Annotated in this window: 69 protein-coding genes and 2 tRNA genes (1 of these 71 running past the window's edge); 66 read left to right on the top strand and 5 right to left on the bottom strand. The window is 69.4% G+C overall.

The genetic code is table 11. From position 1 onward, the window contains the following. From FK219_RS03355 to FK219_RS03305, 11 genes are all read left to right on the top strand, one after another. Positions 1-907: the 3' portion of a Gfo/Idh/MocA family protein gene (locus tag FK219_RS03355; RefSeq protein ID WP_152583021.1), read on the top strand. The gene continues 146 nt to the left of window position 1, outside the view; 907 of the gene's 1,053 nt are visible here — the last part of the coding sequence; its start codon lies off the left edge, out of view; its stop codon occupies positions 905-907. Positions 908-954: 47 nt separating this feature from the next. Next, positions 955-2,121 carry a tRNA dihydrouridine synthase DusB gene (gene dusB / locus FK219_RS03350; RefSeq protein ID WP_407941880.1) on the top strand — a complete coding sequence of 389 codons (1,167 nt, stop codon included), beginning with the start codon at positions 955-957 and terminating at the stop codon, positions 2,119-2,121. A gap of 24 nt (positions 2,122-2,145) precedes the next feature. Next, positions 2,146-3,420 carry a deoxyguanosinetriphosphate triphosphohydrolase gene (locus tag FK219_RS03345; RefSeq protein WP_407941879.1) on the top strand — a complete coding sequence of 425 codons (1,275 nt, stop codon included), beginning with the start codon at positions 2,146-2,148 and terminating at the stop codon, positions 3,418-3,420. Between the two features lie 33 nt (positions 3,421-3,453). Next, entirely contained in the window at positions 3,454-5,370 is a 1,917-nt protein-coding gene (gene dnaG / locus FK219_RS03340) for a DNA primase (RefSeq protein WP_152583018.1), read from the top strand. Between the two features lie 54 nt (positions 5,371-5,424). Then, on the top strand, positions 5,425-6,294 hold the full coding sequence (locus FK219_RS03335) for an ATP-binding cassette domain-containing protein (protein ID WP_328821586.1): 870 nt from the start codon (positions 5,425-5,427) through the stop codon (positions 6,292-6,294). Next, the gene (locus FK219_RS03330; protein ID WP_152583017.1) at positions 6,291-7,280 is read left to right on the top strand and encodes an NAD(P)-dependent oxidoreductase; all 990 of its coding nucleotides are present in this window, start codon (positions 6,291-6,293) and stop codon (positions 7,278-7,280) included. Before FK219_RS03335 ends, FK219_RS03330 begins: the two co-directional genes overlap by 4 nt. A 54-nt stretch (positions 7,281-7,334) precedes the next feature. After that, positions 7,335-7,410: transfer RNA gene (locus FK219_RS03325), tRNA-Asn, on the top strand. A 151-nt stretch (positions 7,411-7,561) separates the two neighbouring features. Further along, positions 7,562-8,476 (top strand): sensor histidine kinase, encoded by a 915-nt coding sequence (locus tag FK219_RS03320; protein ID WP_152583016.1) that lies wholly within the window; start codon positions 7,562-7,564, stop codon positions 8,474-8,476. Then, positions 8,473-8,886 (top strand): response regulator, encoded by a 414-nt coding sequence (locus FK219_RS13410; protein WP_152583015.1) that lies wholly within the window; start codon positions 8,473-8,475, stop codon positions 8,884-8,886. The genes FK219_RS03320 and FK219_RS13410 overlap by 4 nt, the downstream gene beginning before the upstream one ends. Beyond that, positions 8,883-9,650 carry an AzlC family ABC transporter permease gene (locus FK219_RS03310; protein WP_152583014.1) on the top strand — a complete coding sequence of 256 codons (768 nt, stop codon included), beginning with the start codon at positions 8,883-8,885 and terminating at the stop codon, positions 9,648-9,650. Before FK219_RS13410 ends, FK219_RS03310 begins: the two co-directional genes overlap by 4 nt. Next, complete coding sequence (locus FK219_RS03305) at positions 9,647-9,961, top strand: AzlD domain-containing protein (RefSeq protein WP_152583013.1); 315 nt, start codon at positions 9,647-9,649, stop codon at positions 9,959-9,961. Before FK219_RS03310 ends, FK219_RS03305 begins: the two co-directional genes overlap by 4 nt. Before the next feature lie 38 nt (positions 9,962-9,999). Here FK219_RS03305 and def read toward each other — a convergent pair whose 3' ends face one another. Then, entirely contained in the window at positions 10,000-10,566 is a 567-nt protein-coding gene (def, locus tag FK219_RS03300; RefSeq protein WP_152583012.1) for a peptide deformylase, read from the bottom strand. 41 nt (positions 10,567-10,607) lie between these two features. On the opposite strand from def, the gene FK219_RS03295 reads away from it, so the two are divergent. The 4 genes from FK219_RS03295 to FK219_RS03280 all read left to right on the top strand — a co-directional run bounded on the left by FK219_RS03295 (position 10,608) and on the right by FK219_RS03280 (position 13,573). After that, the gene (locus tag FK219_RS03295; RefSeq protein ID WP_152583011.1) at positions 10,608-11,525 is read left to right on the top strand and encodes a DMT family transporter; all 918 of its coding nucleotides are present in this window, start codon (positions 10,608-10,610) and stop codon (positions 11,523-11,525) included. A 106-nt stretch (positions 11,526-11,631) separates the two neighbouring features. After that, entirely contained in the window at positions 11,632-12,897 is a 1,266-nt protein-coding gene (locus FK219_RS03290) for a glycosyltransferase (RefSeq protein ID WP_328821585.1), read from the top strand. A 55-nt stretch (positions 12,898-12,952) separates the two neighbouring features. After that, positions 12,953-13,026, top strand: a tRNA-Ile gene (locus FK219_RS03285). Between the two features lie 358 nt (positions 13,027-13,384). Beyond that, positions 13,385-13,573 (top strand): helix-turn-helix domain-containing protein, encoded by a 189-nt coding sequence (locus FK219_RS03280; RefSeq protein ID WP_152583010.1) that lies wholly within the window; start codon positions 13,385-13,387, stop codon positions 13,571-13,573. A gap of 11 nt (positions 13,574-13,584) precedes the next feature. On the opposite strand, the gene FK219_RS03275 is transcribed toward FK219_RS03280, so the two are convergent. Beyond that, the gene (locus FK219_RS03275; RefSeq protein WP_152583009.1) at positions 13,585-13,845 is read right to left on the bottom strand and encodes a hypothetical protein; all 261 of its coding nucleotides are present in this window, start codon (positions 13,843-13,845) and stop codon (positions 13,585-13,587) included. Between the two features lie 87 nt (positions 13,846-13,932). On the opposite strand from FK219_RS03275, the gene FK219_RS03270 reads away from it, so the two are divergent. From FK219_RS03270 to FK219_RS03040, 48 genes are all read left to right on the top strand, one after another. Continuing rightward, entirely contained in the window at positions 13,933-14,484 is a 552-nt protein-coding gene (locus tag FK219_RS03270) for a hypothetical protein (protein WP_152583008.1), read from the top strand. A gap of 14 nt (positions 14,485-14,498) precedes the next feature. Then, the gene (locus FK219_RS03265; RefSeq protein WP_165638031.1) at positions 14,499-14,900 is read left to right on the top strand and encodes a hypothetical protein; all 402 of its coding nucleotides are present in this window, start codon (positions 14,499-14,501) and stop codon (positions 14,898-14,900) included. Continuing rightward, positions 14,897-15,226 carry a hypothetical protein gene (locus FK219_RS03260; RefSeq protein WP_152583006.1) on the top strand — a complete coding sequence of 110 codons (330 nt, stop codon included), beginning with the start codon at positions 14,897-14,899 and terminating at the stop codon, positions 15,224-15,226. The genes FK219_RS03265 and FK219_RS03260 overlap by 4 nt, the downstream gene beginning before the upstream one ends. A 3-nt stretch (positions 15,227-15,229) precedes the next feature. Further along, entirely contained in the window at positions 15,230-15,577 is a 348-nt protein-coding gene (locus FK219_RS03255; RefSeq protein WP_152583005.1) for a hypothetical protein, read from the top strand. Further along, complete coding sequence (locus tag FK219_RS03250; protein WP_152583004.1) at positions 15,570-15,842, top strand: hypothetical protein; 273 nt, start codon at positions 15,570-15,572, stop codon at positions 15,840-15,842. The genes FK219_RS03255 and FK219_RS03250 overlap by 8 nt, the downstream gene beginning before the upstream one ends. 2 nt (positions 15,843-15,844) lie before the next feature. Beyond that, the gene (locus tag FK219_RS03245; RefSeq protein WP_152583003.1) at positions 15,845-16,813 is read left to right on the top strand and encodes a YqaJ viral recombinase family protein; all 969 of its coding nucleotides are present in this window, start codon (positions 15,845-15,847) and stop codon (positions 16,811-16,813) included. Next, a complete protein-coding gene (locus FK219_RS03240) occupies positions 16,810-17,571 on the top strand; it encodes a hypothetical protein (RefSeq protein ID WP_152583002.1) in 762 nt (253 codons plus the stop codon). The genes FK219_RS03245 and FK219_RS03240 overlap by 4 nt, the downstream gene beginning before the upstream one ends. Further along, entirely contained in the window at positions 17,555-17,887 is a 333-nt protein-coding gene (locus FK219_RS03235; RefSeq protein ID WP_152583001.1) for a hypothetical protein, read from the top strand. The genes FK219_RS03240 and FK219_RS03235 overlap by 17 nt, the downstream gene beginning before the upstream one ends. Next, entirely contained in the window at positions 17,884-18,336 is a 453-nt protein-coding gene (locus FK219_RS03230) for a hypothetical protein (protein WP_210416759.1), read from the top strand. The genes FK219_RS03235 and FK219_RS03230 overlap by 4 nt, the downstream gene beginning before the upstream one ends. Then, on the top strand, positions 18,333-18,785 hold the full coding sequence (locus tag FK219_RS03225; protein ID WP_152583000.1) for a hypothetical protein: 453 nt from the start codon (positions 18,333-18,335) through the stop codon (positions 18,783-18,785). Before FK219_RS03230 ends, FK219_RS03225 begins: the two co-directional genes overlap by 4 nt. A gap of 2 nt (positions 18,786-18,787) precedes the next feature. Beyond that, positions 18,788-19,396 (top strand): DUF2637 domain-containing protein, encoded by a 609-nt coding sequence (locus FK219_RS03220; protein ID WP_152582999.1) that lies wholly within the window; start codon positions 18,788-18,790, stop codon positions 19,394-19,396. After that, positions 19,393-19,785, top strand: coding sequence for an HNH endonuclease (locus tag FK219_RS03215; protein WP_152582998.1), 393 nt, complete (start codon positions 19,393-19,395; stop codon positions 19,783-19,785). The genes FK219_RS03220 and FK219_RS03215 overlap by 4 nt, the downstream gene beginning before the upstream one ends. Then, on the top strand, positions 19,782-21,497 hold the full coding sequence (locus FK219_RS03210) for a DNA cytosine methyltransferase (RefSeq protein ID WP_152582997.1): 1,716 nt from the start codon (positions 19,782-19,784) through the stop codon (positions 21,495-21,497). The genes FK219_RS03215 and FK219_RS03210 overlap by 4 nt, the downstream gene beginning before the upstream one ends. After that, positions 21,494-21,946: a hypothetical protein gene (locus tag FK219_RS03205; RefSeq protein WP_152582996.1), complete on the top strand. Its 453-nt coding sequence runs from the start codon at positions 21,494-21,496 to the stop codon at positions 21,944-21,946. The genes FK219_RS03210 and FK219_RS03205 overlap by 4 nt, the downstream gene beginning before the upstream one ends. A 53-nt stretch (positions 21,947-21,999) precedes the next feature. Next, the gene (locus FK219_RS03200) at positions 22,000-22,767 is read left to right on the top strand and encodes a hypothetical protein (RefSeq protein WP_152582995.1); all 768 of its coding nucleotides are present in this window, start codon (positions 22,000-22,002) and stop codon (positions 22,765-22,767) included. Positions 22,768-23,097: 330 nt separating this feature from the next. Then, positions 23,098-23,715: a helix-turn-helix domain-containing protein gene (locus FK219_RS03195; RefSeq protein ID WP_152582994.1), complete on the top strand. Its 618-nt coding sequence runs from the start codon at positions 23,098-23,100 to the stop codon at positions 23,713-23,715. After that, positions 23,712-23,954 carry a hypothetical protein gene (locus FK219_RS03190; protein ID WP_152582993.1) on the top strand — a complete coding sequence of 81 codons (243 nt, stop codon included), beginning with the start codon at positions 23,712-23,714 and terminating at the stop codon, positions 23,952-23,954. The genes FK219_RS03195 and FK219_RS03190 overlap by 4 nt, the downstream gene beginning before the upstream one ends. Next, on the top strand, positions 23,951-24,415 hold the full coding sequence (locus FK219_RS03185; protein ID WP_152582992.1) for a single-stranded DNA-binding protein: 465 nt from the start codon (positions 23,951-23,953) through the stop codon (positions 24,413-24,415). Before FK219_RS03190 ends, FK219_RS03185 begins: the two co-directional genes overlap by 4 nt. A gap of 29 nt (positions 24,416-24,444) precedes the next feature. After that, a complete protein-coding gene (locus tag FK219_RS13905) occupies positions 24,445-24,573 on the top strand; it encodes a hypothetical protein (protein ID WP_268888641.1) in 129 nt (42 codons plus the stop codon). Positions 24,574-24,692: 119 nt separating this feature from the next. Then, entirely contained in the window at positions 24,693-25,700 is a 1,008-nt protein-coding gene (locus FK219_RS03180) for a hypothetical protein (protein WP_152582991.1), read from the top strand. Then, the gene (locus tag FK219_RS03175; RefSeq protein ID WP_152582990.1) at positions 25,697-26,161 is read left to right on the top strand and encodes a hypothetical protein; all 465 of its coding nucleotides are present in this window, start codon (positions 25,697-25,699) and stop codon (positions 26,159-26,161) included. The genes FK219_RS03180 and FK219_RS03175 overlap by 4 nt, the downstream gene beginning before the upstream one ends. 382 nt (positions 26,162-26,543) lie before the next feature. Continuing rightward, a complete protein-coding gene (locus FK219_RS03170) occupies positions 26,544-27,026 on the top strand; it encodes an XF1762 family protein (RefSeq protein ID WP_152582989.1) in 483 nt (160 codons plus the stop codon). Further along, the gene (locus FK219_RS03165) at positions 27,023-27,163 is read left to right on the top strand and encodes a hypothetical protein (RefSeq protein WP_165638030.1); all 141 of its coding nucleotides are present in this window, start codon (positions 27,023-27,025) and stop codon (positions 27,161-27,163) included. The genes FK219_RS03170 and FK219_RS03165 overlap by 4 nt, the downstream gene beginning before the upstream one ends. Positions 27,164-27,382: 219 nt before the next feature. Next, positions 27,383-27,748, top strand: a complete 366-nt coding sequence (locus FK219_RS03160) for a hypothetical protein (protein WP_152582988.1) — start codon at positions 27,383-27,385, stop codon at positions 27,746-27,748. 299 nt (positions 27,749-28,047) lie between these two features. Then, positions 28,048-28,281 carry a hypothetical protein gene (locus FK219_RS03155; RefSeq protein WP_152582987.1) on the top strand — a complete coding sequence of 78 codons (234 nt, stop codon included), beginning with the start codon at positions 28,048-28,050 and terminating at the stop codon, positions 28,279-28,281. Then, on the top strand, positions 28,268-29,473 hold the full coding sequence (locus FK219_RS03150) for a hypothetical protein (protein ID WP_152582986.1): 1,206 nt from the start codon (positions 28,268-28,270) through the stop codon (positions 29,471-29,473). The genes FK219_RS03155 and FK219_RS03150 overlap by 14 nt, the downstream gene beginning before the upstream one ends. A gap of 232 nt (positions 29,474-29,705) precedes the next feature. Further along, on the top strand, positions 29,706-29,918 hold the full coding sequence (locus FK219_RS03145; RefSeq protein ID WP_152582985.1) for a hypothetical protein: 213 nt from the start codon (positions 29,706-29,708) through the stop codon (positions 29,916-29,918). A gap of 208 nt (positions 29,919-30,126) precedes the next feature. Continuing rightward, entirely contained in the window at positions 30,127-30,426 is a 300-nt protein-coding gene (locus FK219_RS14215; RefSeq protein WP_152582984.1) for an HNH endonuclease, read from the top strand. Between the two features lie 329 nt (positions 30,427-30,755). Continuing rightward, complete coding sequence (locus FK219_RS03135) at positions 30,756-31,262, top strand: hypothetical protein (RefSeq protein WP_165638029.1); 507 nt, start codon at positions 30,756-30,758, stop codon at positions 31,260-31,262. Continuing rightward, on the top strand, positions 31,240-32,730 hold the full coding sequence (locus FK219_RS03130) for a terminase large subunit domain-containing protein (RefSeq protein WP_165638028.1): 1,491 nt from the start codon (positions 31,240-31,242) through the stop codon (positions 32,728-32,730). The genes FK219_RS03135 and FK219_RS03130 overlap by 23 nt, the downstream gene beginning before the upstream one ends. Further along, positions 32,727-32,903: a hypothetical protein gene (locus FK219_RS03125; RefSeq protein ID WP_165638027.1), complete on the top strand. Its 177-nt coding sequence runs from the start codon at positions 32,727-32,729 to the stop codon at positions 32,901-32,903. Before FK219_RS03130 ends, FK219_RS03125 begins: the two co-directional genes overlap by 4 nt. Beyond that, a complete protein-coding gene (locus FK219_RS03120; protein ID WP_152582982.1) occupies positions 32,900-34,114 on the top strand; it encodes a phage portal protein in 1,215 nt (404 codons plus the stop codon). The genes FK219_RS03125 and FK219_RS03120 overlap by 4 nt, the downstream gene beginning before the upstream one ends. Next, entirely contained in the window at positions 34,114-34,776 is a 663-nt protein-coding gene (locus tag FK219_RS03115; RefSeq protein WP_165638026.1) for an HK97 family phage prohead protease, read from the top strand. Before FK219_RS03120 ends, FK219_RS03115 begins: the two co-directional genes overlap by 1 nt. Further along, positions 34,776-35,993 carry a phage major capsid protein gene (locus FK219_RS03110; RefSeq protein ID WP_152582980.1) on the top strand — a complete coding sequence of 406 codons (1,218 nt, stop codon included), beginning with the start codon at positions 34,776-34,778 and terminating at the stop codon, positions 35,991-35,993. The genes FK219_RS03115 and FK219_RS03110 overlap by 1 nt, the downstream gene beginning before the upstream one ends. Continuing rightward, the gene (locus FK219_RS03105; RefSeq protein ID WP_165638025.1) at positions 35,993-36,400 is read left to right on the top strand and encodes a hypothetical protein; all 408 of its coding nucleotides are present in this window, start codon (positions 35,993-35,995) and stop codon (positions 36,398-36,400) included. The genes FK219_RS03110 and FK219_RS03105 overlap by 1 nt, the downstream gene beginning before the upstream one ends. 69 nt (positions 36,401-36,469) lie before the next feature. Next, complete coding sequence (locus FK219_RS03100; RefSeq protein ID WP_152582979.1) at positions 36,470-36,877, top strand: hypothetical protein; 408 nt, start codon at positions 36,470-36,472, stop codon at positions 36,875-36,877. Further along, on the top strand, positions 36,877-37,353 hold the full coding sequence (locus tag FK219_RS03095) for a hypothetical protein (protein ID WP_152582978.1): 477 nt from the start codon (positions 36,877-36,879) through the stop codon (positions 37,351-37,353). The genes FK219_RS03100 and FK219_RS03095 overlap by 1 nt, the downstream gene beginning before the upstream one ends. A 13-nt stretch (positions 37,354-37,366) precedes the next feature. Next, positions 37,367-37,624, top strand: a complete 258-nt coding sequence (locus tag FK219_RS03090) for a hypothetical protein (protein ID WP_152582977.1) — start codon at positions 37,367-37,369, stop codon at positions 37,622-37,624. Beyond that, positions 37,621-38,664 (top strand): phage tail tube protein, encoded by a 1,044-nt coding sequence (locus FK219_RS03085; RefSeq protein WP_152582976.1) that lies wholly within the window; start codon positions 37,621-37,623, stop codon positions 38,662-38,664. The genes FK219_RS03090 and FK219_RS03085 overlap by 4 nt, the downstream gene beginning before the upstream one ends. A 2-nt stretch (positions 38,665-38,666) precedes the next feature. Next, positions 38,667-39,224, top strand: a complete 558-nt coding sequence (locus tag FK219_RS03080; RefSeq protein WP_152582975.1) for a hypothetical protein — start codon at positions 38,667-38,669, stop codon at positions 39,222-39,224. Between the two features lie 3 nt (positions 39,225-39,227). Then, positions 39,228-39,539 carry a hypothetical protein gene (locus tag FK219_RS03075; RefSeq protein ID WP_152582974.1) on the top strand — a complete coding sequence of 104 codons (312 nt, stop codon included), beginning with the start codon at positions 39,228-39,230 and terminating at the stop codon, positions 39,537-39,539. Between the two features lie 311 nt (positions 39,540-39,850). Next, positions 39,851-41,521, top strand: a complete 1,671-nt coding sequence (locus FK219_RS03070; RefSeq protein WP_152582973.1) for a phage tail tape measure protein — start codon at positions 39,851-39,853, stop codon at positions 41,519-41,521. Beyond that, positions 41,518-43,776: a fibronectin type III domain-containing protein gene (locus FK219_RS03065; RefSeq protein ID WP_152582972.1), complete on the top strand. Its 2,259-nt coding sequence runs from the start codon at positions 41,518-41,520 to the stop codon at positions 43,774-43,776. The genes FK219_RS03070 and FK219_RS03065 overlap by 4 nt, the downstream gene beginning before the upstream one ends. A 15-nt stretch (positions 43,777-43,791) precedes the next feature. After that, complete coding sequence (locus FK219_RS03060; RefSeq protein ID WP_152582971.1) at positions 43,792-44,982, top strand: hypothetical protein; 1,191 nt, start codon at positions 43,792-43,794, stop codon at positions 44,980-44,982. Beyond that, on the top strand, positions 44,979-45,677 hold the full coding sequence (locus FK219_RS03055) for a tail fiber protein (protein WP_165638024.1): 699 nt from the start codon (positions 44,979-44,981) through the stop codon (positions 45,675-45,677). Before FK219_RS03060 ends, FK219_RS03055 begins: the two co-directional genes overlap by 4 nt. Positions 45,678-45,963: 286 nt before the next feature. After that, entirely contained in the window at positions 45,964-46,191 is a 228-nt protein-coding gene (locus FK219_RS03050) for a hypothetical protein (RefSeq protein WP_152582969.1), read from the top strand. A 71-nt stretch (positions 46,192-46,262) separates the two neighbouring features. Beyond that, positions 46,263-47,531: an N-acetylmuramoyl-L-alanine amidase gene (locus FK219_RS03045; RefSeq protein ID WP_152582968.1), complete on the top strand. Its 1,269-nt coding sequence runs from the start codon at positions 46,263-46,265 to the stop codon at positions 47,529-47,531. Next, entirely contained in the window at positions 47,531-47,986 is a 456-nt protein-coding gene (locus FK219_RS03040) for a hypothetical protein (protein WP_152582967.1), read from the top strand. Before FK219_RS03045 ends, FK219_RS03040 begins: the two co-directional genes overlap by 1 nt. A 107-nt stretch (positions 47,987-48,093) precedes the next feature. Here FK219_RS03040 and FK219_RS03035 read toward each other — a convergent pair whose 3' ends face one another. Next, positions 48,094-48,414 carry a DUF4429 domain-containing protein gene (locus tag FK219_RS03035; RefSeq protein ID WP_152582966.1) on the bottom strand — a complete coding sequence of 107 codons (321 nt, stop codon included), beginning with the start codon at positions 48,412-48,414 and terminating at the stop codon, positions 48,094-48,096. 46 nt (positions 48,415-48,460) lie between these two features. Then, the gene (locus FK219_RS13575) at positions 48,461-49,288 is read right to left on the bottom strand and encodes a tyrosine-type recombinase/integrase (RefSeq protein ID WP_210416757.1); all 828 of its coding nucleotides are present in this window, start codon (positions 49,286-49,288) and stop codon (positions 48,461-48,463) included. Positions 49,289-49,464: 176 nt separating this feature from the next. On the opposite strand from FK219_RS13575, the gene FK219_RS03025 reads away from it, so the two are divergent. From FK219_RS03025 to FK219_RS03015, 3 genes are all read left to right on the top strand, one after another. After that, a complete protein-coding gene (locus FK219_RS03025; RefSeq protein ID WP_165638023.1) occupies positions 49,465-50,235 on the top strand; it encodes a hypothetical protein in 771 nt (256 codons plus the stop codon). Positions 50,236-50,288: 53 nt separating this feature from the next. Further along, on the top strand, positions 50,289-51,113 hold the full coding sequence (locus FK219_RS03020) for a DUF1684 domain-containing protein (protein WP_152582964.1): 825 nt from the start codon (positions 50,289-50,291) through the stop codon (positions 51,111-51,113). Between the two features lie 227 nt (positions 51,114-51,340). Further along, complete coding sequence (locus FK219_RS03015; protein ID WP_152582963.1) at positions 51,341-53,074, top strand: bifunctional 3'-5' exonuclease/DNA polymerase; 1,734 nt, start codon at positions 51,341-51,343, stop codon at positions 53,072-53,074. A 12-nt stretch (positions 53,075-53,086) separates the two neighbouring features. Here the strand turns inward: FK219_RS03015 and FK219_RS13400 are convergent, their stop codons facing one another. Further along, positions 53,087-53,641, bottom strand: coding sequence for a PadR family transcriptional regulator (locus FK219_RS13400; protein ID WP_210416756.1), 555 nt, complete (start codon positions 53,639-53,641; stop codon positions 53,087-53,089). Positions 53,642-53,807 lie beyond the last annotated feature (166 nt).

Here is a 53,807-nt window from a genome sequence, read left to right as displayed (position 1 = left end):
CGCGGCTCACCCGGGTGCGCAGATCATGTCGACGGATGCCCTGCTCGCGCTCGCATCGGCCGGCGACCTCGATCTCGTGGTGCTGGCCTCCCCGCCGCACGTGCACCGCGAGCAGGCGATCACCGCGCTCGAGGGCGGAGCCGCGGTCGTCATCGACAAGCCGTTCGTGCCGAGTGTCGCCGACGCCGAGGCGATCATCGCCGCGGCTGAGGCTGCGCAACGGCCACTCACGGTGTTTCAGAACCGACGGTGGGACGGCGACTTCCTGACGGTCGCGCGCCTGCTGGAGCGCGGTGCGCTCGGCACGGTGCACCGCTTCGAGTCGACGTTCGAGCGCTTCGGCGCGCCCAAGCGCGACCAGTGGCAGGGGCAGATCACGCCGGCGCAGGGCGGCGGCATCCTGTTCGATCTGGGCAGCCACCTCGTCGACCAGGCGCTCACACTGTTCGGCCCGGCGACTCTCGAGGTCGCCGAGCTGCGTGCGGTGCGGGAGGGGCTCGGCAGCGAGGACGATGCGTTCCTGTCGCTGCGGCACGAGAGCGGCGTGCGCAGCCACCTCACGATGAGCCGCGTCGCGGCGCAGAGCGGCCCGCGGTTCCGCGTTCTCGGCGATGAGAGCGGGTACAGCGTGTACGGCCTCGACGGGCAGGAGCCCGCCCTCAAGGTCGGGCGCTGGCCGGGCAGCGATGGATATGGCGAGACTCCCGCGGCCCAATGGGGCCTGCTCGGGGTCGACAACGGCGAGCAGCCGCTCGTGCCCGTGCCCACCGAGGCGGGCGGCTACCCCGACTTCTACGCGCAGGTCGCGGCGAGCATCCGCGACGGCGCCCCGGTGCCCGTCGACCCGCGCAGCGCTCTCGAGACGGTGCGCATCATCGAGCAGTCGCACGCCGTTAACCGGGGGTAGGTCCGCGGCAGAGCGTGCGGCCAGCCGAACCTGGGAGAATGGTCGTCATGTCTACTGCCACGGCCGCACTCGCGCCGACGACGGCACCGCTCAGCATCGGCCCGATCCCGCTGAGCGTGCCGGTCGTGCTCGCGCCGATGGCCGGCATCACGAACACGGCGTTCCGCCGCCTGTGCCGCGAGTACGGGGCCGGGCTGTACGTGAGCGAGATGATCACGAGTCGGGCGCTCGTCGAGCGCACGCCCGAGAGCATGCGCCTCATCACGCACCACGAGTCGGAGACCCCGCGCAGCATCCAGCTCTACAGCGTCGACCCGGCGACGGCGGCGGAGGCGACGCGGTTCCTCGTGGGCGAGGGGCTCACCGACCACATCGACATGAATTTCGGATGCCCCGTGCCGAAGGTCACGCGCAAGGGCGGGGGTGCCGCGCTGCCGTGGAAGCTCGAGCTGTTCCGCTCGATCGTCGAGGCGACCGTGCGGGCGGCCGGCCCGATCCCGGTGACGGTGAAGATGCGCAAGGGCATCGACGCCGACCACCTCACCTACCTGGAGGCGGCGAAGGCCGCCGAGGGTGCGGGTGTCGCCGCGGTCGCTCTGCACGCGCGCACGGCCGCCGACTTCTACAGCGGCAACGCCGACTGGGATGCGATCGGGAAGCTCAAGGAGACGATCAGCTCCGTGCCGGTCCTGGGCAACGGCGACATCTGGTCCGCCGAGGATGCCTTGCGCATGGTCGAGCAGTCGGGCTGCGACGGCATCGTGGTCGGGCGCGGGTGTCTGGGCCGGCCGTGGTTGTTCGGCGACCTCGCGGCAGGTTTCCGCGGCGAGGAGCTGCGCATCCAGCCGAACCTGGGCGAGGTCGCTGACGCGTTCCGCCGCCACGCCGAGCTGCTCGTCGAGTTCTTCGACGACGAGGTGAAGGCGTGCCGGGACATCCGCAAGCACGTCGCCTGGTACTTCAAGGGGTACCCCGTGGGCGGTGAGCTGCGCGCACGCCTGGCGGCCGTCGAGAGTCTGCAGCACATGGACGACCTGCTGGGCGAGCTCGACCGTGACATTCCCTACCCGGGCACAGAGGCTGAGGGGCCGCGCGGCCGTGCGGGCTCCCCGAAGAGGCCTGCGCTGCCCGAGAACTGGCTCGCCGACCGCGAGCTGACCGACGCCCACCGGGCAGCGATCTCCGCCGCCGAGCTGCACCACAGCGGTGGCTGACGCGTGCTCCACTCTCTCGGTAGCGTGGACGGTGTGACCAGCCCCGATTCTCGGTACTCCCCGCACGACGCCGCACGGCGTTACCCCGAGCAGCACACGACGAATCGCGGACACTTCGCGCGGGATCGCGCTCGCGTGCTGCACTCGAGCGCCCTGCGCCGCCTGTCGGCGAAGACGCAGGTGCTGAGCCCGACGGCGGGCGTGGACTTCGCCCGCAACCGCCTGACGCACTCGCTCGAGGTGGCTCAAGTGGGCCGAGAGCTCGCGGTCGCGCTCGGTCTCGACCCGGACGTCGTCGACACGGCGTGCCTCTCCCACGACCTCGGGCACCCGCCGTTCGGGCACAACGGCGAGGGCGCCCTCAACGCCTGGGCGGCCGACATCGGCGGCTTCGAGGGCAATGCCCAGACACTGCGGCTGCTCAGCAAGCTCGAGCCGAAGGTCATGGGGCCCGACGGCGTGAGCTACGGCCTCAACCTGACGCGCGCGAGCCTCGACGCTGCGTGCAAGTATCCGTGGCCGCTCGCCCTGGGCGTCGACGACCCGGGCGGGCGCCGCAAATTCGGCGTGTACGCCGACGATGTGGCCGCCTTCGAGTGGATGCGCGAGGGCGCGCCCGACCGCGTCCCCAGCATCGAGGCTCAGGTCATGGACCTGAGCGATGACATCGCCTACTCGGTGCACGACTTCGAGGATGCGATCGTGGGCGGCGTCGTCGACGCGGGCATTCTCGCGAGCCGCGACCACCACGAGGATCTCGTGCGCGGCGTGCTGCGCTGGATGGGCGATGAGCTCACCGAGGACGAGGTGCGGGCCGCCTTCGAGAGGCTGCAGCGCATCGAGACGTGGGTCACGGAGTGGTCCGGCACGCGCGCGAACCTCGCGCGGCTCAAGAACCTCACGAGCCGCCTCATCGGGCGCTTCGCGCACGAGGCCGTGCACGCCACTCGCGCCGCGCATCCGCAGTCCTCACTGGCTCGTTACTCGGCGGCGGTCGTCGTGCCCGTGGAGACACGGGCCGAGATCGGCGTGCTCAAGGGCGTCGTCGGCACGCTCGTCATGGCCCACGACGAGCGGCAGCCGCTGTACGCGCACCAGCGTCGGCTGCTCACGGACCTCGCTGATGCGGTCTGGGCGGCGGGCCCGCAGGCGCTGCGACGCGTCTTCCGCGCGGACTTCGAGGAGGCGGCCGACGACACGGCTCGACGCCGCGTCGTGGTCGATCAGATCGCCTCCCTCACCGACCAGTCGGCGACGACCTGGCACGAGCGCTGGGTAGAGGGGCGCGGCCTCGTCTGACTCGCCGAGGCTGCGCCAACTAGGATCGCCCCTGTGGCAGGCCTGATTCGACGCAGCGACATCGACGAGGTTCGGTCGCGCACGAATCTGGCCGACATCGTCGGCGACTACGTGACGCTCATGAGCGCGGGCGTCGGCTCGATGAAGGGTCTGTGCCCCTTCCACGACGAGCGCAGCCCGAGCTTCCACGTGCGACCTCAGGTGGGCTTCTACCACTGCTTCGGCTGCGGGGAAGGCGGCGACGTCTTCACCTTCCTCCAGAAGATGGACCACGTGACCTTCGCCGAAGCGGTCGAACGGCTCGCAGGGCGACTCGGCTACGCCCTGCACTACGAGGAAGGCGGGCAAGTCTCCGACCAGGGCAACCGCAGCCGCATCCTCGCCGCGAACGCCGCCGCGGAGGAGTTCTTCCGCGAGCAGCTGAGCACCCCCGACGCCGAACCGGCGCGCTCCTTCCTCGGCTCCCGCGGCTTCGACCCGGCGGCGGCGGAGCGCTTCTCGGTGGGCTTCGCGCCCGCGAGCTTCGACGCTCTCGGCACGCACCTGCGCGGGCGCGGCTTCACGCAGGAGGAGCTGCTCGCGAGCGGACTGCTCGGGCAGGGGGAGCGCAACACCTACGACCGGTTCCGCGGGCGCCTGGTGTGGCCGATCAAGGACACGACGGGGCAGACGCTCGGCTTCGGGGCGCGCAAGCTGCTGGAGACCGATCAGGGCCCCAAGTACCTCAACACTCCCGAGACTCCCGTCTACCACAAGTCGCAGGTGCTCTACGGGCTCGATCTCGCGAAGCGGGAGATCGCGCGCGAGAAGCGCGTCGTCGTCGTCGAGGGCTACACCGACGTCATGGCGTGCCACCTCGCCGGCGTCACGACGGCCGTCGCGACGTGCGGCACGGCCTTCGGCGGCGACCACATCAAGGTCATCCGTCGCATCATGGGCGATACGGCGAACGCCGACACGACGCAGCTCGGCGAGGTCGTCTTTACCTTCGATCCCGACGAGGCGGGGCAGAAGGCCGCGAGCCGGGCCTTCATCGAGGAGCAGCGGTTCGCGGCGCAGACCTACGTCGCCGTCGCCCCCGAGGGTCTCGACCCGTGCGATCTGCGCCTGGAGCGCGGCGACGACGCGGTGCGGCACCTCGTGTCGTCCCGCAAGCCCATGTACGAGTTCATGGTGCGTCGCCAGCTCGACCGCTTCGACCTCGAGACGGTAGAGGGTCGTGTCTCGGCGCTGCGGGCGGCCGCCCCGATCGTGGCCGACATCCGCGATCAGGCGCTCTCGATCGGCTACGAGCGCTCCGTGGCGGGGTGGATCGGCATCGAGCCGCGCGAGGTGGGGCGCGCGGTGCACGCCGCCCGTCAGCAGGCGGCTCGCACGCCCCGCGAGTCGGCGCCGGTGCGCTCGAGCGGCGGGGAGGGCCCCGGCGGCATCGCGGCGGGCGACGCCGCGGCCGCCCGCGGCGAGTCGGAGGCGCCGACGATCGGCATCGCCCAACTGCCGACCGACCCGGTGACGCGACTCGAGCAAGAGCTCCTCATGGCACTCCTGCAGCACCCGGGCGAGGTGCCGATCGAGACGGCGCGCACGGCTCTGCAGACGACGTTCAGTCAGCCCGCTCTCGCCACGGTGCGGGATGCCCTGCTCGTGGCTCTCGAGCACTACGGCACCCCCGACTGGGTGCGGAAGGTATCCGACGAGGCTCCGACCGCGTTCGGTCCGCTCGTGACCCAGCTCGCGATCGCACCTCTGCCGATCCGCGACGGGCACGTGGCGACCTACTGCCGCGGCGTCACGGTGTCGCTCATCGAGCGCGACCTGCTGCGGCGCAAGACCGAGCTGCTCGGCGCCCTGCAGCGCATGGATTCCGCGCAGGATCCTGACCGCTACCGCGCCCTGCAGCAGCAGATGGTGGATATCGAGACCGAGCGCCGGCGAGTGCGCGGCGACTGACGGTCGTGCGCTCTCGCTAGTCTGGAGGTCCACCGGCCTGTGAGGGGAGACGCCGTGCTCGAGGAGTCCACCGCGACGATCGTCGAGGGCGCTCCGCGCGCCGAGGCGGTGGAGAGTCCGGCCGTCATCGCCGACGACCTGAGCCTGCGCTACCCGGGCGGCATCCATCGCGGTGTCGAGGCCGTCGCGGGGGTGAGCCTGCAGATCGCGCCGGGGGAGACCCTCGCGATGATCGGGGAGTCGGGTAGCGGCAAGAGCTCGCTCGCCCGGGCGATCGCCGGGCTCACCTCGCGCACGATCGAGCGCGGGCCCGTCATCGCGGGAGGGTCGCTCGAGGTGCTCGGCATCGACGTGCGGCGCCTGAGGCGCAAGGACGACGCCGAGCTCGCCCTGCGCGTCGGCTACGTGCCGCAGGACGCGGGTGCGGTGCTCGACCCGCACCTGACGGTGGGCGAGAACGTCTCCCTGCCGCTCTTCGAGCGCGACGACGACCTCGACCGGAAGGTCGCCGGCGGCATCGTCGCCGAGGCGATCGATGCCATGCATCTGACGCTCGCGACGATTCCCAGGTACCCGCACGAGCTCAGCCGCGGGCAGCGTCAGCGCGTCGCGATCGCACGCGCCCTCGTGCTCGACCCGGAGCTGCTCGTCGCCGATGATGCGACCGCGGGCGTCGACGCGACGGTGCGCGCGACGATCCTCGGGCATCTCGCCGAAGTGCAGCGGCATCGCGGCTTCGCGGCGTTCGTCGTGAGCAGCGAGATCGGCGAGGTGCGGCGCTTGTCGACGCGCCTGGCCGTCTTGCACCGCGGCGAACTCGTGGGCATGGGGCCGATCGACACGGTGCTCGAGCAGGGCACGCACCCCTACGTGCGGCGGCTCGCCGAGCTCTCGCGAGAGCACGGGCGAGGGGCGCAGGCATGAGGCAGCAGCACCGCGACCCGCTCTCCGGCAGCGGCACGACCCCGAGCCCGCGCCCCGAGCCCGGGCAGATCGCCGTGCTGCCCTCCGCTCCGCCCGCGTTCGTGGAGGCTGTCGTGGCCGGCGGCGGCGAGGTGGCTGAGCTGGACGCCCGCACGCGCGGGCTCGTGTGGTTGAGCGAGAAGCGCGCGAACGAGCTCGCCGAGGTGCTGGAGGCGCATCCGGCCATCGGGTGGGTGCAGCTGCCGTGGGCGGGAGTGGACGCGTTCGCCGACCTGTTCGCGAGTCTCTCCGGCGGTCGGGGTCCGGTCTTCACGAGCGCGAAGGGGGCATACTCCGAGCCCGTCGCCGAGCACGCCGTGACGCTCGCCCAGGCGGTGCTGCGCGAGCTCGCACCTAAGGCGCGGCACGCTCGGTGGGCCGAGGCGCGCACGGGCACGTCTCTGTACGGGCGGCACGTCGTCCTCGTCGGAGCCGGGGGCATCGCGCGAGAGATCCTGCGCCTGCTCGAGCCCTATCGCGTGACGGTCACGGTCGTGCGGCGCACGGCGCTGCCTCTCGAGGGAGCGCACGAGACGGTCGCGGTGGATGCCCTGCACGACGTCCTCCCGCGCGCCGAGGTGCTCATCCTCGCCGCGGCAGCCACGTCGGCGAGCCGTCACCTGATCGGTGCGCGCGAGCTCGCGCTGCTGCCCGAGGGGGCCGCACTCGTCAACATCGCGCGCGGGGCGCTCGTCGACACGGCGGCGCTCGGCGAGGCCCTCGCGCAGGGGAGGCTCGTCGGTGCGGGCCTCGACGTCACCGAGCCGGAGCCGCTGCCGGCCGACCACCCGCTGTGGCGCGAGCCGCGCTGCCTCATCACCTCGCACTCGGCCGACACCTCGGAGATGACGGCGCCGCTCCTCGCTCAGCGCATCACCGAGAACGTGCGCGGCTTCCTCGGCGACGGGCGATTCGTGGGTCTCGTGGACCCGGAGGCGGGCTACTGAGCGTGCAGCGGCAGCGGTGCGGTCTGATACCGTAGTTCTCGCTGTTCCACACGATCCTCGATAGCTCAATTGGCAGAGCAGCCGGCTGTTAACCGGCAGGTTGTTGGTTCGAGTCCAACTCGGGGAGCCACCCTTTCCCTCTCGTGCTCGCTCATGGTCCTTCGCCGGACCGCGGGCGGGGTGCGGGAGCGGAGTCCGCCGCGATAGCGTGGCATCAGCCGCGTCGTCGAGGCGGATTCAGCGTCAGTGCCCCGCGCGGGCCCGAGCGTCAGGAGCGCATCATGGATGAGTGGATCTCCGCGAACGCGATGTTCCTCGTGCTCGTCCTCGGTCCTTCGGCGGTTCTGCTGCTGCTCCTCACGGTCGTGCTCCTCGTCGCGTGGCTGCGCGCCCGGTCCCACGCTCGACGCACGGCGTTCGACCGCACGGCGGCGGAGCGCGAGCGCATCGACCTCGAGCTGTCCCTTGCGGAGCAGACGGGCCGGTTGCGCGTCATCCGCGAGCTGCACGAGCTGTCGGTGCACGCCATCTCCACCGTCATCTCGCGTGCCGACGGCATCAGGTACACGGCCGAGCGCGACCCGGCGGCGGCCGCCCGTGCGGCCGAGGCGATGGCGGAGACGGCGCGGGCGACGCAAGCCGATCTGCGTCGAGTCATGAGCGTCGTGCGCGAGGGGGAGGCGAGCGTCGAGCCGCACCCGCAGCTGCGCTCGACGCGCGAGCTGTTCTCCGTCATGCGCGACTCGGGTCTCGACGTCGTCTTCGAGGAGCACGGCAAGCCCATCGATCTCATGCAGGGCGTCGAGCTCGCCATCTACCGCATTCTGCAGGAGGCCCTCGCGAACGCTCTCACGTACGGCGGCGTCGGCACGCAGGCTCGCGTCTCGTTCACCTGGTCGGCCGACGGGCTGCAGATCAAGGTGGAGGACGACGGGGCGCGCGCGGCGGCCCGGCGTGAGGGCGTCGACCCGAATGACGCCAAGCAGCGCGCCTACACCCTCGACGACGATCTGCGAGCGCTCACCGACGAGGTCACGGGGCAGGGCATCCGCGAGATGAGATCGCGCGCCGAGCTGTACGGGGGCATCCTGACCGCGTCCCCGGTTCCCGGCGTGGGCTTCTCCCTCGCGGTCGTCTTCCCCTCGCTCCGCTCGACGATGACGGCGCCGCGCCTCCCCTCCCCGGGGTCGGCATGAGCACGGTCGAGCCCGTGGCGGCGCTCCTCGTCGACGACTCCTCGCAGCAGCGGCTCGGCTGGCGCATGGTCCTCGAGGCTCACCCCGACATCGAGGTCGTCGCGGAGGCTCCCGACGGGGCGCGAGCGCTCGCACTCGCGCGGCGCATGCCGCTCGACGTCGTCGTCATGGACGTGCGCATGCCGCGCGTCGGCGGGCTCGCCGCGGCCGAGCGGATTCGCACGGACGCGCAGGTGCGCGAGCAGGGCGGCCCGCCCGGCATCGTGCTCATGACCGCGCTCGACCTGGAGGACTTCGTCGGCCCCTCCGCCGAGGTGGGCGCCGACGCGCTTCTCTACAAGGACGTCGAGCCCGAGGCGCTCCTCGCGGCGGTGCTGGCCGCCGCGACCACCGGACGAGCGCGCGCGTGAGCGATGTCGCATCGCGGCGGGATGCCCGGCGCGCGTCGCTCGCGGTCGGCCTCGCGGTCTCGGCCTACGGCGTGTCGTTCGGCGCGCTCGCGGTGACGGCGGGCCTCGACGTCTGGCAGACCTGCGTGCTGAGCCTCGTCATGTTCTCGGGCGGCTCGCAGTTCGCGGTCATCGGCGTGCTCGCCTCGGGCGGCACGGCGGCGGGCCCGGCTGCGATCGCGGGCGCCACGCTCCTGGGCTTGCGCAACACGCTCTACGCGGTGCGCGTCTCGCCCATCGTGGGGCCCGGCTGGGTCAAGCGGCTCGCCGCCGGCCACCTCACGATCGACGAGTCCACCGCGGTCGCGACCGCCCAGCCGACGCTCGAGGGTCAGCGGTGGGGCTTCTGGATGACCGGCCTCGTCATCTACGTCGGTTGGAACCTCACGACGCTCGCCGGAGCGCTCCTCGGCGACCTGCTGGGCGACGTGAGCCGGTTCGGCCTCGATGCCGCCGCGGCCGCCGCGTTCCTGGGGCTCGTCTGGCCACGACTCACGGCGCTGCAGCCCGTCGTCGTGGCGGTCGCCGCGGCGGTCGTCGCCGCCGTCGCGATCCCCGTGCTGCCGCCGGGCCTCCCGGTGCTCGTCGCGGCCCTCGTGGCCCTCGTGGTGGGGCTGCCCGACCTGTTCGGCCGGCGCCCCGGCACCGAACCGCTGCGCGCGCACGACGCGGCACTCGACGAGCACGGCCCGCCCGCGCCCGATGCGGGGGAGGCCCACCGATGACGCTCTGGCAGATCATCCTGCTCGCCTCGATCGCGGTGCTCGCGCTCAAGCTCGTCGGTTACCTCGTGCCCCCGCGCGTGCTCGAGACGCCGACGGCCGCGCGCACGGCGAACCTCACGACCGTCGCGCTCCTGTCGGCGCTCATCGTCGTCCAGACGGTGAGCGTGGGGCAGCAGCTCACGCTCGACGCGCGGCTGCCCGCCCTCGTGGTCGCGGCGGGTCTCCTCGCGGTGCGGGCGCCGTTCATCCTCGTCATCGTCGCGGCGGCCGCCTCCGCGGCCTTGCTGCGGATGCTCGGCTGGGCCGCCTGACGCGCCCGAGAACCCGCGGCGCGCGTGCGGGGCGTGCGTCAGTCCTCGAGGTGATCGCGGCCGGGCAGCCAGCTCTGCCCCGGCGCGCCCCATGACTGCTTCTTGATGGCCTTGAGGGCGGCCTTCCCGTGCGGGTGCGCGAGCCGATCGACGTAGAGGATGCCCTGCAGGTGGTCGTACTCGTGCTGCAGGATGCGGGCGAGCCAGCCGTCGGCCTCGAGCTCGAAACGGCGCCCCTCGAGGTCGGTCGCACGCAGGAGCGCGTGCGCGGAGCGCAGGAGGGGGAACCGCTCGCCGGGCACCGAGAGGCAGCCCTCGGAATCCTCGTCCTCGTCCGCCTCCCCGAGCGGGGGAGGGCTCACGAGCAGCTCGGGGTCGATGGCCGTGCCGTGGTGCCGCTCGCCGCTGTCGTCGACCCAGTCGTAGACGAAGATGCGCGCATCCACCCCCACCTGCGGAGCGGCGAGACCCACGCCGGGGGCGGCCTTCATGGTCTCGATCATGTCGGCGACGAGGGCGCGCACCTCGGCGGTGACGGTACCCACGGGGGCGGCGGGGGAGTGCAGTACCGGCTCGCCGGTGATGCGGATGGGAAGCACGGCCATGCTGCTCAGAATATCGAGTGCGAGAGCGGTAGATTGACCGGGTGCCGCCCGAGCTGAGTGAGTTGACCGAGCAGATCAGCCTCACCCCTTTTCAGGCCATCGGCATCCCGATCGCGCTCGTCGGCGCCGTGTTTCTCTCCCTCGGCGCGCAGTTCCAGCACCGCGGGGTCGGCAAGGTCGAGGCGATGCACGGCGACGGCACCAAGTCGGGTCTGAGCCTCCGACAGGTTCTGCACTTGCTCGCACGCCCGTCCTGGGTGCTCGGCTCGCTCATGCTCGCCCTCGCCGTCGTCTTCCAGCTCACGGCTCTCGGCTTCGCGCCGCTCATCGTGGTGCAGCCGCTCGGCGTCGTCGCGCTCGTCATCACCGCGATCGTCAACGCCCGGGTGTCGAGAATCCAGCTCGACCGCAGGGCGATCCGGGCGATCGTCCTGTGCGTCGGCGGGGTCGGCGTCTTCGTGACGATCGCGGCCGTGTACGCGGTGGAGCAGGAGATCACGCAGACCCAGTTGCTCATCGTGCTCGGAGTGCTGGGGCTCGTCACGGCAGGGTTCGGCGTCGCCTTTGCGCTCCTGCGCAAGACCGCGACAGCGATGTTCTACATCGTCGGGGCCGGCGTGCTCTACGGCTTCGTGGCAACCCTCGCGAAGGTCGTCCTCAACCGTATCCTCAACGGCAACCTCGACTGGCTCACCGTCGTCGCCGTCGTCGCCCTTCTCGCCTCGGCGGTGCTCGGCGGATACTTCGTGCAGACCGCATACTCCGTGGGTTCACCCGATCTCGTCATCGCGGGCCTGACCGTCGTCGACCCGCTCGTCGCCGTCCTCATCGGCGTCATCGTGCTCGGCGAGGCATCGCTCATCCCGCCCGTGGCCGCGATCGCAGCCGTCGTCGTCGGCGTGGTCGCGATCTTCGGCGTCATCCAGCTCGCCAAGCACCACCCGCAGACGCACCGCTGAACTCGCCTGTCGGAGACCCGTCCTGCGATAGCGTAGGTCGACGGTCCCCTCGCGACCGCGGCGCCCCCGGCGGCGTCCGCCGATCACCTCAAGGAACCTCATCGACGTGCCTGACGTACCGCCCACGGGTGCTGAGACCGCCCGCCCGCTCCGCGTCCTCATCGGGGGCGACACGTTCGCGCCCGACGTGAACGGTGCGGCAAAGTTCGCCGAGCGCCTCGCCGCCGGCCTCGTCGAGCGCGGGCACGAGGTGCACGTCGTCGCTCCCGGCGCCGAATCCGGGCCCAACTCCACGGCGATCGAGGTTCACGAGGGCCAGCCCATGACCGTCCATCGACTGCGCTCGTGGCGCTGGTACCCGCACCCGTGGTTGCGCTACGCATTGCCGTGGCGCATCGAGCCGAACGCCGCCCGACTTCTCGATGAGATCAAGCCCGACGTCGTGCACTTCCAGTCCCACATCGTCGTCGGCCGAGGACTCGCCCGAGAGGCGGTCAAGCGCGGCATCCGCCTCATCGGCACGAACCACTTCATGCCCGAGAACGGCCTGCAGTTCACGCCGTTCATCGGCCCCCTGCGTGAGCCGGCGATCCGCGCCGCGTGGAACGCCGCCGCGCGCACCTTCGGGCTCGCCGAGGCCGTCACGACGCCCACGCGCAAGGCCGCCGACTACATCGAGCGCTACACGTACCTGAAGGGCGTCTACCCCATCAGCTGCGGCCTGCACATCGACCACTACACGCCGAACCTCGAGCCGCGCAGCGAGAACGTCGTGCTCTTCCTCGGCCGTGTCGAGTCAGAGAAGCACATCGACGAGCTGCTGCGCGCCGCGGCCATGCTCGACCCCGAGCTCGACGTCAAGGTCGAGATCATCGGCGATGGCGAGCAGCGGCCCGCGCTCGAGCGGCTCGCCGCGCAGCTCGGCATCTCGCACCGCGTGCACTTCGCCGGCCATGCGCCCGAGTCGTACCTCAAGCAGCAGTTGACCCGGGCATCCGTCTTCGCCATGCCGTCGCGTGCCGAACTGCAGTCGATCGCGACCATGGAGGCGATGGCCTCGGGGCTGCCCATCATCGGCGCCAACGCGATGGCCCTGCCGCACCTCATCCATGACGGCGAGAACGGCTACCTCTATGAGCCCGGCGACGTGCCGCGGTTCGCGGAGCTGCTCACGAAGGTCTTCACGATGCCGCACGACGAGCTGCTCGCCCTCAAGCGCGAGAGCCTCTCGATCGTCGCGGACCACGACATCAACCGCACGCTCGACACCTTCGAGGCGCTCTACCGGGGCGAGCACGTGCCGGCGCCCGTCTCGAGCGAGTCCGACGCGCGCGGCCACGACACGCAGAGCACCGATTCGTCGCGCGACTGATGCCGGTCACAAGCGCGCGCTCGGTAGAGTGTGAGCGGCTCGCCCGTCGGGCCTCGGGGCGGTAGCTCAGCTGGTTAGAGCAGTGGACTCATAATCCATCGGTCACGGGTTCAAGTCCCGTCCGCCCTACTCCATCTTCGGGCGAGCCCTCGCCGGTCATGAGCCAGAGCTTGTTGACCTGAGTGCGGAGCACGATGCGGTTGACGACCTCGATGTAGTTGCGGGGCATCGAGCCCGTCTCCCAGTTGCCCCAGGAGTTCTGCGTGAGGTTGCACTCGACGGCAGCTTCCTTGAGGTTCCATCCCATGCGCCAGCGCACGAGCGCGAGGCGCGCGCCGAATGTGGCGACATCGGGAATCCAGTTGCTTGCTGGCTGTTCTGTGGTCATGACCCAGAGCATATGACATGCCGTGCATTTCGCGCAATATCTAAGAACATGTGTATTTCACCTTGACGAGTGCGAATCGCGCATGTCATGATCTGGGCCATGACCCAAGAAGATGTGACAATCACAACTCACGACGTGGCGACCATCGCCCGCGTCGATTCGTCCACGGTACGTAGATGGGTCAAGGCTGGCCTGCTCAAGCCTTCCGCGGTGACGCCGGGCGGGCAGTACAGATTTCGCCGCTCGGACGTTAAGAAGTTGCTCACTCCTGCGAGTTCGGCGTCATGAGCGCCGCGGCCTCAGCTCCTGCGTTCATCGATTCGCATTGCGAGAGTCAGAACCGCCTTCCACAGCCACAGCCGGTGAATCGCTCCCGCACGTTCGGGAGCATCTGCGGCGTCGGTGGCAGCGCGATTCTGCATCCCGAGTACCTCATGGGTGAGGCGCAACTCCACACCTTCGGGGACCGCGACCTCAAGGTCGGGCTCGTAGGCGTCCATCGGGTCGTCGCTCGTCACGTCGAACTTCATGTCTCGCACGCGCCGCCGCCTGCCTGCCATGAGAGCGAGAGTACCGCCGCGCTCCAAGCCGCGTAGCGGCGACACGACAACTTCACACAGACCGAATCATCCAATGAAGGGCACATCATGACGGTTCGCACCATCAACCACGAGACCATCCGAGAGGGTCAGCAGGCCTGGCTCGAAGCCGAGTACGACGCTCGCGCGGCGTACGCCGATCTGCGACTCGACACCCTCGACCGCATCGGGCCTCAGGTCACCGACGCCGACCGGTTCGACGCCGCGTACGCAATCTGGGACGACTACATCGACGGTCGCCGCCACGACGACCTGTTCGAGCCCCTCTCGACGGCGCGGCTCTCGGAGCAGGCAGGCATCTTCACCCGCATCTCCCGCTACCTGCCCAGCCACGAGCTGGTCTCGCTGGCCGAGGCGGCGTGGGGAGAGGCGACGTTCGAGGTCTTCACCCGGCAGATGGGCAGCGGCGCGCTCACGGGCAAGCTCGGCTGGTATCGCGGCGCGACGCTGATGATCGTCAGTGCCAGCGACGGCCCGGTCGGCCGAGAGAAGGTCGCGCTCACGATCTGGAAGCAGCGATGCGGCCACGTCGTGACCGAGGTGCGACCGCGCGGCGGTCGCCTGCTAGCACTGCACCCAGTGTTCGGGCGGGCGATCTGATGGGCACGGCGAGGATGAGCCTCGAGTCGATGCTGTACCCGGTCTCGCTGATCGCTGAGACGGCGGAGAGCGCGCCGCTCGCGGACGGCTTCTGGTACTCGGGCGACGACATCGCGGTCGCCACGCGCTTCCCGATGAGTTCGACGGCGACGCGCGCGGTCGGCCGGTTCTCACCGGACGGCCCCGAGGGCTACCGTGCGGAGACCGCGCCGGATGCTCCGCTGCGCGAGACCCGAGCCGCCGCACGCGCCGACGAGCGCGCGCACCGCGAGACGAACAGCGCTGCCCGCACCGAGCGGCTGCGCCGCGCGAGTCGCGACGAGAAGCGCATCGCTCGCGCCGAGCGGTACGCCGCCCGCCGCGACGCCGAGACGCAGTACGACCTCGGCTCGACCGTCCGCGTGGTGGCGTCATGAGCAGTCTCGTGCTCGACGGCGTGAACCCGCGATCGCGCACGGTCGATCCCGTCACGTCGGTCGACGCCGGCCGGGACGCACAGCTCACGGCATCGCAGGGGGAAGTGCTCTCGATGTTCCACGCGCGACCGATCGACGGTTTCGCCGATCACGAGCTTGTGGAGTGGGGCGAGTACAGCGGGTCGCGATACACGCCTCAGCGAATCCGCTCGGCACGCGCCGAGCTCGCCGAGAAGGGTCTGCTCGAGCACGGCGAGGGCGACTACCGGAAGACGCCGACCGGGAAGAACGCGCGCGTGTGGACGCTCGCGAGCAAGGAGGACTGAGACATGGCAGTGAAGCTGTCCGGCCGTCTGCCGGAAGCCGACCGGAGCGGGCTCGACCTGCTCCAAGGCGAGCTGGTCCGTCACCCCGAGTCGAGGCATCTCGTCGTCGCGGTGATCGACTGCGCGCGCACGACGGTGGATCACGGCGACAACGGCGATACGTACACGCCGACCGCTGGCGTGATCTTCATCGAGCCTGTGCAGGACCAGGAAGACATCGAAGCGGTGCTCGAGGTCATGGGCCGCGTGCGCGCCGAGCGCGTCGACGGCGGCACTCTCGACTTCGACTTCGGCGTCGGCGACCCGCTCGCGACGACGTTCCGCCGAGAAGGCGAGGCGGACGATGCGTAGCGGAGTGGTCGAGGTCGTCATCGAGCCCGATATCAGCGGCTTCATGCGCGCAGTCGATGTCGCGACCCGCGAGCCGGAGCGCCCGATCGACGCGCCGGACGAGCGCAAGGCACACGGCGACCCGACCCTCGGCGGCGACGGGCTCCGCGTCGCGATCGACGCCGACTGCCCGCACTGCGGGTGGCCCGAGCGTTTCTTCGAGACCCGCTCGCGCCGCTTCGGCTGCATCAAGTGCCCGTACACGTCCGACGAGAGGAACGCCTGACCATGAAGACCGAGACCCTGCCGCCCCTCGTATCCGTTACCGAGGATGAAGCCACCGAGCAGGAGTGGCTGGATGCCCGTGCGGGCCGCGTCACCGCCTCCGAGGTCCACTCGATCGCGGTCGGAGGCCGCTCGACGTGGCTCCGCATCCTGGATTCGAAGCTCAACGGGTCGAAGTTCTTCGGCACCGCGAGCACCCGCCGCGGCAAGCACCGCGAGGCCTTCCTCATCGACTACATCAGCCAGTTTCTCGACCCGACGATGGAGCCCAACGCGCGGCTGTTCGTCCACGCCGAGAACTCACGACACGGCGCGACGCCGGACGGCATCGGCGCGACGGCAGGCGCGGAGGTCAAGAGCCTCGACTTCGGCGCAGACCAGAGCGAGCCGCCCGAGGACCACTACGACCAGTGCCAGTTCGGCATGTACGTCACCGGGCGTCCGCGCTGGCTGTACCTCTGGGAGGTCATGGGCGAGGACGGCGAGCCGAAGCTGGACGATCCGCAGTACGTGTGGATCGAGCGCGACGAGCGCCGCATCGAGAGGCTCGTGAACGAGGCCGACAAGTTCCTCGAGTGGTGGGACGCGGGAGCGCCCGAGACCGACGACCTCGACCCCGAGCTGGACGACGCGCTCGCCCTGTTCGCCGACGCCCGCTCGCGGAAGAACGACGCTGCGGCGGACGAGAAGGCCGCGGAGCAGCGCATCCGGGCGCACATCGCGGCGACCGAGGGTGCGGAGGAGAACGGGCTCAAGCTCGCAGGCCGGGCCGCGCAGCTCGTGTACACCGTCTCGGAGAAGGAGGCGCTCGACGCCGAAGCCTGGGCCGAGGCCGAGCCCGAGTCGTTCGCAGGTCACGCCGACCTGCTCGAGCGGGCTGCGGACGCCTCGAAGGCGGCGACGGCGATCTATCACAAGACGGTCCGTTCAACGCGGCTCGCGATCACCCCGACCAAGGAGAAGAAGGCATGACGACTGAGACCACTCTCGAGGAGGTTCAGCAGACCCTCGCCGAGTACGAGCGCATCGCGATTGGGACCGGCGAGTGGAACGGCACGGACGCGCCGGAGTTCAGCGACGACGGCCGCGAGTGGACGAGCGCGTGGCTCCCGACCGAAGACAACCCGCACCCGGCGCTCTGCCGCGCGACGGTCTACCGCAAGGGCGTGGATCACCCCGTGGTCGTAATCGTCCGATGGGACGAAGCCTTCCCCGCCGACGACGACTGGCGCGCTCTGTGGGGCCGGAAGCCGATCGCGCTGTTCGGCGCGTTCGCGATCCGCGCCGCGCTGCGCCGCGCGTTCCGCGACGTGATCGGCGAGCGACGCGAGCCCGACGAGACGCTGACCGTGGACCCGCCGCAAGCGGCCTCGACGGGGCGCGACTGGTTCGCCGACCTCGCCGCCGCCGAGACGCCAGCGGCGGTCGGCCTGCTCCACACCGAGGCGAAAAAAGCGCGCGCAGTGACCGTCGAACTCGAGCGGGCAATCCGCCGACGCATCCGCGAGCTGCGCGAGACCGGCCCCGAGGCTGCGATCATGCCGACGCCGACCCCGACGCCGAAGCTTGCGCAGGGCGGCATCGTGGCACCGCAGCCGGAGCGGGCCGTGCAGGCAGCGTCGCCGCGCCCGGTCCCGACGCCGCCGAAGGTACGCCTCGAGGAGACGGTGCGCCGCCCCAAGGGCGCTCGTCGCCCGCAGAAGCAGAAGCCGCGTGGCCCTCGTGGCTGAGCCGGAGTACGCCGAGCAGTTCGAGGGCGAGTTCGTGGACCTCTACCGGGAGCTGAGCAAGGCGACCCTGCCCGAGGGTGGCGACGCCACGCTCAGCGGCATCGCCCGTCGCCTGTTCGCGGCCGGAGTCCGCGCGAGCGACATCGACGGCACCGAGAGTGCGCCCGAGCAGCAGCCGGTCAAGGACTATGCGGACAACATTGCCGAGCGCATCGTGGCCCAGTGGCAGACCTCGTTGAACGATCAGCGCACCGTCGCCGAGATGGTCGCCTCCGGCGTCCGTGAGGGCTACTCCCTCGGGATGGGCGTCTCGTGACCGAGACGAACCCGATCACGGGCGAGGTCACCGAGGACATCGGCATGGAGTTGGTGCCCCTCAACCTCGCGGCACTCTCGGAGGACGAGCTGCTCGAGATGTTCCCGACGCCGATGCAGGCGATGGGCGCGCTCATCCACGCGCGCAGCGCGAACGCCCGAGCACCGCACGCCCTGAACGCCTACCGCGCGAAGCTGCGCACGGCCGAGAACGCGATGCGGGTGACGCTCGCGAAGGTCGTCCGCGACCTTGCCGAGGAGTACCCGCGCGCGAACATGACCGAGCGCCGGATGCTCGCCCACGCCGACGAGCGAATGATCGCCGCGCAGGACGCCCTCGACACGGCGTGGCTGCTCTACGAGTTCGCCCGCGACTACGCGAAGGCGATCGCGCAGGACATCGAAGTGCTGCGATCGATCAACGCCAACCTGCGCCCCGAGCACCGATGAGCGCCGCGAAGCTGGCCGTCCGTCTCGAGCGCGCGCAGGCGCACCTGGACGCCGTGCGGAGCTACCACGCGAAAGTCGACAAGCTCGTCACCGCGCGCACGCCGAGCGACCCCGGCATGGTGTCCGGCATCCGCCGCACGCCGAGCGTGAGCGCGGACGCGAGCGCCGACGCGCTCCTCGCCCGCTACGCCCGCAGCCTCGACCGCCTCAGCGCGGCCGAGCGCACCGTCGAGGCGATCACGAAGCAGCTCGACGCCGCTCGCGCCGAGGAGGGCCGCGTGCCCTTCACGCGCGACCAGATCGTCGGCGCTGACGCCGTGAAGACGAGCACCGGGTGGCGCACCGTCCGCAAGGTGAACCGCACCACGGTGTCTGTCGAGACCGGCTTCTCGTGGACCGACCGAATCCCGTTCGATCAGGTGCTCAGCACCTACCGGCAAGGAGACTGACCATGACCCGAGTCACGAAGACCACGAGGAAGAAGCACCGCACCGGAGCGGCCGAGACCGTCAACCCCGATCACATCGGCTGGCACCGCGCGATCGTCGCCGGAGTCGTGCTCACGCTGCTCGCCGCGGTGATGACCTCCTGGAACGGGCTCATCTACGTCGCGGAGCAGCAGCTCCTCCACGAGCGGCTCCTCTGGCTCACGCCCGTGATGATCGACATTCCCCTGATCGTCCTCACGCTCGCCCGCGGGGCGCTCCGCAAGCGCGGCATCCGCGCACGCCGCCTCCTGGTCGGCATCCTCGCGCTGACGATCTTCTCGTCCGGCGCGAACTTCCTCCACACGGTCGCCGAGACCGGCTTCGACTCGATCCCCGCAGCGCTCGGCGCGCTCACGAACGCGCTCGCCCCGTGGCTGATCCTCGCGATGACCGAAGTGCTCTGGCTGGTCGTCACGAAGCCGATCCGCCCGCCGCGACCACGAGCGAAGCAGCGCCGCGCGCCGCGCGCTCGGAAGCGCAAGCCGCGCCCTGAGCCCGGCCCGACCCTGTTCGACGCCGAGGATCAGGAAGAGCCCGACATGCTCGGCGCTCTGAGGGAGAACGCAGCGTGAGCCACCCGAAGCCGACCCCGCCGCTGATCCTCACCGGTCGCGCACTCCAGGAGCGGAACAAGAAGATCGACCAGCGCGAGCGGCAGTGCTGCGCGTGCTGCGGCATCGCGATCACCGAGGGGGCGTCGCGCCACCACCGGAAGCTCAAGTCGCGTCGCGGCGGCGACGAGGTATCGAACGGGCTCCTGCTGTGTGGCTCCGGCACGACCGGCTGTCACGGCTGGGCGCACGCCGAGCCCGCGGAGGCGCGGCAACTCGGCTTCACGGTTGAGTCGCACGAAGACCCGCGCCAGGTGCCCGTCGCGCACGTGCTCTACGGGCTCGTCTACCTGGACGACGACGGCGGCGTGTGGAGCGAACCGCAGACCCCGCCCGAGGTGGCAGCGTGAACGGCCCTCGGTTCCTCGACTTCTTCGCGGGCTTCGGCGGCAGCTCGTCCGGTCTCGTGGAGGCTGGCTACGAGCTGGCGACCGCGTACAACCACTGGGACAAGGCGATCGCCGTTCACAGCGCCAACCACCGCACCGCCGACCACGTGCAGGGCGACCTCTCGGGCTACGACATGCGCCGCCTACCGAGGAACGCCGACGTGCTGTGGGCCTCGCCCGAATGCACGTGGCACAGCCCCGCGGGCGGACGCAGGCGCGCTCGCGCAGCCGACCTCGACCTGTTCGAGGACTACGTGCCGACCGACGCCGGAGACCGCAGCAGGGCGACGATGTTCGACCCGATCCGCGCCACCGAGGCTCGCAGCTTCAAGGCCGTGATGATCGAGAACGTGCCCGAGGTCGCGGCCTGGCCGCTGTTCCCGGCGTGGCTCAAGATGTGGGAGGCGATGGGGTACACGTGGCAGATCGTCAACGTGTCCGCGGCGCACATCTACGGACCGGGCAACGCTCCGGCCGGCCAGTGGCGCGACCGCATCTACATCGTCTTCGCCGCACCGGGCGTCAAGATCGCCCGCATTGAGCCCCGCCCGCTGGCGTGGTGCTCTCAGTGCGACGCGGTGGTGGAGTCTCGGCAGGACTGGAAGAAGTCGCTCCCGATCCAGGTCGGCAAGTACGGGCGGCAGTACGTCTACGTGTGCGCGGCGAACCAGCACGCGCGGCACGTGGTCGAGCCCTACGTCCTGCCCGCTGCCGCGGTGATCGACTGGAGCGACCTCGGAACGCGCATCGGCGACCGCGAGTCGCTCGGCATGCGGGCGCTCGCGGCAGCGACCATGCGTCGCGTCGAGGTCGGCGCTCGCATGTTCGCTCGCCCGGCCGTCGTGCAGCACCACGGCCAGACGTGGGATGCCGCGAACGCGGCGCACCCGCGCTACCTCGACCCGCGCGCCTACTACCGTGCGTTCGCGGCCGACGAGGGGCCGCTCATGACGCGGCAGGCGGGCGGCACCGGAGACGCGCTCAGCGTCCCGCCGTACCTCACGGCGATCAACCACGACCAGGACCACCGAGCGCAGATGCTCGAGAGCGGGCCGCTGCCGACGCGCTCGACCAAGATCGGCGACGGCCTCGCGTTCCCGCCGTTCCTCTCCCAGCAGTACGGAGAGCAGAAGGGCAGCGAGCGCCGCAGCACCGATCCGGGCATGACCTCGCTCGGGACCGTCGTCGCGGGCGGCGCGCACCACAACCTCGTGGTGCCGCCCTACGTCGCCGACATGCATGGCACCGGCACCGCGCGCTCGTCCGAAGAGGCGCTCGCGGCAGTCACCGCGGGCGGGAATCACCACGGGCTCGCTGTGCCGCCTGGAGCGTTCCTGTCGCGCCAGTACACGCAGAAGGGCGAGGCTCGACACCTGAACACGTCGGTGATGGAGCCGACGCACGCGATCACGGGAACGGGCGGGAATCACGCGCTCGTGATCCCGCAGCGCAAGCGCCCCACGGAGATGTACGAGGGCGAGCTGCCGTTCGAGCTCGAGGACGTGCGGTTCCGCATGCTCGGCCCGCGGGAGCATCTTCGCGCGCAGCGGTTCTGGGAGGAGTACGACACGTCGGCGGCGAACAAGTCCGAGACGACGAAGGGTGCGGGCAACGCCGTGCCGGTCAACACGTCTCACTGGATCGGCGAGCACGTCAAGGCGGCACTCGCATGAGCGAGCAGCGCTGGCACGCGACGGTCGCCGAGCACGTCACCGAGGCGGTGCTCGAGCTGCGCGACGACGAGGAGTTCCGCGCTCGCCTGACGGCGAAGATCGACACGCGCAACGCGGGCGAGGACGACTGCGACATCTGGACCGGCGCGATGTCGTCGGAGGGGTACGGCGTGATCCGCCTCCCGCAGTCCCGCTCGCTCGTCGTCCGAGCGCACCGCGTCGTCTGGATGCTCCGCTTCGGCGCGGTCCCGAACGACCGTCCGTTCCTGGATCACGTCTACCCTGTGTGCCGCTACCGGTTCTGCGTGAACGAGTTCCACCTGGAGCCCGTGACGAACGCGGTCAACTCGGCGCGACGCCGCGGCACGGGGCGCACCCCGCAGCGGGCGATGCGCACGGTAGCGCTCGCAGCTCGCGACTACTGGGCCGCACAGGCGGTGGCAGCATGACCGCCGATCGGGCGTGCCGCTGGTGTCGCGGTCCCATCCCGGAGGCGGCTCGAGTGGATGCGATCACGTGCTCGAAGCGCTGCCGCCAAGCGCGGAACCGCTTCATCCGAGCGGTCGGCTCCGCGCGCGGCGCGGCGGGCGCGGCGGGCGTGCTTGAGCCGATGCGGTTCGCGTACGCCGATCCGCCCTATCCGGGCAAGTCTCGCCGTTACTACGGCGAACACCGGGACTACGCGGGCGAGGTCGATCACGTCGAGCTGGTCGCTCGCCTCTCGGAGTACGACGGCTGGGCGCTGTCGACATCGGCGTCGGCGCTCCAGCATGTGCTCTCGCTCTGCCCGCAGGGCTCTCGAGTCGCAGCATGGCACCGCGGCGAGCGGCCAAACCGCCGACAGGTCATCGTCAACGCATGGGAGCCGGTGATCTACTTCGGCGCTCGACCTGTCGTGCTCGACGTCGGGGACGACACGTCGCGAGGATCCTCCGACGACACCTCGTCCACGGCCACGGTGCGACACGACGTGTCGCGTCGACCAGGTGAAAACGTCGCGGCGATCGCGTTCGACGGCTCAGGCGTAGCGGCCGCACTACGCGACGTGTCGCGAGGCGCCGGTGCGACGCGACGGGTCGACAGTCTCGTGCTCGGTGTCTCTGCGCGCACGACCGACCCCGAGCGCGTGACGGGTGCGAAGCCGGCCGGATTTGCTCGCTGGGTGTTCGAGCTGCTCGGCGCGACGCATGGCGACGAACTGGACGACCTGTTCCCTGGCTCCGGCGCGATCGCGCGAGCGTGGGACATCTACACAGGGAGGGCGGCATGAGCACTCTGGTGATCCCGGAGCGTGCGATCACGTACGCGGTCTGGTGGGAGGAGTTGGGCATCCTCAAGGTCGGCCGGGCGTGGAAGATGCACCGCCTCCGACGCCTGACCGCCACGGGTGGTCGCATCCTCATTCTGTGGCGCGACACCCCGGCCGGGTACGAGCGCTACGCCCTGCGCGAGCTGGCGAAGCACTTCCCGAAGGCCTTCGCCGACGCCGACGAGAGCGCCCACATACTCCCGAACGCTCGCGGCTGGACCGAGTGTTTCCGCGTCGCGGCCGACCTCGTGCGGCTCGCGCTCAAGACCATCTTCCGAGGGATCGCACGCCATGACCTTGACGAACAGACAGCGCGCCGTGCCACCGAGCATGTTCGCGGACGAGACGCTGATGGAGCTGCCGCCTCCGGTGAGACTGACGGGGATCGGCCTCCGGTTCTACGTGGACGACGAGGGCCGCGGCTCCGCGACTCCGGCGCTGATCCGCGGGCAGCTCTGGCCGCTCGACACGGCAGTGACGGACGCGACGATCCGGGAGCACCTGAGAGCGCTCGTGAAGGTCGGGTACATCGAGACGTACTCGATCAACGGGAGGAAGCTCCTCGCCCTGACCGACTGGCCGTCCGTCGACCGCGGCTCGAGGTCGAGACTCCCGGCACCACCGAGCACCGAACCGCTCGCGAGGTCTTCGCGAGCCTCTCGCGAGACCTTCGCGGTAGAGGGGGGAGGGGAGGAGGGCCGGGAGGACGGTCGCGAGGAGGGGGCCGGGGAGGGGGGCCGGGGACCATCGCGAGACGCTCGCGACGAGACCGAACCGAGCCCGTTCTGCCGGAAGCACCAGCCGCACGGAACCGACTTCGCCTGTGGTGGGTGCGCCTCTGCACGCAAGCGGCACGACCAGTGGCTCCGCGCCGAAGCGGAGGCCGAAGCCGAGGGGCTGGCTGAGTGAGCACTCGAGCTGACCGGAACCGGCACACCGTCCTGGACCGTGTGCTCGCCGAGGTCGACGGAGCCGAGCGCCGAGCGCTCGCCGACCTCCGCTCTGCGGGCTTCCGGTTCCAAACCCTCGCAGCCGCTCGTCGCCACCAGGCCACCGTGCGGGCCTTCCACCGATTCGACCGAGACCAAGACGCTGAGGCAGCCGCCGACGCGATGCACCCCAACAACCTGAGGAGGATCACCGGATGACCGGAGAAACCGTGCTGACGATCGTCGGCAACCTGACCGCCGATCCCGAGCTGCGCTACACGCAGAGCGGGCTCGCCGTCGCGAACTTCACCGTCGCGTCGACCCCGCGCGAGTTCGACCGAGAGTCGGGCCAGATGAAGGACGGCGACCCGCTGTTCCTCCGCGGCAGCGTGTGGCGTGAGCACGCCGAGCACGTCGCATCGTCGCTGTCCAAGGGCACTCGGGTGATCGTGCAGGGTCGCCTCAAGCAGCGCCGCTACGAAACCGAGGGCGGTGAGAAGCGGGCGGTGTTCGAGCTCGACGTGCTGGAGATTGGCCCGGCGCTCCGCTGGCAGACCGCTCAGGTGACGCGAGCGACTGACCGCAGCTCGTCGCCGAGCGCGCAGCAGCCGGCCACGGAGTCATGGTCGACCGAGCAGCCCGCTCAGTCCGAGCCGTGGTCCGACGACACGCCGTTCTGATGGTGAAGCGGACGAGGGAGGAGCGTCGCGTGCGGCGCTACATCTCGGCGTACTACTTCGGCTACTACTTCGCGGGGCCGATCCTCGGGCTCGCCGGGCTGCTGGCGTTGGCCGCGCTGGTCATGTCGGTCGTCGTGATCGCGGGCGTGCTGTCTTGAGCGGCCGTCCCTGCGTTCGCGGATGCACTGTCGCGGGAGTCCACTATGCGACGTGCTCGGGCTTCGGATCGAACGATGGTGAGTGCCGCGGGTGCGCGCCGGTCGAAGCTCGAGACGGCGTGCTCATCTGCGACCGATGCTACAACCGTCTCCGTCGTCGCATCGAGGCGGCACCCGAGCTGGTAGGCCTGCTGCGCAGCATCGCGGACCCGCTCAAAGCGACGGCCTACGACCGCACGACGGTCTCGGGGTCGACGCCGGAGGGCACCCCCGCACCTGTCGCGGCGGACCTGCTCGATGCGTCGGCGGACATCATGCACGTGATCGGCGGCGGGAAGCTTGAGCCGGGCGCGGCGAGCGACACGGCGTACTCGCAGGCGCTCGAGGCGGTGCGGTTCGTGCTGAGCACGTTCGACGCGCTCGCGAACGACGCTGACGCGGTGCTCGAGTGGTGGCGGCTGGTGATGTCGCACGAGCTGGAGGATCACCCGGAGTTCTGGACGATCACGCGGGCGCTCGCTCGGTGGCCGCTGGAGGATCGCGCCCGGTGGGCGAGTCAGCCGTGCCCGGAGTGCGGCACGCGGTCGGTGAAGGTCACGCCGCCTCGGCATCGGTTCGCGCGGTCGTGGTTCGCGTGCGCGTCGTGCGGGTGGAGGAAGACGGACAAGGACGATGACGGTCTGTGGGCGGCTGCGTTTGGTCAGCACGCTCGGGAGGGCCGCAGAGAGAGAGGCAGTGACATGGACGAGAAGCATAAGAAGACGACGATGAAGCCGCAGGACATCGACCTCAGCGAGGCGATCGGGGCGGGCGTGCAGTACGTCCTCGACAATGCGGAGGGCGTGCAGCGCGCGGGCCGGTTCGGTGTGCCTGCGGCGGCGATCATCGGCGCGGTGCCCGCAATCGGAGAGCAGCTCGCGCTCATCGCCGAAGACCTCGGGCAGCACGTCCGGGCGAACTACGCGAACGGCGACCTCATGGCGGGCGGCGTGAAGCTGGCGGTGACGGCGATCCGGGACGCCGTGGCCGGGCGCGACGGGGCGGCAGCACTCCAGGCGCTCGCGGAGGAGCTGGCGGAGACGCCGGGCGACACGGTGGTCGACGCTGAGACGGCGGAGTCGTCGTGACTCGGTTCCTGAGCATCGAGAAGGCCGCGGCTCGGGTCGAGCGGTCGGAGCGGACGATCAAGCGGTGGGGCGAGTCGGGCCTGTCGATCACGGCGGGCATGGTGCGGGAGGATGCGCTGCTCGAGATGGACAAGCGGATGCGGGAGCGTCGCGGCCGGCCGAAGGGATCGAAGACCGCAGCCCCGCCTGCACCGACGACGTTCCGCGGCGAGCAGGAGGTCGCGGAGTACCTTGAGCTCGAGAGCTTGCCGTGGTGCGCTGTTTCGACGCCCATCGATGAGCCGATGCTGCTGGGCGTGACCGGTGACGGCGAGCTGTTCTACGTCGGCATTCCGACCGAGGGAGAGACCGCGGGCGAGGTCGAGCAGAACAATGGGTGGCTCGCCGACCTGCCCGAAGGGCGCTGGCCGCTCACGCTTCTCGTCCCTGGTTTACCGATTTCAGAGGAGACAGAACGATGAGCAAGCCGATGCCGATGCGACTTCGAGTATTCGGATGGTGGCCGACCTGGGCGGAGTTCCGCATACTCCTGTTCGACGTCAGGCAGCGACTCTCGGGGCGCTGCAACGATTGCCCGTGGTCGCCCGACTGGCGCGAGAACGAGTCGCGTGGCGGGTACTCGCACTGGCGGTGCGGGCTCCCGCGGGGACACCAGACGCTGCACCGTTTCCGCAACTACACCTGGGGTGACAGGACTGCCGAGAGGGTCACCTACGACCCCGTTCCCGTTCGCGTGCTCTCCGGGGTGCGCGAACACGAGGGCGCACCGTCGTTCGGCCGATCCTTCGCTCAGCGAAGGGTAGAGCTCGCCTTGCGTAGTTTGCAGGATTCCGGGGACGGCTCATGAGCCTGCGCATCGTGCCAGTGAGCTTCGCGACAGCGTGCGCGTTCGTCGCTGAGCATCACCGCCACCACGAGCCGCCGCGAGGGCACAAGTTCTCGATCGGAGTCGCTCGCGGTGAGCAGCTGGTGGGGGTGGCGATCGTCGGCCGCCCGGTGAGCCGCGTCATTGACGCCGAGGGGACGACGCTCGAGGTCATTCGTTCGGCGACGGACGGCACCCGCAACGCGAACTCGAAGCTCTACGGGGCGGCACGCCAGGTCGCGTTTGGGCTCGGCTATGACCGCCTCATCACCTACACGCAGGAGGGCGAGAGCGGAGCGTCGCTGCGCGCGGCCGGGTATCGAGTGCTCGCCTCACGCCCGCCTCGCCGAGGGTGGGATACGCCGAGCCGAGCACGCTCGCCGCGCGGCACCGAGAGCATCGCGCGCACGCTCTGGGAGACTGCCCCGACTTCGCCCGGTTCAGGGGAGGGTGACCGATGAAGGTCACGCTGAGCTTCCTCTGGTTCGACATCTGGGTCGGCGTGTTCATCGACCGAGCGAAGCGGACGGTCTACGTCTGCCCGTTCCCGTGCGTCGTGCTCAAGTTCGAGCCCCGCGGTTCAGGGGAGGCATCGTGACCTGGCCACCGACGCCGCGCGCGGATGGTCGTCCCTGCAAGCACTGCGGCATGAAGATCACCGAGGGGCCAAGCCCCGTTCACGCCGAGGGCAGCTATCGCGGAAAGTCCCGCTGCGGGAGCGAGTCGGGCTTGCCGTACGGGTACAACGCGGACGCCGTGGGCGACCCCTGCACTCCGATCTGCCTCGGCGCGACTTCTCAGTTTTCCGGGAAAGCCGATGAGTGAGACCGACGACCCGCTCGAGGGGAACCCGTACGACCTCGACGCTCGCGAGCTTGAGCCGGTCGGCCCGATCCGCGAGGCGTGGGAGACGGTCTATCCGCGGCCCGAGCGCACAGAGGTAGAGCTGGTCGGTGGTCCCCGGGACGGCGAGCGGCGCGCACTGCGCGACCTCGACGCGCCGCTGATCCTCCACGAGCACCCGGCCGCTGCGGACGGTGAGCAGCCGCGATTCGTGGCGCGCCCGGAGGAGGTAGAAGCATTCGGCTCGATCCGGCACGTCTACCGCCGTCGACTGGTGGACGATGACCAGCCGGAGCCGATGCCGATCAGGTTCGACTACCAGCCGCTCACGCGGGCTTAGGGAGCGCTCGAAAGTCTGTTCCGAACATAGGTGTCAAAAGTGCCGTTCTGTGTGTTAAGCTTCGCTTGCGCGATTCGTGACCCCGGGAGAACCCCGGGGTCTTCGCGTTTCTAGAGCTTGCGACCAGTGCCCGGTCGCAGCTTCGCCCCGCCGCCACCTGTCCTCACCAACCGCGCAAGACCTCCCCGCTCCGCAAGACGAAGCGGAATCGTTCGAGGTCAGCAGCCACGGGCTGCCATGCGAACAACGGACGGTCGCTGGATGAGCGGGGCGCAGTCTTACCCGAGAAGGGAGCGTCGATGTCGATCGCAGAAGAGGTAGCAGCAGGCCCGCCCACGCCGGAGCGCAAGCTCGGCAAGATCGATGCGTGGCTCGAGTCGCTCTCCGCAGAGGACCGCGCTGCCGTCGATCGCATCATGGCCGACCCCGAGTGGCGTCACGTAGACGTGCGCGCCCTGTTCGCCCGCCACGGCCTCGAGGCGTCGCCGCAGTCGATCGGCAAGGTGCGGCAGGAACGCTATGGGTATCGCTGAGGACGCCGCGCACGGCCCGGATCGGCCGGAGCGCGACGAGCCCCTCGGCAAGGCCGACCTTGGCCCGGACGGCGGAGAGTTCAGCGGCATCACGTCGGACGAGCCGATCACCGACTGGACGCACATATTCGAGCGGTTCAACCTCGACCCGTCAGCGTTCGAAATCATCGGCGACACCGTGCGCAGCTCGACCTGGCAACAGTCCAAGCGCACCGACTCCGGCGACCGCGACATCGTGCAGCTCTACTCGTACCGTGCGCAGTTCCGTCGCCGCGCGACCTCGCTCGTCACCGAGGAGGACATCGAGGCGGCTCAGAAGCGCATCCGCACGTGGCGACTCCCTCGCCGCATCCCCGGCACCGGTCTGGGCGCTCCGAGCGCCGCCGTGCTGAACCTCGCTGACATGCAGATCGGCAAGTCCGAGGGCGGCGGCATCGAGGCGACCGAGCAGCGCCTCTACGACGGGCTCGAGAACTTCCAGTCCTGGGTGCGCCGTCAGCGCAAGGGCGGACGGAACATCACCGAGCTGGTGCTCGTGAACAACGGCGACCCCGGCGAGGGCATCGCAGGTAACTACCCGTCGCAGACTCACACCGTCCAGGGCGGGCTGCGAAAGCAGATGAACCTCGTCCTCGACGTGTGGGAGGCGTACAGCCGTGAGCTGTTCCCGCAGTTCGAGGCGGGCCAGTTCGTCAGCGTGCTCTGCAACCACATGGAGTTTGGCCGTCAGGGCGGCGCGAAGCAGTCGATCACGTCCGACTCGGACAACGGGTCGGCGTTCCTCGCCGAGACCCTGCGACGCATCCTCTCCAGCCGGCCGGAGTTCGACGGCATCCGCTGGACGATCCCGCACGACGAGATGAACGTCTTCACCGACATCGCGGGCGTGCTCGTCGGCTTCAACCACGGACACAAGATTCCCGGCGCTGACGCGACGGGCTTCGAGAAGTGGCTGAACGGCCAGGCCCGCGGCGACGAGCAGGCACACCGAGCGCGCGTGTGGATCACGGCGCACAGACACAACTACCAGTCCTTCGACCTCGGCAGCGCGACGGTGCATCAGTGTCCCTCGTGCGACGGCGGCTCGAAGTGGCTCCGGGACACGACGGGCAAGTTCGCGCGTTCGGGCATCCTGGCGCTCCTGGTGGGAGAACACGAACCGATGGGATGGTCCGATGTCGCATTCCTCTGACCCCGACGAGGGCCAGCAGGCAGATACCGATGAGTACAGCGTCCCGGTCGACCCGATGGACATGCTGCACTGCGAGGCCTGCCAGTAAGACCACCGAGCGTGTGCTCGGCAGCAACCGCGGACGCTGTGACAATGCGCGGCGCGTGACCCGGCGCGAGTGACGGGGCGGCGGGGCCGGGGCTGCACAAGAGGCAGAGTCGACCGGCCCCGCCCAAGAACAGGGGAGGCCAGCGTGGCGCACGGCATCCCAGCAGATCACCACCCGCCCGACCTCGAGCGCGTACCGACCCTCGCCGAGCTCGCCCGCACAGGGCTGGCCGAGATGGTCGGCAAGAGCGTCTTCCGGGCGACGCCCGAGGGCGAGGCGGTCCTGAGAGACACGATGCGTCGCAACGCCGACCGCGGTAGAGCATGGGACGCCAGACGGAAGGGGCCGACAGCATGACCCTCGATCGAGAGAACGCACGCGCGATCGCGCCGCGCACCGCAGCAGCACTCGCTATGGGCGTGACCCTGGCAGTGATGCCCGCAGCCTCGAGCGCGGCAGTGATGCCGACCGGTGAGGTACGCCCGCAGCACGGCCCGGTGGAGGTTCGCACACCACGCACCGCAACGCGAGTGACTCGGCGATGAGCACGCCCGACCTGTAGGCCATGCCGAACCGGCACAACGGCCCAGACCGTGAGCCGTCTGGCCGAGAGCGTCAGCGTCTCCTCGCGATCGTCTGCTACCCGGGGGCCACATGCTGGCTGTGCCGCGGAGAAAAAGGCCCCATCCAGTGGGGTCTCCGCAAAGCTCACCCGCTGGGGCCGTCGATGGACCACGTGATCCCCCGCTCACACGGCGGCTATTGGGAACTCGAGAACCTGCGCCCCGCCCACTACGGATGCAACAGCTCAAGAGGAAACCGCGAACCGCCACGCTACGCCCGGGTGCGGTCCCGCCACTGGTAGGGGCGCGCACACGCACCAGGCAGTGTGCAAGCAAGCCGCAATCGAACACGAACAATCGATCAAGCAAGAACGAACGACCTCGATCGAACGCACCTACGCACGGCACCCCCACACGGCCCTCCAGAGCACGCCGCGTTTTTTCCCAGACCGCTACGACGGACACCCCCGCGCCTTCCATTTTCCCTCTCCCCGAGATAGGACAAACGTTCGAATGGGTACGAATGGGGACAGGATCGCTGAGACCGGACGAACGGGGGCGGGCGTGAACACGGGGTCGCGGTTCGGTCTCGACCGCTGAGAGCGGCGTGTAGCGAGAGGCGGTGTCGAGGGTGGCGACGATCAACCACGGCACCGTTCGCGGCTACAAGTCAGGGTGTCGGTGCGACCTCTGCCGCAAGGCGAACACCGACGCGAAGCGACTCGAGCGTGAGCGAAGGGACGAGCGAGAGGGCAAGCGGCCGGCTGCTCGGTCGACGCGAAAGCGCACCGTACCTACGACCCCGAGCGCGTCCCCACAGGAGCCCGAGCACGGACCCATCGAGGCGGCATTCCGCGAGGCCTTCTCCGACGAGACCGACTCGGCGCTGACCCGCGCTCGTCGCGAGGTCATCTTCGCCGCAGCTCGAGTGATGGACACCCCGAAGCACGCGCCGTACTTCAAGAGCGCCGCGGCTGTGGCGCGCGAGACGGTCGCGGACCTCCTCGAGGCCGCGCCGCCAAAGGACGGTGAGGGCGATGCACTCGCAGCAGTCATGGCGACGTTCCGGGGCTCCCGCGGGAGCAGACCCTCACGCGGACGCGCAGCCGAGGTGGATGACTCCGAGGAACCCGAGTAGAGAGACGATCGCCGACGAGCTGATCGCCGTCATGGGTGGGCTCGGCTGGTGCCCGATGCCGTGGCAGCGTGAGCTGCTCGAGGTCGCCTACGAGGTCGACGCCTTCGGCCAGCTCTGGTACCGCGAGATTGTCGTCGTCATCATGCGGCAGTCGGGCAAGAGCACGCTCATCATCCCGGTCTCACTGCACCGGATGATCGCGTGGGAGGACCGGCAGTTCGGCATCTACATCGCGCAGACCCGCGACAAGGCGCTCGAGAAGCTGGTCGAGGAGCACTTCTACCACATCGAGCGGTCGCCGTTCCGACGCCTGCTCGTCCCGAACCGGTCAGGCAAGATTCGGCCGAACCTCTCGCACGGCAGCGAGAACCTCAAGTACATCAACGGGTCCAAGTGGGCGATCGACGCGCCGACCGAGGAGGCAGGCCACGGCGGCACACTCGGCCTCGCGGTCGGCGACGAGATATTCGCCATGTCGGACAACCGCCTCGAGGCGGGCCTGACGCCGACAATGGCGACCGTCGATGACGCCATGACGTGGTGGATCAGCACGCCGGGCAAGTCGAAACTCAAGAGCCCCTTCCTGTGGCAGAAGGTCGAGAAGGGCCGGGCGCGCGTCGAACTGACGCGGATGGACCCGAGCATCCTCGACAAGTCGCGCACGCTCTACGTCGAGTTCAGCATCCCGACCGATGTCGACATGTACGACCCGCTCACGTGGTGGGACCACATGCCCGCGGTCGGTTACACGCAGAAGCTCCAGACGATCCAGGGCTTCGCTGACTCGATGGACGAGCCGGAGTTCCGGCGCGCATTCGGGTGCCAGTGGGGCGACGAGCTCGGCGGCGACTGGAAGATTCCCAAGGAGAAGTGGGACGCCCGGATCGACACCGAGTCTCAGATCGGCGACACGCTCGTCTGGGTGCTCGACGTGACCCCCGACCGCGCGTGGGCTTCGATCAGCGCGGCATCGCTGCGCGAAGACGGCAAGGTCCACATCGAGGTCGTGGACGAGGGGCCGGGCACGGACTGGCTCATCGACGGCGACGACCGCGCGTCCGACGACGAGCTGCGGCTCCACGGCATCGCCTACCTCCAGCGTGAGTACGGCGGGACGGTCTGGTACGACCACCTGACGGTCGGCTCGTTCGCGCCCGACCTCCGCGATGCGGGAGTCGAGGCGAATCCCATCGAGGCGCGCGACGTGATGGTCGCGGCCCCGATGCTTCTGGACTGGGTGCTCAACGACCGCGTGGTCCACCTGGGCCAGTCCGAGCTTTCCGACGCGCTCTCCTCGGCGGCGACCTCGACGTTCGGTGACGGCTGGCGGTGGGCGCGCGGTCGATCCATGCGTCCGATCACGGCGCTCGTGTCGGTGTCACTCGCTCTGCGGATGCTCGCGAAGACGCTGCCCGACCTCAACTACGACCCGCTCGCCGCACTGCGCGAGGGAAGGGAGACGCCATGACGGACACCGCACGGCCTCGCCGGCCGAAGCTCTCGAAGGAAGGCGTCACGACCCTGCTCGATGTGTCGGGCGTCGTGCTCGTGTGCGGTGGCGTCGCGGCGATCTATTGGCCCGCAGCGCTGATCCTCGCCGGGCTCGCCGCCCTGGCCGCGAGTTGGAAGGCGAGCCGATGAGCCTGTTCTTCAAGCGCGACCTCGACTGGGACGACGTGTACGCAGGGTGGACGACCGGCAGCTCGTTCACGAGCGCGCGCAACGTCAAGGCTCTGCGTCTCGTCGCCGTCTACGCGGCAGTCAGCCTGATCGCTGACCTGTTCTCGACGCTCCCGCAGTCTCGCTACCGCGAGGACGCTGGTCGTCACACGAAGCTGCCGCTGCCTGAGTGGCTGGCGAAGCCGGACCCGCGGATCAGCTTGTTCTCGTGGCGGTATCAGTTCGTGACTTCTCTCAAGCTCCGCGGCAACGCCTACGGCCTCGTCATGGACGGCTCGGGCGGGAAGCCGGTCGGCGTGCGCTGGTTGCACCCCGACAGCGTGCGCGTGGACGAGATGGACCCGACCGGCCCGCGCTACTACGTCGCGGGTCGTGCCGAGCCGCTGACGCTGTACTCGCAGGGTGGGCAGATCATCCACGTGCCCGAGTTCGTGCAGCCCGGAAGTGTCGTCGGCCTCTCGCCGATCGAGCAGTTCCGCAAGGTGTTCGAGACCGCCGAGTATGCCGTCGACTACGGCCACGACTGGTTCGAGACTTCGGCGATCCCGAAGGCGCTGCTCATGGCGAAGCGCTCGCTCAAGCCGGGGCAGGCGGCTGAGGCCAAGACGCTGTTCCGATCCGCGGTCGCTGACGGTGGTCCGGTCACGCTCGACATGGACTGGGACTACAAGCAGCTCACGATCGCGCCGAACGAGTCGCAGTTCCTCGAGACGATCAAGGCCTCCTCGACCCTCATCGCGAACATCTTCCGGGTGTCGCCCGAGGACATCGGCGGCGAGACGGGCAGCTCGAAGACGTACGGCAACCGGCAGGACGACTTCGAGCGGTTCAACGTCCGCACGATGCTGCCGACCGTCGTCCGCTACGAGCTGGCGATGAAGGCCTTGCTCCCGGAGCAGGAGTTCATCAAGGCGAACCTCGACGCGCTCGTGCGGCCGAACCTGCTCGAGCGGTCGCGTGCCAACACGGAGAACCTCAAAAACGGCACGCTCACGCTCGCCGAGGCTCGAGGCAACGAGGACCGCCCGATGCTCACGCCCGAAGAGGTCGAGTTCTGGACGGACCACTACCTCAAGACCCGCAGCGAGAGCGAGGCGACCTCTACGTCGCTGGCCCTCGCGATCAGCGAGCAAGTCGCTGAGCAACTCGCCCTACAACTCAAGGAGGAATGATGCCCGAGTACGAACGGCGCGCCATTGAGCGGCCGGTGCAGCTCCGAGCTGCTCCCGAGGGCTCATCCAGCCCCGGAATCCTGGACGGCTACGCGCTGACCTTCAACTCGCTCTCACGCGACCTCGGCGGATGGTTCGAGGTCATCGACCCGACCGCGCCCGGCGAGGTCCGAGACGACGGAATGCTCGACCTCGAGCAGCACGTCCGCGTGATCTGCCGGACCAACCACGACAGCAACCTGCTGCTCGGGACGACAGACGCGGGCTCGCTCCGCCTGTACGTCGATGAGGTCGGCGTGCGCTACGAGGTCGACCTGCCGGACACGAGCTACGGGCGCGACGCCTCGGTGCTCGCCGATCGCGGCGACCTGCGGTTCAGCTCGTTCGCCTTCTGGGTGCTCCCGGACGGTGCCGACTGGGAGTACGACGCCGAGGACCGCCTCGTCCGCCGCGTGAAGGCGCTGCGGCTCGTGGACGTGGCCCCGGTGTCCGACCCCGCCTACTGGGGCTCCAGCGTGGGCCTCCGAGACTTCGACCTCGACGCGATCCGCAAGGAGCTGAGGTCGGAAACGCCCACCGAGCCGGAGGCCGCACCCGATGTGCGGGCAGCGGCCCTCGGCCGGGCACGCAGCATTCAAATCACGATCGAAGGGAGTCGCTAATGGCGATCATCATGGAGAACCTCAAGCGCCTGCTCGATGAGCGGGCCAACGCCTGGGAGACCGAGGGCAAGCCGCTGACGGACATCGCCAGCGAGCGCGCCTTCACGGCGGAGGAGCAGGAGAAGTTCGACCGCGCGAGCGAGGCGTTCGACGGCTACACGCAGCGCATCAAGGCCCTCGAGCTGACCGTCGAGCAGGAGCGCGCCGTGAAGGACTTCGGCGACATGCTCAAGAGCGACGAGCAGGTCCGCAAGGCGATGTTCTCGGAGCTGCGCTCGGTGCTGGTGCAGCGCGCGAACGTTTCCGCGGACATGGAGTTCACGGGGCGCGACCTCAACGCCGCGCTGCGGAACCTGTCGGTCGGCACCGACTCCGCGGGCGGCAACACGGCCGCACCTGACTTCCTCGCCGAGCTGATCCGCCCGCTGCGGAACTTCTCGTCCGTCCTCGGAGCCGGTGCGCGGATCATCACGACCGCGAACGGCAACGACCTCACGATGCCGTCGCTCGCCACGCCGGGCGCGGCAGCGGTCGCCACCGAGGGCAACACCATCGGCGGAACCGACGCGACCTTCGCCCAGAAGGTGCTCAAGGCCTACAAGTTCGGCCAGTACATGGGCATCAGCCGCGAGCTGATGGACGACTCCGCGATCGACATCGAGGCGCTGGTCATCGCGCTCATCGGTGAGAACATCGGCGCACTGCTCGGCCAGAAGCTCGCAGTCGGCGCAGGCACGACCGAGACCGCGGGTCTGTTCACCGCCGCCACGGTCGGCAAGACCGGCGCGGTGGGCGCGTCGGGTGCGTTCACGTTCGATGACATCATCGACGTGGAGTACTCGATCCCCGCTCCCTACCGTGCCAACGCCTCGTGGCTGTTCGCGGACGGCGCGATCAAGGACGCGCGCAAGCTCAAGGACGGCAACGACCAGTACCTCTGGCAGCCGTCGACGCAGGCGGGTCAGCCCGACCGCCTGAACGGCAAGCCCCTGTTCTCGGACGCCTACGTGGCGGACCCCGCGAACGGTGCTCGCTCGTTCGGCTTCGGCGACGTGTCGCGCTACTGGGTGCGGTTCGTCAACTCGATGCGCATCGAGCGCAGCGAGCACGCGCTGTTCGGCTCGGATCAGGTCGCGTTCCGCGGCGTCCTCCGCGCTGACGGCATCCTGACCGACGCGAGCGCGTTCAAGGTGTTCGCGGGCGGAGCGGCGAGCTAGTGGCCCGCGGCGGCAAGTCGGCTTCGGCCGAGACGCCGCAGGCCTCCGCTGAGCCGGTGGTCGACGCTCCCAACCAGGAGCAGTCGGCCCCGGCCCAGTCGGACCCTGCCACCGCCACCGCGGACGCCGCGGCGGCGAGCCCGGAGGATGGAGCGGCCGACCAGTCGCCCCCCGACCCCGAAGCGACGCCCGAGCAGTCGGCCCCGGCCCAGTCGGACCCTGACCAGGCGGAGCCCGAGGCGGAACCGGTCCCGACCGGCACGGTGACGGTCATCGTCGCCGAGGCGATCGGTGGCACGCGCGACGGCGAGCCTTGGCCCGCGGTCGGCCAGCCGATCACCCTGCCCGCAGCCGAGGCCGCGGGCTACCTCCAGTTCGGCTACGTCCGCGAGGCGGACGCCGAGTAGGTAACCGCGTGGAGCCCGAGCCCCGACCCGTAGGGCTCGGGCTCCACGCATGGCCGAGAGGAGCCAACCATGCCCGAACCGGTTATCGACCGGACGTGGCCGATCACGGTCGCGACGCTGCGGAAGGCGCTCGGCTACAGCTCAGATCAGGGAGACGCCGACGAGCTCGCGCTGTTCGCTCAGGCGGCGTGCGAGCTGATCGACCTCATGACGGGCCGCGCGAGCGACCCGACCCGGCACACCGTCACGGTGGGCGAGTCCGCAGTGGTGCCGATCGTGTTCATCAACTCGGCGCGCGAGACGGCGAAGCTCTGGTGGCAGCAGTCGAAGAATGGCCCGCGAGGCGTGGTCTCCGATCCTGGCGCTCAGGTGCAGGGTCCGCCGATGGGCGCAGCTCTCCCACGCAAGGTCGAGGGCTGGCTCGCTGACTACCCGCCGCCACCTGGCTTCGGTCAGCCGATCACCGAGGCCGAGTAGTGGCTACCGGGATCAGCGAGATGACCGCGCAGTCGACCGCGCGAGCTGCGCTCGTCGCGGCTGCGAAGGCTGCGCTCGCGGGCGAAGAAGTGGACATCGGCAGCGGCTTCCGCTGGCCGATCGCGAGCAACGACTGGGTGTACGCCACCGAGACCGACAGCGACATCGACCCGACGACCATCGGCCCGCGACGCACGCTCACGGAGCGGATAACGCTCAGCCTCTCGATCGGCTCGTGGCGACCCGGAGGCGATCAAGAGGCAGAGAACGCCGCGCACGATCGGGCGTTCGAGCTGCTCGGGAGCATCCAGAACCACGTTCGCAAGAACGACATCACGCTCGGCGGCACCGTCCTGTGGTGCCTGCCGGGCTCATCGACATCAGCAGGCGCGACCGCCGAGGGTGACTCCGGCGAGGGACGCCTGACCGAGATTGCCGCGACGTTCGTCTGCGAGCACCGGATCGCAACCGCTTAGGAAGGGGAACATCATGGCGCATTTCAGGAACGTCTCGCCGATCGGAGCGCTCGACATTCCGGCGCTCGGCCGCATCGTCCAGGCCGGTGAGGTCTTCGAGGTCACGAAGCAGACCGAGGACTTCTTCGACGCTCAGCCCGGGAACTTCGCGCGCGTCGCGGAGCCCAAGAAGGGCAAGTCGGCCAAGCCGGCCGCATCCGTCGCGCCGTCCGGCGCAGGCGACACGACCGACACCCCCGAGGGTGACGAGCAGAAGGAGGAGAGCCGATGACGACAACGCAGCTCGACTACAGCGTCGGGATCGGCAAGGAGGAGACGTACGGCACGGCCGTCACGCCGACTCGCTTCTTCGAGTCCGAGGCCGAGATGAAGTACGACGTGCAGAAGTCGCAGTCGAAGATGTTCCGGCCCGGCAAGCGGGTGAACCGACTGAACCGGAACGTCCTCAGCAAGATCGAGGTCTCCGGCGATCAGACGATCGAGCCGTCCACGAAGGGGCTCGGCTTCCTGCTCGAGGCTGCGCTCGGTGTCGTCACGAACAACGTGATCGCCAGCACGTCGCCAGAGGTCTACCAGCAGGTCCACACCCTCACGAAGGCCGATCACCTGGACAGCTACACGATCCAGGAGGTACTGCCACTGCTCGGCGCTGGAGCGGGCCAGCCGCACACCTTCACCGGGTGCATGGCGAACTCGATCGACATCAGCGGCAAGACCGGCGACCCGCTCGAGTTCAAGGTTTCCTGGCTCGGCCGCGACATGGTGACCGACATCGCGGCGGCGGCAACGAGCTACCCCGCGGACGACGACCTGTTCACGTTCGTGCATGGCTCGATCGGCTACGACGGAACGCTCACCGCGCCGACGACGACCGCACTCGCCAGCCTCTCCGGCGATCCCGCGAGCAACATCTCGGACTTCTCGGTATCTGTGGCGAACAACCTCGACACCGAGGGCTACAACGCGGGCGGCAGTGGCAAGCGCTCGCGCCCGAACGTGCTCGGCAAGGCCGGAGTCACGGGCAAGGTCACGGCCGAGTACACGGACAACGAGCTGCGGGATGCGTACATCAACCAGACCCCGCTGCCGCTGGTGCTGACGTTCGAGCACGAGCGCGTGCTCTCCGCGGCTCCGAGCAACACCGTGGCGGTTCTCCAGATCGTCATCCCCGCGATCCTGCTCAAGGGCGAAGTCCCAACGAGCAACGGCGGTTCGCCGATCACCCAGTCGATCGACTTCGAGGTCTTCGACAACGGGGCGGCGGCGGAGCCGATCTGGATCGTGTACCGGACGCTCGACACGACGCCGTAGCGATGCCGGGCGGAACAGTAGTCGCCGACCGGCAGCAGCTCACGAGGCTGCTCGGCCAGTTCCGCGATCTACCGCCCAAGGTGCGGACCTCGACGCGGCGCGAGCTGCGCGCGGTCGGCGACGACGTGATCGGCGAGCAGCGGGCCATTCTCAGTGGCCCGCTGCCTGCCGGTGTCGAAGTCGCCGGTCAGTCTCGAGCGCTTGCCTACAACAAGAAGACCGGGCAGTTCTTCACGCGGAAGATCAACCTCTACGCCGATCGCGAGGTGCAGCGGCCCGGCCGCTCGACCGGTCTGCGCGAGCGCATCAAGGCCGGGCTCGTCACGCGCGTCGTGACTGGCAAGACGCGGCAGGGCATCGACATTCGCACTCAGAACCGCAAGGCACCGATGAGCACCGGGTGGAACGCGAAGCGGTTCCGGCATCCCGTGTTCGGGAACAAGGAGCGCTGGGTCTATCAGGCCGGGCAACCGTACTTCTTCAAGCCGGTCTTCAAGGGCCGTGCAGACATGATCCGCCGCGCCGCGGCGATCCTCAACGACGCAGTGGAAGGCAGGTAGAACATGGCGAAGATCACACTCGAGGACGGGCGGGTCATCCCCGCGGTCAAGCCGCATCTCGGAGATCAGCTCGACGTGGAACGCGCTCTCGGGCTCAAGCCGAAGGAGTTCCAGCAGGTACTCCAGACGAACGCCTTCTCAGCCGCGTTCATGCTCTACGCATCGCTCAAGCGGGCCGGAGCGCCGATGACGGTCGAGGCGATCATGGAGATGGACCTCGAGAAGATCGGGAAGATGATCGAGCTCGAGCCGGGCGACAAGCCCGACGAGGACGAGCCCGAGAGCGAGGGTGAGGAGACCCCGGACCCTCAGTAGTCCAGAACCTGCGCAGCCGAAAGCGAGCGCCGAAGCCGGAGGGCTGGCCCGAGCGGGAACGTCTTAACGAGGACGAGCCGACGCTCGCCGAGCAGGTCGCCAAGCGCGCGCTGCTCATCTGCCGTCACGACTACTGGCCGTCGCTCACGCCCGACCGCATCTGGGAGCTGGACTACGAACTCTGGCCCGAGCTGGCAATCACGTGCGACGCGATCACCGAGTCGCGACGCAAGCAGCGCGAGGAGAACGAGCGCGCGATCGCGGAGCGGTCGAGCCTCATGAAGCGCGCTCGTAGCAAGAGGAGGTAGCTCATGGCCGGCAGCGTCAAAGACCTTCTCGTCAAGATTCTCGTGGACGACTCGGATATCGAGAAGTTCGAGCGAGCGGGCGATAAGGCGCTCACGTTCGGCAACCTGCTGGACAAGGCCGCACTGGTCTCGGCAGCGGCTCTGGCCGGACTTGGCGCGGGTGCGCTGTACGCGGGCCAGAAGGCGTCCGAGGCCGAGCAGGCCGCGGGCGCGGTCGAGTCGGTGTTCGCGGACAAGGCCGCGAGCATCACGGCACTCGCTGAGGCGGCGTCGGATGCTGTGGGTCTGTCGCAGACGGACTACTCGAATCTGGCTTCGGTGCTCGGTGCGCAGCTCACGAACATGGGTGTCGCGAACGACGCGCTCGTGCCGCAGACCGAGACCCTCATCACCCTCGGTGCCGACATGGCGGCGACGTTCGGCGGGTCGACCTCCGACGCGGTGGCGGCGCTCTCGTCGCTGCTACGCGGCGAGCGTGACCCGATCGAGCAGTACGGCGTGTCGATCAAGCAGGCCGACATCAACGCCAAGCTCGCCGCGATGGGCCTCACGGGGCTCGAGGGCGAGGCTGCGAAGGCCGCGGAGACGCAGGCGGTCCTCGCGCTGCTGACGGACCAGACCGCATCGGCCCAGGGCCAGTTCGCTCGCGAGTCGGACTCCGCGGCCGGCGCGCAACAGCGCGCGAATGCGGCGATGGAGAACGCCTCGGCAGAGATTGGCACCGTGCTACTCCCTATCATGGCCGAGGGCGCGACTGCGCTCCAGGGCTTCGCGGGGTGGGCGAAGGAGAACGCTGGCCTCGTGCAGGGGCTCGCGGCCGGAATCGGGATTCTCGCGGGCGGCGTGCTCGTCATCGCTGGCGCGATGAAGGTGTGGGCCGCGATCCAGGCGGTGCAGACCGCGATGCAGTGGGCGAACAACGCAGCATGGCTCGCGTCGCCGGTCACGTGGATCATCCTCGCAATCATCGTCGGCATCGGCCTGCTCGTCGCCGCGGGCATCTGGCTCTACGAGAATTGGGACGAGGTAACCCAGTGGATCGGCGAGGCGTGGCAGAACGTCTCGGACTGGTTCATGGCAGTCGGCGACGGCATCGCGACGTGGTGGAACGACCTTTGGGCAGGCATCACCGGATGGGTGATCGACACCTTCGGGCCGATGATCCTCTGGGTGCGCGAGCGCTTCGAGCTGATGCAGCTCGGACTAAAGATCGTCGGCGACGGCATCGCGAAGTGGTGGCACGGCCTGTGGGCTGGGATCGGCGACTTCTTCTCGGGCATCTGGAACGGCCTCCAGGACATCGTGCGCGGTGCCTGGAACGGCATCGTCGGGTGGATCGAGGACGGCGTGAACAGCGCTATCCGCCTCATCAACGGCATCATTCGCGGCATCAACAACGTGGGCGGCGCGATCGGCATTCAGCTCAACCTGATTCCGAACGTCAGCATCCCGCGTCTCGCCACGGGTGGCATCACGATGGGGCCGCAGCTCGCGATGGTCGGCGACAACCCGGGCGGGCGCGAGGCGATCCTGCCCCTCGACAGCCCTGCCGCGCGAGACCTCCTCGGTGGCAACGACGGCCCGATGGACCTGTCCGACTCATCGATCGACAAGCTCGCGCGTGCTCTGGCAAGCATCATGCGGAACGAGTCGCGGAAGGGCGGTGAAGTGTGACCACCTACTCTGACCCGTACGCATCCAAGACTGCGTGGAGCCTCAAGCTCATCGTTACCGAGGGCACCCTTGACGCACCCAACAACCGGTCGTACGTGTCGTGGTCGCTCCGGCTCTACCGAGGCGACGGCTCGACACCCTGGAACAACGCGGGAACGCCGTTCTCCGTCTCGGGTCCGGGCGGAGTGTCGGGAACCTTCCCGGCCTACCGCTTCGGTTCGACCGGCTCGGGCACCAACTACTCGGGCATCTCGGTGGGCGGCTATGTCACCATCGCGTCGGGCGGCGACTGGGTGGATCACGAAACGGACGGTTCGGGCTCGGTCAACGTCTCGGCGTCGCACGCTGCGGCGGCAACGCTCGGCACCGCGGCGATCGGCACGAAGACCTTCGGTCTGACGACGCTGACGCAGGTTCCGGGCGTGCCGGACTCCGTTGCTCTGGCGTACTCGTCGGACACTCAGGTGAACCTGTCGTGGAACGACACGTCGGAATCGAACGGCCAGCCGACGACGAACCAGATTCAGACCTCCGTCAACGGTGGTGCGTTCGCGCAGGTCGCGTCCATCTCGGCGGCGGAGTCTCTCGTTCTCACGGCTGCGGCGAACCGCAAGATCGTGGCACGGGTGCGCGCGACCAACAGCGAGGGGTCGTCGTCGTACTCGGCTTCCTCGAGTCCGGTCTACACGACGCCGGCCGCGCCGAGCGGAGTCAACGCGGCGAAGGATGCGAACCTCGACATTTCGGTCGCGTGGACTCCGCACGTGGCGTTCACCGAGCACCAGCACATTGTCGAGCACGGCACCGTCACGGGCGGCGTGACCACGTGGGACGGGTCGGCGCTGGCGACTGTCTCGTCGGGGGTGACCTCGTACAAGCACATCGACCCGGACCCGGCCGATGTGCATGTGTACCGCGTGCGGGCGAAGAACACCGACACCGCGGGGCGGCAGTCGGCGACGGTGCTGTCCAATCAGGTGCAGCTCCTCGCCGCGCCGAACGCGCCGACGCTGCCCGACCTGCCGTCGCACGTCGACAAGGCCGAGGACTTCGACCTGCCGTGGACACACAACGCGGTCGACACCACGCCGCAGACGGCCTACGAGGTCGAGTACTCGACCAACGGCGGTTCGTCGTACACGTCAACGGGAAAGATCACGTCGACCACGGCAGAGCACACGTTCGCGGCGAGCACCTACGCGGCAAATGTGGCCCTCACAGTGCGCGTGCGCACGTGGGGCGAGGCGACCTCGGGAGGCTCAGACGGCACCGGGGCGTCGCCGTGGTCGAACCCCGACACGGTGACGTTCAAGACGCGGCCGGTCGCGACGATCATCTCGCCGGAGCACTCCGGCGAGTACGTCCTCGCAGAGCTGACCGTGGAGCTGGAGTTCGAGCAGGCGGAGAGCGCGACGTTCGTCAGCGCGACGATAGAGGTCTACTCGGGTGCAACGTTGCTCGAGCAGCGCGAGTCGACCACGCTCGCGGCCACGGTCATGGATACCCGGGTGGAGAACGGCGAGACGTACTCGGTCAAGGTGACCGTGCTCGACTCGAACGGGCTCGTCTCGGATCAGGTGACGGCGACGTTCGATGTTGCCTACACCGCGCCGGTCGCCGCGTCCGTGACGGTCGTGTACCTCTCGGATTCGGGAGTCGGCCAGATCGGCCTGACGATCCCCACGCCGGGCGTCGGCGAAGTCGAGGCCGCTGCGGTCACCATCCGCCGCGCGATCGAGGGTGTGAGCGAGCTGGTGGTGGAGGCCTACCCGGCCTCGAGTCCCCTGACGATCCTCGACACCACGCCGACGATCTACGGCGAGAACGTCTACACGGTGACGACCATCTCCGCGGACGGTGCGACGACGGAGGTCGAGGAGACCCTGACGACGGCCGAGGAGGAGTGGGCGTTCATGTCGGCCGGTGCTGGTTTCGATCAGGTGATCCGGTTCGGCGGTGAGCTCAAGCCGCAGGCGAGCCCGACCGTGGACTCGCGGCTCGTGAAGACCGCGGGGCGCAAGCGCCCGATCGGTCTCTACGCGGAGAGCGGCGACCTCGTGGTCAGCGGCACGGGAGAACTTGTGACGGGTCTCGGCTCGAGCGCTGAGGAAGTCGAGGCGTTCCTGCTGATCCCTGGCAGGAAGTGCTATCGCGACCCGACCGGCCGTCGCATGTTCGGCCGGATCACCGGCCAGGTGTCACGGGACACCTACTGGCTCGGATCGTTCACCTACACCGTGGCCGAAACGTCCTGACCGAGAGGGGGCACGATGTCGATCCCGCTGCCGTCCGGCATCGTGCCCGTCCGCTCACTCACGACCGATGAGGTTCTCTACGGCAACAGGCTCACGTCATATCGGTGGGAAGTGCTCGAGCACTCCGGGGGGACCGACAGTCTCGTCGGCGAGCTCGACGGCGTGGTCGACGGCTCGGCGTCCCTGAGCTGGGTCGTGAACTCGGCCGTCAAGGGCAGCGGGGGCCTCAAGGTAACGGACACCGACGAGACGAAGCCGGGTCGTCTTTCGATCCGCGACGTGTCGCTCTCGAAGCTGCGGCTGCGTCCTGTGCGAGTGATCGAGGGGCTCGGCATTGAGGAGCCTCTCGGCGTGTTCCTGGTGGGCTCGGCTCCCGAGGAGTGGTCGAGCACCGGCCGAAGCCTGAGCATCGATCTGCTGGACAGGGCGACCGTTCTGGAGCAGGACAAGCTGGCAGCGTCGTATGCGGTCGGCACGGAGACCCCGATCCTCTCGGCGGTCAAAGACGTGATCGAGTCGGCCGGGGAGTCGATCAACATCGACGCCTCGGTGACGACCACGCTCGGCTCGGCGATGGTCTGGCCCGCGACGACGCCGAAGCTCCAGATCGTGAACGACCTCCTCGGCACGCTCAACTACAGCTCGCTTTGGGTCGACGGCCGCGGTCGCTTCCGGGCGACCCCGTACGTGTTCCCCGCGGACCGCTCGATCGGCTACGAGCTGCTCAACGGCAAGGAGCGGAAGCTGGTCGACGGCGAGGACTCCATCTACGAGCCGGACTGGACTCGAGACCTCGACCTCTACAACGTGCCGAACCGAGTCGTCGCGGTGCAGGCTGCGACCGGTGAAGCTCCGGCCCTGACGGGCACGTACTCGAACACCGACCCCTACTCGCCGTTCTCGTTCGCGGCGCGCGGTCGGTGGATCGTGAAGACCCTCGAGGGCGTCGAGACGCCCGAGGGTGACGAGGCGAGCGTCGTCGCGTTCCTCGAGTCGAAGGCGCGACAGTCGCTCATCGCGTCGTCGGCGGTGCAGTCGACAGTGAAGGTGAAGCACCTGCCGATCCCGATCAGGGTCTCTGACGCGATGCGGTTCGCGAACTCGCCCGCGAAGATCAACGCGCGGCACACGGTCACGTCGATTGAGCTTGAGGCGCACCCGCTGGGTCTCATGAAGACATCGCTCATGGAGGTGATCGACCTGTGACTCAGACATCGGTGTGGGGCAAGGTGACGAGCACCAGCCCGCTGCGCGTGCAGCTCGGAGGCGACCCGGAGCCGTTGCCCATCACGCCCGTCGCGCTGATCGATCCCGCACTGCTGAACGTGGATGACCTCGTGTTCTGCGAGCGACCGGCGCGGAAGGTCTTCATCATCGGCCGCGCGCAGGGTGACGGCGGGGGCGGCTTCATCGGTGAGCATCGCGCGGGGGAGTGGGCGACCCCGCCACACCCGGCGTGGGTGCTCGCGAATGGTGCCGTGCTGAACATCGCCGACTACCCGAAGCTCGCCGCGCACTACGAGGCGACGTACGGCACGTCGAATCATCACGGGGGGAACGGTACGACTACATTCGCTGTTCCTGACACCCGCGAGCGCACGTACGTGAACCAGGGCGGTGCTGACGTATTCGCCAATATCGGCGCGGTGACGGGAGCGAAGGAACACACGCACGACCTCTCCGACGCGGGCTGGGCGAAAATCACGGGCGACCTTGACTTCATCCGCAATCGAAGAATCAGCGTCCCGAACTGGAGCGCGAACCGCCAGACCCCGAGCGACTACTCGAATGGCAGTAGCACGGCTTCCCCGGGGGTCGCTTCGGCTCTGGGTGGCGCGACCGACTCAGCATCGAACGTGCCGCCGAGCTTCGTCTGCCGGTACGTGATCCGCGCGGCCTAAGCGGCCCGGATGATGTAGCGCGCCACGAAGGAAGGTTGAACGGCTGACGCCGCTTCGGTTGAGCCCATCAGGGCTGGTGAGAGCGAAATGCCGCTAGTAGAGCTTCCGCCGTCAGAGCCGGAGAGGCGACGGTTCGCGCTCCAGTTCGTGGCGCTGCCTACACGGCGTGCTTCCACCGCGCCGCCCCAGACGGTTATCTGCGCCTGGCCTGCATCACTCAGGTCATGGGCGTGGGACTTGGCCCCGGTCGCTGCGCCGATAGTGGCGATTACGAAAGGACTTCAACATGACCCTCGACAGCAACATCGAGAAGCACGAGCAGACCATCGAGACGACCGTCGTCACCTATGAGGACACCACCTACACGGACGGCACGTTCACCGGCTCAGTCGACGCCGGGCAGGTCACGATCACCGTCGCCAACATTGACGGCACCACGACCATCCGCGTCCCCCTGATCCATCTAGACCGGGTGCGGGCGATGCTTGACCACATTGCCGCAGACCTGGTCTAGAACTCTTGCACCACATCCATCCCAAGCCCCGCCGTTGTGTGGGGCTTTCGTCATTCCCGAAGGGGGACACCATGACTCACTCAGCACTGACCGACACCATCAAGCTTTCCCCGCAGTACTCGTCACGCGACGAGACGAGGATCGACACATTCCTGATCCACCACACGGCATCCGTCTCGGGCCGCGGCGATGGAGTGGTGTCGATGATGGTCAACCGCACCCGCACCGTCTCCTCGAACTACGTCATCGGCAACGACGGCCACCTGTGGTGCGTCGTAGACGAGGACTTCCGAGCATGGACGAGCGGGTCCGCCACAGACGGCGGCAAGGGCGCAGCGTGGGACCGCCGCGCGATCACCGTCGAAATCGTCAACGAGGCAGGCGCACCCGACTGGCCTATCTCCGTCGCTGCGATCGACAAGGCAGCGCGCCTCCTCAATGACCTCCGCAAGCGGTACGGCATCGCTCACATTCTCGGTCACCGTGACCTCTGGGCGACCTATCAGGCCAGCTACCCGACGTTCTGCCCCGGCCCGAACACGGTCGCCCGAATCGTCGCCCGCGCGGCCGAGCTTGCAGGGAACGACATCGACTACCGTCGCCTCGCCACCTACCTGAACAGGCAGAGCCTCGGCGTGACCTCGACCACGGGGGACACCAGCGCCGGTCGGGGCGACGGCATCCCGGGGCCGAACTACTACACGATGGTGCAGACCTGGGGGAAGCGGAACCGCCCCGATCTGTACGGCAGCGGCTACGTCATCGACGGCATCCCCGGTCCCGGCACATTCCGCGTGGAGGCCGCGATCTGGGCGCTGCTCAACAAGCCCGAGCCTGCACCGGTTGTGATCCCGGAACCCGAGCCAGCGCCCGTCATCGACCTCGAGCCGGAGCAGCCGGCCGAAGAACAGGAGGCACCCGTGAGCCCGACCCCTGACCCGGTGGACGACATCGTGTCGCAGCCGATCCCCGACGCCCCCGAGGGGGAACCGGAGCCGGACCCGCAACACGCGGCCCGGCGCGAGGCGCTCGTGCGTCGCATCTTCACCGCGATCGCTGACGTGATCCGCGGACGCCGCACGGTCGGCGAGCTGGCGATCGCCACGCTCCGCACGGTCGTGCCGTTCGTGTACTCGTGGGTGATCGTGTGGGCGACCACGAACGTGAGCTGGCTCGACTGGCTCGCGTACGTGCCCGCCGACATCGCGCTCGAGGCCCAGTCGGCCGCGGTGATCGCCCTCGGCACGGGTATCTACGCGCTGCTGCGGAAGCTCGCTCAGCGGTGGCCGAATCTCGAGCGGTTCCTCGGATCGGCGAAGACCCCAACCTACACGGGCTGATGGGCACGATCGCCGCTGTCCTGACCGCGCTTCTCGCGGTCGGGATTGACGACGTGAGCACATGGCGCGAGCTGATCGAGTGGGCCTGGGGAGGCATCCAGAACGCCTCCCCGTGGCTCGCTCCGCTGCTCTGGAGCCTGCTCGTGGTTGCAGCCGCCGTTCTCTGGGTCAAGGGCAAGGGCTGGCAGAAGCTCAAGGCAGCTCTCAAGTGGGCGCAACGCGCTGTCCGCGCGGTCGACCAGTTCCTCACCCTCACCGAGGACATCTCCTACATCAAGGGCCAACTACAGAACAACGGTGGCTCGACGGTGAAGGATGAAGTGCAGACGCTCGGTCGCACGGTCGCGCGCATAGAGAAGAAGGTGGATCGGGCAGCTCGCACAGCAGCCGAAGCCAAGAGGACTGCCACCACCAGCCAGAAGCTCCTGCAAGAGCACCTTTCAAGATCGACCTGAACAAGCATGACTGCGCCCCGCGCTCCAGCTCTCGAGCTGGGGCGCGGGGCGCTTTCGTCGTGCGCGCCGGAGGGCGCGACGTGTCGCGGGTGGCCGCGGGCGACGGGTCAGAGCTGAGCGAGCACCGCGTCGCGGAAGGCCTCGAAGTCGGCGGACTGCTTCTTGGTGAAGATCACGGCGTTCTCGTCGTTCGCCGCATCCTGGAGGCGACCGACGCCGCCCGAGCTGCGGCCGACCTCGCCGGAGACGCTCAGGGCGAGGAAGCCGTTCACCAGCATCGTCGCCGGCCGAATCTGCACGCCGCCGATCGAGCGCAGCGGGATTGTCTTCGCGCCCTTGTTCCCGATGCCCTTCCGGGTGATGGTGACGAGCTGGCCGTCGAAGCTCACGGAGCCGTTGACGCCCTTCGCGGTAGTGGTGTCGGTCATGGGTGCTTCCTCCTCGTGGTCGGCGCTCTACACGCTACCGGCAGCGCTACGCGGCGGCGAGAGCTGCGCGGCGCACGGCGTCGGACTCCACGCCCGTGTATATCTGCGTGGTCGCGACGCTCGCGTGGCCGAGCAACTCCTGGACTGCGCGAATGTCGCGGCCTCCGAGCTGGTAGGCGCGGGTCGCGAAGCGGTGGCGGAGCTGGTGTGCGGTCGCGCCGGGGAGCACTCGCGCGATGAGCTTGGAGACGTACTGAGCGGAAAGGTGCCCGTCGATGAGGCCGGGGAACAGCCAGCCCGGGCCGTCCGCGAAGGCGAGCAGATCGCGCGCGAGATCGTCGGGCAGCGGCACGTAGCGGATGCGGTCGCCTTTGCCGTGGACGACGAGGGACCAGCCCACGAGGTCGCGCACGAGGTCGTCAGTGTGGACGAGCGCTATCTCGCGGCACCGCAGACCGGCGTACGCGGCGAGCCGGACCATGAGGCGGGTCCGGGTGTCTGAGTCCGCGAGAGCGGCTTCCAGAGCGTCCTCCTCGGCAGGGCGCGGGACGCCCGCAGCGACGCGCACTCGAGGCAGTAGCTCCGCGGGATTGCGGTCGGTGAGTGAGTGCAGCATGGCCCAGCGGTAGAACTCGCGCATCGTGGAGCGGAAGGTCTTCATGGTGGAGCCTGACCACTCGCGGCGGTCGATGTGGTCGGTGAGGTCGAGGGTGGTCGCTGACCACGGGTCGACTTGGCTGTCGCAGGCGAAGCGGCGCAGGTGGTAGGAGCGGAGGGTGAGCGTGGGCTTCGGCGCGCCGCTTCGAGCGAGGTTCGCGAGGAACGCTTCTATCGGTTCTGTCCAGGCGGGCGGCGTGGTGATCTGAGGTTTCATCCCCGACTGTGGCACCAGGCGAAGGTGCCGCACCGTCCCCATTTCGGGTCACGCTCCGAGCTGGTTACGCTCGCGGCTGTAGTCTGCGAGGCGTCGGACCGGGGCGACCCATGATCCATCGGTCACGGGTTCAAGTCCCGTCCGCCCTACTGCTCAGACCCGTGCCGGGAGGCCTCATGACCATCGACCACGCGGTGCCCCGCGCCGCCGATTCGCGCGTCGCCGCGGTCGTTCTCGCTCTGCAGGCGCTCGCGACGCTGGTCGTGATGGGGCTTGCGGATGCTCGGCTCGACGTCCTCGTCGTCGTCGAGCCTCCGATGCTGCTGGCGGAGGCGTCGGCACCGCTCGTCTCCGGCGTACTCCTCACTCCCGAGGCGGTGCGCGGCATGCTCGCGGTACTGCTCGTGACGGCGGTGCTGCAGGCCTTTCTCGTCTACCAGCACGGTCGCTCCGGCCTCAGCGCATCGACCGCGTCGACCGCGCACTGGGTCGCCGTCTCGCAGTCGCTCGGCATCACGGTCGTCATCATCGCGCTGCTCAACGGCGCAGCGGCGGCGAGCACCATCGTGCTCGCCTACGCGCTTGCTGCCGGGGGCGGCCTTCTCGGATGGCTGCAGGATCGCGCACCCCGACGGTCGGAATCGCGCGCACGCCTGTGGCCCTTCGCCGTCCTCACCGTGCTCGTGATCGTGCCCTGGGGCGTCATCGCGCTCGTGCAGATCACCGGCCTCGTGCTCGGCGCGCCGGCGAGCGACGGCGTGCGCGCCACGACGCTCGTCGTGCTCGCGGCGACCGCCGCCTGGGCGGTCGCGGAATGGGCCATCGCCCGACCCGCCGGGGTTGCGCGCACGCCCGAGGGCGCCGCACGCCTGCGCGTGATCTCCTCCACCGGCCTCGCGAGCATTCCGGCGGGGGCGGTGCTCGTGCTCGCGCTCGTCGGGGGCTGAGCCCGCCCGCGCGTCGATTGGCGCGCATCCCGTCGCTTGGAGAGGATGTGAGCATGGCTGACACCGCACCCGCCCCGACCCCGCTCGAGCGCTACGCGACCTTTCGTGAACGGCGTGCCCTCGCCGCCGTGCAGCCGCAGGGGCCCCTCGCGCTTGTTAACACGCAGTGGGTGGATGGCGAGCAGACCATCTGGGGTGTGCCGGGCCGCTGGGCCACCGCTCCGGAGGGCGGGCTGCTCGTAACGGCGTCGCGCGAGGACGGCATCACGGTCGACGGCGAGCTCGTCGACGGCACCGTCCGCGTGCGCGGCAAGGACGACGCCGAGCCGAGCAGCATCGTCTTCGACGACCACACGACCGGCTTCGTGATCGCGGGCGAGGGCGGCACGTACGCGCTGCGCGTGTGGGATGCCCGCAGCGAGGCGATCGAGAACTTCGGGGGCATCGATGCTTTCGACTACAACCCCGACTGGGTCGTCACGGGCACCTTCCACGAGATCGAGGGCGGCACGACGGTCGGCTTCGAGCACCTCAGGGACGAGGGCACGACGCGCGAGCAGGTCGTGCCCGGCGAGATCCGCTTCACGCACGACGGCGTCGACTACGACATCGCGGCCTTCAAGGCGGGGCGCGCTCTGCAGCTCGTCTTCGCCGACGCCACCAACGGCGAGTCGACCTACAGCGTCGGCCGCTTCCTCTTCCTCGCCCCCAACGCCGACGGTTCGATCACGCTCGACTTCAACCTCGCGATCCTGCCCCCGTGCGCGTTCAGCTACAACTTCAACTGCCCCCTGCCGCCGAAGCAGAACCGCTTCCCCTTCCCCATCGAGGCGGGCGAGAAGAACGTGCTCGCGAAGGACGGCTCGCTCCTGCACTGAGCGGCCTCACGCGGCTCTCGCCCACGAGGGATGCTGCGCTCGAGCCCGGCAAGGCCGCGAGCCGAGCATCCCGCCCGCGCACCTCCACAATTCAGGAGTCGACGCGGTGCAAACCGTTTTCTCGGGCCCATGCACGGCGTGTCGCGCGGCTCGGAGCGCACGAACTCCTGAGTTGTGGAGGTGACCGGGCGGCGGGGCGCGTCGGTGCGACACGGCAGACTGAGCGCATGCCGATCGTCGTCGAGCGCCGGGGCGCGACTGTCGCGCTCGTCGACGTCGACGACTCGGGCGCGCCGCGCGACGATCGCGCGAGCACCCTCACGACGGAGGCCGAACTCCCGAGGCTGATCGCCGAGCGGGAGGCGGAGCATCCCCGCTGGGTCTGGACCGACACGGCGCGATGGTACCCGCCGCTACTCGCCGCGGGTGTGCGCGTCGAGCGCTGCCACGATCTGCGCCTCGTCGACCGTCTGCTCGCGGGCATCCAGGGGCGCGCGCCCCGCACCGACTGGGGCGCCCCGGCCGCCGCTCGACAGCGGCACGGCGACACGCTTTTCGACCTCGACAGCGACCTCGACACTAACCCCCACGGCGACCTCACCAGCGACCCCGCCGGTCACGCTGACAGCGGTGCCCCACGCTCCGATTCGGGCCAGGATGCTCCGCTCGCGCCGCCCGCCGCCGCCACCTATCGCGCCCAGCTCGCCGCGATCGCCGCGCACGCCACCGCCCGCGATCTCACCCTGCTCGCGGCGGCGGAGTCGGCCGGGGCCCTCGCCGCCGCCGAGATGACCCACGTGGGGCTCCCGTGGAGTGAGAGCGACCACGACGCTCTGCTCACGGCCGTGCTCGGGCCGCGACCTCCCGTAGGCGGTCGCCCAGCGCGCCTCGACGAGCTCGCAGCGGAGGTGACCCAGCGCCTCGGCGTCGGCCCCGTGGCGCTCGACTCGCCGACCGACCTCATCCGGGCGCTGCGTCGCGCGGGCCTCGAGGTGGCGACGACGCAGCAGCGCGAGCTGCAGCGGCTTGCGCACCCGGCGATCGCGCCGCTGCTGCAGTACAAGAGCCTCGCGCGGCTGTGGACGGCGAACGGCTGGGCGTGGCTCGACGAGTGGGTGCACGACGGCCGCTTCCGCCCGGTATTCCTGCCGGCCGGCGCGAGCAGCGGGCGCTGGGCGTCCGACGGGGGCGGCGCGCTGCAGCTGCCGCGGCAGGTGCGTCCGGCCGTGCGGGCCGATGAGGGTTGGATGCTCGTGGTCGCCGACGCGGCGCAGCTCGAGCCGCGCATCCTCGCCGCCCTTTCCGGTGACGAGGCGATGGCGCGCGCCGGCGCGGGGGTCGACCTGTACGCGGGCATGGTGGAGCGCGGCGTCGTCGACACGCGCGAGCACGCGAAACTCGGGATGCTCGGGGCGATGTACGGCGGAACGACGGGTGAGAGCGCCCGCGTGCTGCCGCGTCTCGCCCGCTCGTTCCCCGCGGCGATCGCGTTCGTCGAGGCGGCGGCCCGCGCGGGGGAGCGCGGTGGCTCCGTGACGACGCATCTCGGCCGCACCTCTCCACCGCCGAGCGCGCAGTGGCTCGACCGTCAGTCGCTCGCGGCCGCGGAGGGCGCGTCGGAGGGCATGCGGCGCGCGGCGCGCACCGATGCCCGGTCGTGGGGCCGCTTCACGCGCAACTTCGTCGTGCAGGGCACGGCGGCCGAGTGGGCACTCGCGTGGCTCGCGGGTGTGCGTCGCCGGCTGTGGGCTGCGGAGGACGGCCTGCTCGAGCGGCAGGCGCACCTCGCGTTCTTCCTGCACGACGAGCTCGTGGTGCACGCTCCCGCTGACCGGGTGGCCGATGTGGAGTCGGCGTTGCGGGAGGCGGCGGCCGAGGCGGGCCGCATCGTGTTCGGGGCCACGCCGGTGACATTCCCCGTCACGGTCGCCGCTGTGCAGCGCTACAGCGACGCGAAGTAGCGAGCGAGACCGTCAGGCCGGCGGATGCACGGTCTCCGCCGCGCGGCGGCCCCGACGACGGCGGTCGGTGCGCAGTGGCCACGGCTCGATGACGGGCAGGGAGTCGAGCCAGGCGAGCGCGGCCGAGCGCAGCAGTCGTGCGGCGTGCTCGGCGGCGGCCTGCGCCTGGCCTCCGGTGGGGTCGAGAGTCTCGCTCGAGGCGCCCGCATACGGTTCCCACAACCGACGGTAGTTGGTCACGAGTGTCTCGTGGTGGCTTCCCGGGAGGGAGAGCGCCAGGAGGATGCGCTCGACCATGTCGTGCCAATCGGCGACATCGGGCTCTGTGAGGTGCATGCGCGCCTCGATGATCCCGGCGTCGGTGAGCTCGTACAGCGGCAGATGATCCTCTGTGATGCCGGCGGAGGCGATGAGCTCGTCGCGGCGCAGCCGGTCCAGGGTCGAGTAGACCTGCCCGACGTTGAGCGGGGTGTCGCGCCGCGTGCGCTCGACGACCTCGCCGTGCAGCTGATACCCGTACGCGGGCCCGAGGGTGAGGACGGCGAGGAGGGAGTGTCGCAGCGTCATGGCTTCAGCCTAGGCGAGACGCCGGCCGGGCATCCCGATAATCACACTCCGAGGTGCCTCATGTAGGAATGCCCGCGAAATGGTTCCCGTGCCCCAGTTAAGTATGCCCGCGAAGCCGGGGGTCAGCTCGCGGGGCGTAGTTTGATGCCGCGGGTGGTGTCGGGCA

The organism is Microcella pacifica (assembly GCF_009371975.2).
Taxonomy (GTDB): Bacteria; Actinomycetota; Actinomycetes; order Actinomycetales; family Microbacteriaceae; genus Microcella; species Microcella pacifica.
The sequence above is the reverse complement of the archived record's forward strand: the minus strand, read 5'-3'. Positions and strand labels throughout refer to the sequence as shown.

Excerpts from the sequence above, each read along its gene's own strand:
- dusB (WP_407941880.1), top strand. The coding sequence starts at position 955 with ATGTCTACTGCCACGGCCGCACTCGCGCCGACGACGGCACCGCTCAGC.
- FK219_RS03330 (WP_152583017.1), top strand. The coding sequence starts at position 6,291 with ATGAGGCAGCAGCACCGCGACCCGCTCTCCGGCAGCGGCACGACCCCG.
- FK219_RS03320 (WP_152583016.1), top strand. The coding sequence starts at position 7,562 with ATGGATGAGTGGATCTCCGCGAACGCGATGTTCCTCGTGCTCGTCCTC.
- FK219_RS13410 (WP_152583015.1), top strand. The coding sequence starts at position 8,473 with ATGAGCACGGTCGAGCCCGTGGCGGCGCTCCTCGTCGACGACTCCTCG.
- FK219_RS03305 (WP_152583013.1), top strand. The coding sequence starts at position 9,647 with ATGACGCTCTGGCAGATCATCCTGCTCGCCTCGATCGCGGTGCTCGCG.
- def (WP_152583012.1), bottom strand. The coding sequence starts at position 10,566 with ATGGCCGTGCTTCCCATCCGCATCACCGGCGAGCCGGTACTGCACTCC.
- FK219_RS03280 (WP_152583010.1), top strand. The coding sequence starts at position 13,385 with ATGACCCAAGAAGATGTGACAATCACAACTCACGACGTGGCGACCATC.
- FK219_RS03275 (WP_152583009.1), bottom strand. The coding sequence starts at position 13,845 with ATGGCAGGCAGGCGGCGGCGCGTGCGAGACATGAAGTTCGACGTGACG.
- FK219_RS03270 (WP_152583008.1), top strand. The coding sequence starts at position 13,933 with ATGACGGTTCGCACCATCAACCACGAGACCATCCGAGAGGGTCAGCAG.
- FK219_RS03265 (WP_165638031.1), top strand. The coding sequence starts at position 14,499 with ATGAGCCTCGAGTCGATGCTGTACCCGGTCTCGCTGATCGCTGAGACG.
- FK219_RS03260 (WP_152583006.1), top strand. The coding sequence starts at position 14,897 with ATGAGCAGTCTCGTGCTCGACGGCGTGAACCCGCGATCGCGCACGGTC.
- FK219_RS03255 (WP_152583005.1), top strand. The coding sequence starts at position 15,230 with ATGGCAGTGAAGCTGTCCGGCCGTCTGCCGGAAGCCGACCGGAGCGGG.
- FK219_RS03250 (WP_152583004.1), top strand. The coding sequence starts at position 15,570 with ATGCGTAGCGGAGTGGTCGAGGTCGTCATCGAGCCCGATATCAGCGGC.
- FK219_RS03245 (WP_152583003.1), top strand. The coding sequence starts at position 15,845 with ATGAAGACCGAGACCCTGCCGCCCCTCGTATCCGTTACCGAGGATGAA.
- FK219_RS03240 (WP_152583002.1), top strand. The coding sequence starts at position 16,810 with ATGACGACTGAGACCACTCTCGAGGAGGTTCAGCAGACCCTCGCCGAG.
- FK219_RS03225 (WP_152583000.1), top strand. The coding sequence starts at position 18,333 with ATGAGCGCCGCGAAGCTGGCCGTCCGTCTCGAGCGCGCGCAGGCGCAC.
- FK219_RS03220 (WP_152582999.1), top strand. The coding sequence starts at position 18,788 with ATGACCCGAGTCACGAAGACCACGAGGAAGAAGCACCGCACCGGAGCG.
- FK219_RS03205 (WP_152582996.1), top strand. The coding sequence starts at position 21,494 with ATGAGCGAGCAGCGCTGGCACGCGACGGTCGCCGAGCACGTCACCGAG.
- FK219_RS03195 (WP_152582994.1), top strand. The coding sequence starts at position 23,098 with ATGACCTTGACGAACAGACAGCGCGCCGTGCCACCGAGCATGTTCGCG.
- FK219_RS03185 (WP_152582992.1), top strand. The coding sequence starts at position 23,951 with ATGACCGGAGAAACCGTGCTGACGATCGTCGGCAACCTGACCGCCGAT.
- FK219_RS03170 (WP_152582989.1), top strand. The coding sequence starts at position 26,544 with ATGAGCCTGCGCATCGTGCCAGTGAGCTTCGCGACAGCGTGCGCGTTC.
- FK219_RS03165 (WP_165638030.1), top strand. The coding sequence starts at position 27,023 with ATGAAGGTCACGCTGAGCTTCCTCTGGTTCGACATCTGGGTCGGCGTG.
- FK219_RS03160 (WP_152582988.1), top strand. The coding sequence starts at position 27,383 with ATGAGTGAGACCGACGACCCGCTCGAGGGGAACCCGTACGACCTCGAC.
- FK219_RS03155 (WP_152582987.1), top strand. The coding sequence starts at position 28,048 with ATGTCGATCGCAGAAGAGGTAGCAGCAGGCCCGCCCACGCCGGAGCGC.
- FK219_RS03150 (WP_152582986.1), top strand. The coding sequence starts at position 28,268 with ATGGGTATCGCTGAGGACGCCGCGCACGGCCCGGATCGGCCGGAGCGC.
- FK219_RS14215 (WP_152582984.1), top strand. The coding sequence starts at position 30,127 with ATGCCGAACCGGCACAACGGCCCAGACCGTGAGCCGTCTGGCCGAGAG.
- FK219_RS03130 (WP_165638028.1), top strand. The coding sequence starts at position 31,240 with ATGACTCCGAGGAACCCGAGTAGAGAGACGATCGCCGACGAGCTGATC.
- FK219_RS03125 (WP_165638027.1), top strand. The coding sequence starts at position 32,727 with ATGACGGACACCGCACGGCCTCGCCGGCCGAAGCTCTCGAAGGAAGGC.
- FK219_RS03120 (WP_152582982.1), top strand. The coding sequence starts at position 32,900 with ATGAGCCTGTTCTTCAAGCGCGACCTCGACTGGGACGACGTGTACGCA.
- FK219_RS03115 (WP_165638026.1), top strand. The coding sequence starts at position 34,114 with ATGCCCGAGTACGAACGGCGCGCCATTGAGCGGCCGGTGCAGCTCCGA.
- FK219_RS03110 (WP_152582980.1), top strand. The coding sequence starts at position 34,776 with ATGGCGATCATCATGGAGAACCTCAAGCGCCTGCTCGATGAGCGGGCC.
- FK219_RS03100 (WP_152582979.1), top strand. The coding sequence starts at position 36,470 with ATGCCCGAACCGGTTATCGACCGGACGTGGCCGATCACGGTCGCGACG.
- FK219_RS03090 (WP_152582977.1), top strand. The coding sequence starts at position 37,367 with ATGGCGCATTTCAGGAACGTCTCGCCGATCGGAGCGCTCGACATTCCG.
- FK219_RS03085 (WP_152582976.1), top strand. The coding sequence starts at position 37,621 with ATGACGACAACGCAGCTCGACTACAGCGTCGGGATCGGCAAGGAGGAG.
- FK219_RS03080 (WP_152582975.1), top strand. The coding sequence starts at position 38,667 with ATGCCGGGCGGAACAGTAGTCGCCGACCGGCAGCAGCTCACGAGGCTG.
- FK219_RS03075 (WP_152582974.1), top strand. The coding sequence starts at position 39,228 with ATGGCGAAGATCACACTCGAGGACGGGCGGGTCATCCCCGCGGTCAAG.
- FK219_RS03070 (WP_152582973.1), top strand. The coding sequence starts at position 39,851 with ATGGCCGGCAGCGTCAAAGACCTTCTCGTCAAGATTCTCGTGGACGAC.
- FK219_RS03060 (WP_152582971.1), top strand. The coding sequence starts at position 43,792 with ATGTCGATCCCGCTGCCGTCCGGCATCGTGCCCGTCCGCTCACTCACG.
- FK219_RS03050 (WP_152582969.1), top strand. The coding sequence starts at position 45,964 with ATGACCCTCGACAGCAACATCGAGAAGCACGAGCAGACCATCGAGACG.
- FK219_RS03045 (WP_152582968.1), top strand. The coding sequence starts at position 46,263 with ATGACTCACTCAGCACTGACCGACACCATCAAGCTTTCCCCGCAGTAC.
- FK219_RS03040 (WP_152582967.1), top strand. The coding sequence starts at position 47,531 with ATGGGCACGATCGCCGCTGTCCTGACCGCGCTTCTCGCGGTCGGGATT.
- FK219_RS03035 (WP_152582966.1), bottom strand. The coding sequence starts at position 48,414 with ATGACCGACACCACTACCGCGAAGGGCGTCAACGGCTCCGTGAGCTTC.
- FK219_RS13575 (WP_210416757.1), bottom strand. The coding sequence starts at position 49,288 with ATGAAACCTCAGATCACCACGCCGCCCGCCTGGACAGAACCGATAGAA.
- FK219_RS03025 (WP_165638023.1), top strand. The coding sequence starts at position 49,465 with ATGACCATCGACCACGCGGTGCCCCGCGCCGCCGATTCGCGCGTCGCC.
- FK219_RS03020 (WP_152582964.1), top strand. The coding sequence starts at position 50,289 with ATGGCTGACACCGCACCCGCCCCGACCCCGCTCGAGCGCTACGCGACC.
- FK219_RS03015 (WP_152582963.1), top strand. The coding sequence starts at position 51,341 with ATGCCGATCGTCGTCGAGCGCCGGGGCGCGACTGTCGCGCTCGTCGAC.
- FK219_RS13400 (WP_210416756.1), bottom strand. The coding sequence starts at position 53,641 with ATGACGCTGCGACACTCCCTCCTCGCCGTCCTCACCCTCGGGCCCGCG.